The following is a 57671-nucleotide window of genomic DNA, read 5'->3' on the forward strand; positions in this document are numbered from 1 at the left end:
ATTATACCAACAATTTTCACAATTGTAGGGATGCAATATTTTAAACAAAATAATTATGAGCCAAAGTTTTTGATTATCATTGTTCTTGGCTATATTTTTTCTTTTGGATTAAATATAATTGTTGCAAGGAAAATTAGAAAAAATCCTGAAATTGTCTTAAATCATATTGGAATAACCTTTTCAAAAACAAGAACGATTTTCTGGAAAGAGATTTTACATTATAATTTGTTTAAAAAGAATTCCGTTCTAAGAATTTATGTTAAATGTGAAGACGAAGAATTTTTTGTTGAGTTTAAACATTTGCCTATCTCTAAGGTCAAACTGAAAGTTTTATTTAATTCATTCTACAAAAAATACAATGGAAAAATTAAGAAGAATTATAAAACCATAGTTCAAAATATTGATAAAATAGAGAACGTTAATTTTGATAATTATTTAAACAATACAATTTTGTAATGAAAAAATTCGCAATTCTACTTCTACTAATAATTTCCTTTTTCGGAAATGCACAAACTGTAACAGAACCAAAAAATAATCCGGAAAAATGGTCTCAGCCTTATGAACCATTTAGGATTGTTGGGAATTTGTATTATGTTGGAACTTATGATTTGGCATCTTATCTTATTGTTACAAACAAAGGAAATATCCTTATCAATACAGGTTTAGCCGATTCTTATCCGCAAATCAAAGCAAATATTGAAAAGTTAGGATTCAAATATAAAGACATCAAAATCCTGACTTTGACTCAGGCACATTTTGATCATATGGGCGCAATGGCTGATATCAAAAAAGATACTGGGGCAAAACTTTATGTGGACAAAGCAGAATTAACAGAACTGAAATCTGGTGGAAAATCTGACTATGAATTAGGAAAATATGGAGTGACATTTAAACCATTAACACCGGATTTTCTCTTGAAAAACAATGACAAAATCAAATTAGGAAATACGACTTTGACTTTGCTTCATCATCCTGGTCACACCAAAGGTTCCTGCAGTTTTATTTTCGAAACCAAAGATAAAGACAGAACTTATAAAGTTTTGATTGCCAATATGCCGTCCATCATTATCGACCACAAATTTTCTGATGTTCGCACTTATCCTGATATGCAAAAAGATTATGCTTATACTTTGGATGCTATGAAAAAGTTGAATTTTGATGTTTGGGTCGCTTCTCACGCCAGTCAATTCGATTTACACGAGAAACGTAAACCAGGCGATGCTTACAATCCGAAATTGTTTATGGATAAGGAAAATTACTTCAAAGAACTGAAAGAGTTGGAGAATGATTATTTGGATAAATTGAAAGAGGAATCAAAATAAAATACTTTACTTAATACATTCTACTTTTTACAATTACACTATGCAAATCCACCACATCGCTATCATCTGTTCCAATTACGAAGTTTCCAAAAAATTTTATACAGAAGTTTTAGGTCTTAATATTATTCGTGAAGTTTATCGTGAAGAAAGACAGTCTTACAAACTGGATTTAGCAATCGGGAAACATTATGCGATTGAATTATTTTCTTTTCCCAATCCACCAAAACGTCCATCAAGACCAGAAAGTTGTGGACTTCGTCATATCGCTTTTTCGGTTGAAAATGTAGAAGAAAAAAGAAATGAATTAATATCAAAGGGCTTAGAATGCGAAGAAATAAGAATTGATGAATTCACTGATAAACGATTCTTTTTTACTTCTGATCCTGATGATTTGCCTTTGGAATTTTATGAGAATTAGACTTTGAGACAGATAGATTATAGACGTTGAAAAATCGATCATCGTTTATCGATTATCGTTTTATAATCAATGCGCGTAGCCTGTCAAGAAACTGACAGTCATAATCGCCAAAACAATAAGAGAAATTACAACATAGATGTAATCTTTCTCTTTCAAATAACCTATAAGTGCAAATATAATTCTAACTAATGGCGTCAAAATCAGAAGCAAAATTCCCAATTGTATAATCGCCATTCCTTCGCCTTTACAAAGCGAGTTCCAGAAAGCTCCCCAGACTTTTTCGGAGGAATCTCCCATTTCCAAAAGTCTGTATTTTCTTGGCATCACAAAGCCTTCTGAAAAGAGTTTAATAAACCCAATCAGAGAAGTCACAACGGAAAGGATGACACCTAATCTTAGTAGATTTCCAACGGAGCGATTTAGGTCAACATCTGTAAATGGTTTTGTTCTCATTAATGGAAATTTTTATTGACACCGTTGTACATCATATAAATTGAAAGAATCGTGATTACGATTGCAAAAAATACTTTCAGTTTCTTTGTCTTGGAAATCATCAAAGTTTTCGAACCTATGAAACTTCCAACCACCACACCTATCAAAACCGGCGCGGCAATAACAGGAATGATTTGACCTCTTTGAAAATAGATTAAAGCGCCTGCAACAGCCGTTACACCAATCATAAAATTACTGGTTGTTGTAGAAACTTTGAAAGGTAATTTCATCATATTATCCATTGCCAAAACCTTCAAAGCGCCAGAACCAATTCCTAAAAGTCCGGACATTGCGCCTGCAAAAACCATCATCAAAAATCCTGGAATCGTATTTCTTGAAGCATAATGTTTGATGCCGTCTTTATCAGGGAAAGTTCCATAAAGCTTAAGTTTATCGGCTAAACTTCCTTTGATTAATTCTTCCTGATGGTCAGGTTTTCCTTTAAGATTTAAGAGAACGGTAAGTATTAAGATACTCGCAAAAATAATTCCGATTGTATTCGGATTTAGAAATCCTGAAACCAAAGCTCCTGAAACTGCTCCTGTTGTGGTTGCAATCTCCAAGAACATTCCGATTCGCATATTGGTAAAACCTTCTTTTACAAAAGCCACTGCTGCGCCGGAAGAAGTCCCAATAACTGAGATAAGAGAAGCGCCAATTGCATAATGCATTGGAACACCGAAACCAAGCGTAAGAAGAGGAATAATGATGACACCGCCACCCAGACCTGTAAGAGAACCCATCAATCCGGCAGCAATTGCTCCAATAAAGAGAATTATGATTTCTGACATCCGACAAATATAAAACCTTTGGGAAGAATTTTTATCTTAAAAATGAATAAATTTCAATGTTTCTGATTCCTATAAGTTATACCGAATTCATAGGAAATGAGTGCGTTTAGCTTCGATTTTATATCATTTAAACAAAGCTACACCGGCAAAAAATATTTACTTTTGTAGAAAATATTGACAGATGAAAATTGGATTTTTGTTATTGGGTATTCTTCCTATTTTTGGGTTTTCTCAGACTTCGGAAGAGGATTTGGTTAAGTCAACGGTTAATCAATTATTTAATGGAATGAAAACTTCTGATTCTGTATTGATTAAAAAATCGTTTTCTAAAACTGCTGTTTTACAGACCATAACCAAGACTGGTGAAGTTAAAAATGAAAGTATTAATGATTTTGCATTAAGTATTTCTAAAGCTGAAAAACAAAGTCTGGATGAGAGAATCACATTTTCAAATATCTTGATTGACGGAAATCTGGCTTCGGTCTGGACGCCTTATGAGTTTTATTACAAAGGTCAGTTTTCGCATTGTGGTGTCAATTCTTTTCAATTGGTAAAATCGAATAACGAATGGAAAATCCAATACATCATCGATACCAGAAGAAAGGATAATTGTAGGAAATAAATATCAATAGAAATGGGCTTTAGCCCATTTTTTTAATTTAAAAACCAATTGACTTTAGTCAAAAAATAATTTGCGAAATTTGCATTTAAAATAAATCTAAAAAGAAAGTAAAAAAAATGAAAATCGGAATTTTAGGAGGTGGACAACTCGGGAGAATGTTCATTCAGGAAGCATTAAAATATGATGATGAATTCTATGTTTTAGATCCAAATCCGGAATGTTCTTGTGCCAATATTTCTCACTTTACAAAAGGAAATTTCAATGATTATGATACGGTTTTAGAATTTGGAAGAGACAAAGATGTTGTAACAATTGAAATTGAACACGTGAATGCAGACGCGCTTGAAGAACTGGAAAATCAAGGTGTGAGAGTAGTCCCGAATTCTAAAATTATCAAAATTATTCAGCAGAAGATTTTGCAGAAACAATTTTATGAGGAAAACAGAATTCCATCTCCAGAATTCGAAATTATGGATGGAAGTGAAGAAGAAATCAAAATCCAAATTCCGTTTGTTCAGAAATTGAATACAGGAGGTTACGACGGAAAAGGCGTTCAATTACTTCGTTCAAATGATGATTGGAGAAACCTTTGGACTCAAGAATCTGTTTTGGAAAATCTGGTTGATATCGACAAAGAATTATCCGTTATTGTTGCTAAAAACGAAAACGGAGAAACGAAAACTTTCCCAGTAACAGAAATGGTGGCTGACCCAAAACTGAATCTTCTCGATTTCAATATTTGTCCGGCTGATATTTCTGATGAAACTCAAAAACAGATTGATGTAATTGCGAATCAATTCATCCGAAGTGCAGATTCTGCAGGGCTTTTCGCCATCGAATTATTCCTCGATAAAAATGGAAAAGTTTGGGTGAATGAAACGGCTCCGAGACTTCATAATTCCGGACATCAATCTCAGGAAGGAAACTCCAATTCTCAGTTTGAGCAGTTTTACAGAGTTGTAACCAACTCACCTTTGGCGGATACAGAAGCATTCGGATTTTCAGGAATGCTGAATCTTGTTGGTGAAGAAAATTATTCTGGAAAAGTAAAATATGAAGGATTGGAAGAAGTTCTGAAACTTCCAAAAACCTACGTTCATCTTTATGGGAAAACCGAAACAAAACCCGGAAGAAAAATGGGACATATTAATGTGTTGGCAGATTCCAGAGAAGAATTAATGGCGAAATTGATTCGCATCAAATCTTTAGTAAGAGTTATAGCATAAACAAAAAACGGACAGAGATTTCTGACCGTTTTTTGTTTTAAATTACTTCGCTTTTGCTTTTTCCAAAGCATTATTGTAAGCGTCTTTTGCGTCGTCGGCTGCTTTTTTGGTAGCCTCTTTGGCGTCTTTTGCAGCAGTTTTCATATCTTGTTTTGCATCTTGTGCTGCCACCTTTGTTTTGTCAACAGCATTATCAACGCCTTCTTTCACATCTTTAGCTGCGTCGCCTACGGCAGTTTTAGTATCGTTCCAAACTGTGTTAGCATTTGCTAAAGCTTTTCTGGCAACACTTTCAGCTTGTTTGTCTCCCTTTTTTATAGCAGCATCCAAATCTGCTTGGGCTTTATCTACTGCAGCTTTTGCATCAACTTCAGTGAGCGTTTTTGTTTCGGTTGTTACCGTAGCAATCGTGTCATTGTTCTGGTCGGTTACAACGGTTTGTTCTTGTTTTTTGCATGATGTTGCGAATAATAATACAGCTGCGGAAGCTGTTACAAAAATTTTTTTCATAGTAAAATTTTTTATAATGTGTAATTGAATATAATAATTTTTATTGTTTCAAATATTTTTGAACCAACCTGAATTTCAGCATTTCAGGTTTGTAATTAATGATGAAAACGCCACCGATGATACAAGCTGTAGCAATAATGAATTTTGCTGAGATTGTTTCTCCCAGAATCAGCCAGCTGAGGAAAATACTGATGATTGTGTTAACATAAGACAGAATAGAAACCTGTGTTGGAAGCAACGTTCTCAGCAGATAATGATAAGAGAAAAAAGCTAATACAGACCCGAAAACAGCTAAATAAATAATTGCGGAAATACTTTTTACAGACCAAGTTGATGTATCAATTGTTTCTGAAAATGAAAAAGCAAAAATCAACTGGATAATTCCTGCCCAGGCAAATTGATAAAATAGATTTAGAAAGAGATTGTTATTCTCGACGTTTATCTTTTTGGTATAAATGGTTCCTAATCCCCAACACATCAATGCGATAATCAAAATCAGCAGTCCTAATCTGTAATCAGGATTCATCAGGTCATTAATGCCATCCCAAAAAATGAAAAGCACACCAAAAAATCCCATCAAAAGCCCAATCATAGTCCGATAAGTGAATTTTTCCATTCCAATAGCCATACTTGCAATGAAGATGAAAACTGGCGAAAGTGCACTGATCAATGAGGTTAAACTACTCGTTAGATTTTCCTCTGCAACTGTTGTCAATCCATTAGCGCCAATTAGCATTAATGATGAAAGAGTGATTTGAATTCTAAAATTTCTCCAGCCAATCCATTTCAGATTTTTGGTATAAATCAAAATTGGCAACAAAACAAGTGAGGCCAAAAACTGACGAAATCCCGCAACAAACCACGGTGGAACAGTTTCTACTCCTATTTTGATGCCGAGGAAAGTCGTTCCCCAAACGATAGCGACAATGCAAATTGCAATAACGGTTTTTGAACTCAAAACTTCTTTTTGAAAAAATTACTAATCCAAAGGTATTCCAAAAACTCTGATTTTGCCTATAAATTTTTATCTTTGAACATCTAATAAAAAATTGAATGGTCGGAATAATAATGGGCAGCCAAAGCGATTTGCCAATAATGCAACAAGCTGCAGATTTTCTAAAATCTCTGGAAATACCTTACGAGCTAACAATCGTTTCTGCACACAGAACTCCGGAGCGAATGTTTGATTATGCAAAGACAGCGAAAAACAGAGGTTTGAAAGTTATCATCGCCGGAGCTGGTGGTGCGGCGCATCTTCCCGGGATGGTTGCCAGTTGTACCACTTTGCCTGTAATTGGTGTTCCTATTTTGTCCAGTAATTCTATCGATGGTTGGGATTCTGTTTTATCGATTCTTCAGATGCCTTCCGGTATTCCTGTTGCAACGGTTGCTCTGAATGGCGCTGCCAATGCCGGAATTCTTGCCGCAAAAATAATTGGAACTGCCGACTCAGAAGTTTCTGAAAGATTACAAAAATATCAGGATTCATTGAAAGATAAAGTTCTAGGAACAGTTGAAGATATCAAGAAGCAACACCCGAATCAGTTTGATAAATAGAATTCTTTAGGCATCTTAATCTGTAGTTTATCCTGAGCTTGTGGAAGGGCTCCCCAACCTAACAAAGTGGTTCGGCGAAGTCAATCTTTTCACTGCATTTTGTTGCGTACAAAAGAATTTCTGTTCAAGCCGGTCTGCAGATTCAGCACAAAAACGAATTTTGACATTCCGTAGAATCTCAACTGTCTAATTTTCTGCGGAATGACAAATAACTATTTATCCAAAATTCCTCGAATCTTATTCGCATTTACAATTAATTCCTCCAAATAATCAAAATTCTCTTTCTCCAAAGCAGATTTGAATTTTCTAAGCTGCGAAATATGTTCGTTCAAAACATCTAAAACATTTTCTTTGTTTTGACGGAAAATCGGGACCCACATTTCCGGATGAGATTTTGCCAGACGAACAGTACTAGAAAAACCAGAACTTGCTAACTGGAAAATTGTGTCTTCTTCACGTTCTTTTTCTAAAACGGTATTGGCTAATGCATAAGATGTAATATGCGAAATGTGCGAAATATAAGCCGTGTGAATATCGTGTCCGTCAGCATTCATATAAATAGGATGCATTTCTAAAGTATTGATGACTTGTTCTACAATCTCTAAAGCGTTTTTGTCAGATTCTTCTTTATTACAAATTACGGCTGCTTTTCCTGTAAAACTGTCTTTGGTTGCAGCATTCGGTCCAGAATTCTCGGTTCCCCACATTGGATGAAAAGCCACAAATCGTTTTCTGTTTGGATGATTTTTGATAGAGTCTACAATTCCGGATTTTGTAGAACCAACATCCATCACGACTTGTTTTTCATTAATCAAATCCAAAACATCAGGTAATATTTTTTTAGCAGAGTCTACCGGAATTGAAATAATAATTAATTCAGAATTCTTGACTCCTGCTTCAAAATCAGCTTTTTCATCAATGATATTGAGTTCGAGAGCTTTGTTTAGATTTTCTTTATTTTGGTCAATTCCGTAAACAAATTCTGCAAAGTTTTTTTCTTTTAATTTCAATGCAATGGAACCTCCAATTAATCCGGTTCCAATTATTCCTATTTTCATCTGTAAATACTTATTTTTTTATTCTGTCAGATGGAACGCAAAGCGTTTCATTATAATATTTTTCTATTAATTTAAAACAAAAAACCCCGTCATTAGGACGAGGTTTTGATATTTTTACATACGAATCCTAATCCTGTTGCAGGGCTTGAATTGCGTAATAATATGTTCTATTTGTTGTTTTCACAAAACGAAGATAGAAATTTATTTTTGAATTTTCAAAAATAAGCTATTGCTTATTTTACCTTAGAACTTTGTTTTGGACTAATTTTTTTATCTTTACTTTGAGTTCCTCCAATGTTTGAGGAAAGCTTACTTGCTTTTCGCATCTTGATAAATTCGCTAATCTCCGCTTGTTCAACCTTGGTCAAAGGACGGCTTCTTACTATGAAATCTATACCTTTTGGTTCTCTGATAATTCCCATAATTTTAATCTTTAAAATATTTTTCAACTAATATTTTAGCTGAATCGGTTTCTATAAACATTTTTTGGTCTTTAAAATGATAAGCTCCTAAAGTCTGTTCATAATGTTTAATTAATTTAGTTTTAGCAATGAACGCTAAATATCCATCAAAACCTTTTTGAAAAGAAACTTTGCAAGCATAAGCCACAAGATTTCCAGCAACACCTTCATAAAGTTTATCTTCTCCAATATTGAAAGGAGCACTTTCTAATAAATTCATATAAACGTGGTCGTCCATTATGCTAATACTCAAAAGTCCCTGAATAATATTCGGATTATTCACGATAGTTAATTTATAAACTTCGCGAGAAATATCCTTGAATTCTTCTTTCCAATTAAAATTCCAACCACTCTTTTTGGTAATATTCTTTAAATCCTCTTTTGTCAATAAAGAAATTTCGGTTTGAAAACTATCTCCGGAAATCACATTTATAATTGAGTTTGTAAGTTTATCTATTACAAAATCAAGTTGTATTTTGGGAGCTAATTTCATTAATCTAATATACGAAAATATATTTAATTTATGGATTCGAAACAATTAAAGTGGATGGAATGTCTGATAACCAAAGACTTTTTGTATCAATCAGATTTTTCCAGCTTTTGCTGCTGATCAACATCAAATCCTGAGATTCTAGGAATTCTTTTTCGATTGTTTTTTCATTGTAAAGCGTAATGTGATTCGGCGCGATATGTTCGATATTTCTTATCAATTCACGGATTTCTGTATTCTTACGGATTTGTCCTGCTGCGTCCAAAATAATGACCTGAGAGTCGTTGTTATTGATTAATCGTTTAGCATATTCAACCAGATAAAAATCGCTCAAATCAAAAATTGGGATAAAGATTCTGTCTGCACTTTCAAAGTTTTTGTCAACCATTATCCCAACAGGAATATTGGTTTTATCGATAATACTTAATGTAAAATCGTCGAAAGGGGAGTTGTTGAAAATATATGATTTTCCAGTAACCGTATTGAGTAATTTACTTGGATTGATGATTTTGGTTGTGAAACCAAGCAGTTTTCCAAGCAAAGTACCTTCGTAAATGGATTTTCCTAACATTATCAAAAGCAAATCATAATTACCTTTGTTAGTAATATTAACTAAATCACTTTGTGTATCTGTGGAAGCTTTGAAAAGTGTCGTTACTTCCAGTTTTAAAGCTTGAGATGTATCAATCACATCTTCAAATAGTTCTTTTTCATAATCCTCGATGTCAAAAGCGTGCAATTCATCAAGAGGAGCAATGTTCATGGCAGTTACGCTTTTGTTGCCGTTCATTTTATGCGTGAAATTATCAGCTAATTTCAACAATGTACTTCCAGATTCCGGCGTTTCGAATGATAAAAGAACTTTATATTTTTCATCATTCTCATTGTAGTCTTCTTCCAGACTTGATTTTTTTCCTTTGAAGAAATAATTAATAATATCCAAACTCGGTCCGGTCATAAAGGTTGTGAAAAGCGCCATTATCACAAGCATCGCAAATAATTCAGGACCTAAAACACCTAAGTCATAACCGATATTAAGAACAATCAGTTCAGTCAAACCTCTTGTATTCATCAAAGCACCGATGGTGAGACTGTCTTTCCAATTTAATCTTAAAAATTTAGCAGTCAATGCGCTTCCTACAAATTTTCCGATAACGGCAGTTAAGATAATCAATCCACCGATTTTCCAGAGATGGGGGTCGTTCAATAATCCGATTTGTGTTCTAAGTCCTGTGAATACAAAGAATAATGGAAGTAACAAAACCAAAGCGACGTCTTCAACTTTCTCGATGAAAAGGTTTCTGAATTTCACATTTTCTGGCATTATCGCTCCAGCCATAAACGCTCCGAAAAGTGCATGGATCCCGATAACTTCTGTCAAATAAGATGAGATAATTAGTATCAAAAAGAAAACGGCTACCAATGCTTTGTTGATGAATCCTTTTCCTTTTTGTGATTCGGCGATTCTTGTAAGGAAAGGTTTAACCAATCTTATCATCAAGAAAACGTAGACAATTGCCATTATAATGACAAAAATAGAACCCGAAAAAGAGCCAGCTTTTACAACTGCAATTACCGCAGCCAAAATACACCAAGCGGTAATGTCATCGGCTGCTGCACAAGTGATTACAACTGTTCCTATTTTAGTTTTATGGAGATTCCGTTCCTGAACAATTCTTGCAAGAACTGGAAATGCTGTGATACTCATCGCAATCGCCATAAATAAGGCAAACGAACTGAATTGAATTCCGTCCGGCGCGAATTCTTTATAAATAAAATAAGCTAGTCCAACACCTAAAGCAAATGGAATGATAATACTTGCGTGGCTGATAACAACCGCATCGTGTGCTTTTTTTCTCAAAACGCTCAAATCCAGCTCCATCCCTACGATATACATAAAGAGAATCAATCCGATCTGACTTAGAAATTGTAAGTTAGGAAGCGATTCTTTTGGGAACATAAACGCTGAAAATTCAGGGAAATATAATCCTACAAGTGATGGTCCAAGAACAATACCAGCAATCATTTCGCCAATTACAGATGGTTGTTTCAGCTTAACACAAATCCATCCGAAAAACTTAGCAACAACAATTATGGTAACAATTTGTGCCAAAAGAAGTGCCAATGGATGATGTAGATTTTCTAAGAATGATGTAGCGAAAGTGTCCCACATCGTTCCACCAGTTGCCTTAGTCGGTGCAATACTTTCTCCAATTTCCAAAGTTTTTCCTTCTACAAAAAACCAATACATCAAACAAGAGAAAAACGCTATTGTAAGGACGTAAAAGATAATATTTCTATACTTTTTCATAATCAAATTCATTTCCACAAATCGGTAGCTTGCATTGTACTGATTTCAGGATGTAAATTTGAGAAGTTTTGCTGAATCAAAAGTTAATTCAATTCAAAAATGTAATGAAAGCGCTAAATTCTGCGCTGAAATTATCTAGACAATTTTTCAGAAATCTGATTTTTGAAAATATCGCTGACACTTAATTTTAAGGGAATTCCGTCTGATGAAACCACATCCAGAATGATTTCTGAAGAGGAAAAAACCTGAATATGCTGAATATTAACCATTTCCTTTTTATTGATTTGAACAAACGATTTTTCAGGTAATAATTCAGATAAGTTTTTGAAGCTCAGGTTTTTAAGAGTAATTTCAGAATTATTTTTCAGCATTAAATCTTTGTCGCGGCTATCTATATCAGAAGTTTTGATAAAAACTACATCATTGACAAAAATTCGGGTTTTTCCGAGATTGGTATTCCACTCAAAAAACTGATTTTTTTTCTGCTCGCCAAGCAATTTTTCTGCCTTTTCAAAAGCTTGCTGAAGACGTTCTTTTTTGATAGGTTTCCGGACATAATCTACCACGTCAAGGTCAAAAGCTTCTGCTGCATATTCTTTGTAAGCCGTTGTGAAAATGATTTTTTTGCCTTTGATTAATTCCGCAACTTGAAGTCCGTTTGTTCCAGGCATTTCGATGTCCAGAATACAAACATCACAATCGATATCATTGATTTCTTGCAAAAATATTTTCGGATTGTTGAAAGCTTTCACAACTTCTATACCTTCAATCTGGTCGCAGAGAAGTTTTAGGTAGCTGATTGCCAATAATTCATCGTCCAGAATAACGCATTTTATCATAAAATTCTGAAAGATTAATGGTTAAATGGGCAACGTAATTTCCGTTGGTGATACTTTTGTTCAGCTTGTAATGGTCTTTGTAAATCAGTTTCAATCTTTGGTCAAAAGATTTGCTTCCGAATCCGCTATTTTCCTTTTTTAATGGGGTTTTTTCAGAGATTTTGTTGGAGACTTTCATCTCAAATTTTCCGGCATCTAAAATTAAATTCACGGCAATAAAAGAATCCTCAGCCAAAAAATCGGTGTGTTTAAAAGCATTTTCAATCAAATCAACAGAAATCAATGGGGCAAAAACTTTCTCCAGATATATAGAATCTTCTTTATTAATTTTCGTTTTGATTCTAAAATCGAACAAAGGATTGATTTTGATTTTATTGATTTCGATAAGGTTCATTGCAAAATCCAACTCCTCTTTTGGACTCACGAATTTGTTGCTGCTTTCATAAAGAATATAATCCAGAATACTAGCCAATTTATCCAACGAAATATAAGTCTGATAAGCGTGTGACTGAACCGAATTGAGAATATTTTTGAAAAGATGCGGATTGAGTTTGGTCTCGATATGTTCTAAGCGTACATTGTCGAGTTTGCTTTCAATCGCTTTGTAATTGTCTTCTAAAATTTTATTTTTTGTTTTTGACGATTTGTATTTCCCATAAAGGAAGAAAGTTAAAACCAGCAAAAAAAAGATGACGAAAATCCCACCAAACAAGAAATAATCCGGAAGTAAGAGATTTTTGCCAGACATATTATTTCAGTTTTTTCAAGCCTGTAAACTCAGCGTTTTCCTTGCATTTAGAATAATTAATTTCGAATCTCGGATTGTTTTTCGGATAAACCAAAACGTATTTTGGACAAGGTTTCTCTTGCGCTTTGCTTCGGTCAAAATCAATTTTTCCACCAGCGATGATGCTGTCTTTCAAGAATTGTTCTGAGATTTTGTTTACTTCCATTTCCGTTTTGAAAGTTGGAGAATAGGTGAAATCTTTAGTCAACGTTTCAGCAATTACTCTGTCATTAGGGAAATAAGAGCAACTTGTACCTTTTTGATTGAGTATGAAAAATACGATTAACAAGCCTGGAACCAGACCGATAGCGTAGAATTTTAATTTTTTTAGCATTAATGAGATTTAGAAAATCAAAAGATTGATATCGTGATAAGGAAGGTCGAACTTGTTACAAATCAATTGTTTCGTATGTCTCCCTTTGTACATATAAAGAGATTGTTTGATTTCGTTTTTATGAATCAACATATTTTCGAAACCGCCTTCTTCGTCATAACCTAACAGATAACTTAGGAAGAAATTGCTCACAGCTTTCGTTGTCGTTCTCGGCATTCTTGAAGTCAAATTCGGTAAACCACAGTGGATAACGTCGTGTTTTACAATGAATGGTTTTTCTGTTGTTGTCAGCTCCGAAGTTTCAATCACTTTTCCATTATCGATTGTGATATCGATGATGACACTTCCTTTTTTCATTTTCATTACCATATCTTCGGTAACGATCGGGGGAAGATTCAATCTTGGTAAAGCACCGATAACAACATCAGCTCTTCTAAGTGATTTTGTTAATTCTTTCGGGTCGATGACAGATGTTGGAACGCGGCTATCAACCAAAGTATGAAGTCTTCGAAGCTTCGATAATGAATTATCAAAAACTTTGACACTCGCTCCAAGTCCAATCGCTGCTTTTGTAGCAAATTCACCCACAATTCCAGCGCCTAAAATCACAACTTCCGTAGGACGAACACCAGTGATTCCGCCAAGCATCAATCCATTGGACATTGCCAATAATTCTGAGGCGTAAAGGATGGAAACACTTCCTGCAATTTCACCAATTAATCTTACCAATGACAATTGTTTGTACTCATCCATTATGAATTCGAAAGCGATGGCATTGACTTTTTTGCAAGCTAATTTCAGGAAATAATCTTTGTCTCGAAGATTGATTTGTAAAGCCGAAATTAAATAAGTCATCGGTCTCAAGTAATCGATTTCCTCTTCGGTTGGTGGATTTATTTTCAAAACCAAGTCTTGAGAAAAAGCGACTTTGGGGTCATTTGTAATCTCTGCACCAGCTTCGGAGTATAAAATATCAGAAAAGTGAGAACCTTCTCCGGCGCCACTTTCTATGATGACTTTGTGTCCATTATTTACCAAAATCTGAACTGCATCCGGAATGATGCACGTTCTTTTTTCATTCAGACAAGTTTCTTTTGGAATCCCAATGCTGAAGGTTTTTCCTTTTTTTACAACTTCTAGTTTTTCCTCTTTAGGAATCAGTTCTTCTTCTGTAAAAGGCGTAAATATGGTTGATGTACTGCTCATATAAAACGAATCATTGTTCAAAATCTAAAGCAAAGATAAAACAAATTACTATTATGTTTAATTAAACTCGATTTCTCTTCCGGATTCTGTATTGGTGATGGTCATTTTGTGAAAATCGTAACCTTCAAGCTCGTCCATATAGATTTCCGGCCATTCTATAATTGACAAAAATCCATTGTCAAGATATTCCTCAATCCCGAAATCATAAGCTTCTTCCACAGATTTTAATCGGTACAAATCAAAATGAAAAACTTTTCCTTTTGGTGTATCGTATTCATTCACAATAGAGTAGGTTGGAGAAGAAATTTCGTCTGAGCTTCCCAATTCTTTAAGCAAAAACTGGGAAAAAGTGGTTTTTCCTGCGCCCAGATTGCCTTTGAGAAGAAGAATATTATGTTCAAGATTTGGAATGATTTGATTAACAATATCTTTCCATTCTTCAAGCTGATGAATTGTAAATTGCATCTTAAATTTTTTACAAAAATAAGGTTTCTGCAGATTTTATTTCAGAATAAAAATTAAAACTAATTATTACCTTTACATCGTGATTACGAAAGAGACGATTGATAAAATATTTTCTACCATCCGTGTAGAAGAGATTATTGGTGAATATGTTCAGTTGAAAAGGGCAGGCTCTAACTTCAAAGGTTTGAGTCCTTTTCATGAGGAAAAATCACCAAGTTTTGTGGTTTCTCCAAGTAAACAGATCTGGAAAGATTTCTCGACAGGAAAGGGAGGAACGGCTATTTCTTTCTTAATGGAAGTCGAGAATTTCACTTATCCCGAAGCACTTCGCCATGCGGCGAAAAAATATGGGATAGAGATAGAGGAAAATATCCGAGAATATTCTGAAGAGGAAAAACAATCACAAACCGAGCGTGATTTGCTTTACAAAATCCACGAGGTTGCGAATGATTTTTTCCAAGATCAGCTTTGGGAATCGGAGGAAGGCAAAATGATTGCTTATTCTTATTTCAAAGAAAGAGAACTTCGGGATGATATTATCAGGAAATTCCAATTGGGATATTCGCCTGAAAAGAAAAATGCGTTTACAGAGTTCGCTCTTGGAAAAGCTTATTCCAAAGATATTCTTGAAAAATCAGGGTTGTCCATATTTCCGGAAAATACACCCTCAGGAATTGATAGATTCCGTGATAGAGTAGTCTTTCCGATTCATAGCTTTTCGGGAAGAGTTTTGGGTTTTGGTGCGAGGATTCTCAAGAACAATGTCAAAACTGCGAAATACCTCAACTCTCCGGAAACCGAGATCTATCATAAGTCCAACGTTCTGTATGGCTTAAATCAAAGCAAACAATCTATTTCCAGAAAGAATCTCTGTCTTTTGGTAGAAGGTTATATGGATGTTGTGTCGCTTCATCAGTCTGGGATTGAAAATGTTGTGGCGAGTTCTGGAACATCTTTGACAACGGAACAAATCAAACTCATCAAAAGATTAACGGAAAATGTAACGATTCTTTTCGATGGCGATAAAGCAGGAATCAAAGCCAGTTTCCGAAGTATCGATATGTTACTTTCCGAAGGGATGAACATTCGTGTTCTTCTCTTTCCAGATGGCGATGACCCAGATTCTTTTGCGAGAAAACATCCGCAGGAATATGTAGAGAATTTCATTGAGAAAGAAGCCAAAGATTTCATCGATTTCAAAGCTGAGATTCTTTTGAAAGATGCAGGCAACGACCCCATCAGAAAAGCAGAATCAATCCGTGATATTGTAAAATCGGTTGCCTTTGTGCAGAATGCTCTGAAACGTGAGGTTTATTTGAAAGAAGTTTCGACTAAATTTGGATTGAGTGAGCAAAGTTTGTTTAATGAACTTCAGATTCAAACCAATGTCACACAACAGCAGGAATCAAAACCTAAGTTTGAAGAGAAAAAGGCTGCTCCAAAATTAGAAATTGTTCAGGAAAATACTTTTTCTGTCAACCCATTGTTGCTTCAGGAAGAAAAGTTGGTTGATTTGATGTTGAAATACGGCGATTTTGTCTTAGACAGAAAAGATGCTGATGGAAACGCTTACAAAATCACAGTCATAGAAGAAATTCTGAATCATTTGGAAGAAGATGAATGCGAGATTCAGCTGGATATTCATAAAACCATTATTTCTGAAATTAAAGAAGGAATTCTGCAAAACGAAATAAGATCGGGTAATTTTTTCTTCAATATGATGGATGAGGAAATCTCTGGTAAACTAGCGAATGCGCTGATAGAAAATTATCATACAAGTAATTGGAACAAGTTCAATATCTATTTTAGTTCAGAAGAGGAAGTTGTTCCGAAGCTTGTTTCAGATATTGTTTTAAGACATAAAAGAGAATATGTTGTTAAGTTAATCAATGACCTGAAGAATACAACAGATAATGAGCAAGATAACACGCATATTTATCAAAATATCATTCTCTTGACTCAACTCAAAAACAAATTAGACAGCGAATTATTTCGTATTTTGTGACAGAATGACTTACTTTAGCAAAGGAATAGAAATTGTAAACTCAATACAGATTTAAAAATAACCAAATATAATATGGACATTAAAAAAGAATTCAGAGATTTCTCGGTAAAACATATGGGAAATAACGGTCTTGTTACAGACCAATATATGGGAATGTTCAATCCGACCAATCTTACGCCTTACATTATGGAGGAAAGAAGAATGAACGTTGCACAGATGGACGTTTTTTCTAGATTGATGATGGACAGAATCATTTTCCTCGGAACAGGAATCGACGATCAGGTTGCGAATATCATTACAGCGCAGTTATTGTTCTTAGAGAGTTCAGACTCTGCAAAAGATATTCAGATCTACATCAACTCTCCAGGAGGAAGTGTTTACGCAGGATTGGGAATTTATGACACAATGCAAATCATCAAACCGGATGTAGCAACAATCTGTACCGGAATTGCGGCTTCTATGGGCGCGGTTCTTTTGGTAGCGGGCGAAAAAGGAAAACGTTCTGCTTTGAAGCATTCTCGAGTGATGATTCACCAGCCTTCTGGTGGTGCACAAGGTGTAGCATCTGATATGGAAATCAACCTAAGAGAGATGTTGAAGTTGAAAAAAGAATTGTACGACATTATTTCAAACCACTCTGGCCAAACTTACGAGTGGGTAGAAAAAGCATCTGACAGAGATTACTGGATGACCTCTACCGAAGCCAAAGAATTCGGAATGGTAGACGAAGTTCTTGAAAGAAAAAAATAAAACAACAAGACCTGATTCATTTGAGTCAGGTTTTTTTTATGTATTCTATCTGATGCTCTCTAACTCATCAACTCAGATTATCATTTGGGCGCCTTTATCCGCCCTCCGTTCCCGCTTTGTCACTCTGAGGCTCTCGAAGAGTCCACTCAGGTCGGGGCGCGCTTCGCAAAGTTGAAACATTGTTCTTCGATTAGAGATTTGTAATGAAACTACGACAAATTAAATTAGACAGATTACATTTTACTTTTTACATCGTACATTTTACAAAAAATAATTTTGCAGAAAATCTCAATTTCACTACTTTTGACACGTTAAATAATAAAAAATGAAAAAATCTGTAATATTGTTGGCTTCTGCTATCTTAGTTGTGTCTTGTGATCTTCCTGCTGGTGGGAACAAAGGACGTTTGAAAAAAACGGATGAAGTAGTAAGATATGACGATCCTAATGCACCTCACGGAACTTACCATCCAACTGCAGATTCTACAAAAGCTGTTTCTCACGTTGTAGCAGATTCTGCAAAGACAGTGACATCAGAAGTTAAACCAGCTGCAACAGCCGAAGCTCCTGCTGAGCACCACTAAGAATTTTATAAAAATATTATAATAAAAAATGTCTTGCGTTTGCAGGACATTTTTTATTTTTACGAACCTCAATAGAAAAATGAGAGTAATAATAAACTTTGTTTTTCTTTGTTGAGTAGTTTTACGTCTTTGCGAACCTTAAAATATCCTCAATAATTTATATAAAAACTTTGCGGACTTTGCGTTCAAAAAAAATAATTTTAAAATCATAGACTAATCATTTATCATTAACAAAATGAGTACAACACAAGCATACATCCAAGAAAATAAACAACGTTTTCTTGATGAATTATTTGATATCCTTAGAATTGCTTCCATCAGTGCAGATCCGGCTTACAAATCAGAAGTTCTGAAATGTGCAGATGAGGTAGCAAAACATCTGAAAGTTGCTGGAGCAGACAACGTAGAAATCCTTGAAACCAAAGGTTATCCAATCGTTTTCGGAGAGAAAATCATTGATGCTAATTTACCAACCGTTTTGGTTTACGGACATTATGACGTTCAGCCGGCTGATCCTTTGGAATTATGGACAAGCGACCCTTTCGAACCGGTTGTTAAAACAACGGAACTTCATCCGGAAGGTGCGATTTTCGCAAGAGGTTCCGCAGATGACAAAGGGCAATTCTTTATGCATGTCAAAGCTTTCGAAGCAATGATGAAAACAGATTCTTTGCCTTGTAATGTCAAATTTTTGATTGAAGGTGAAGAAGAAGTGGGTTCTGCAAGTTTGGCAGATTTCCTTGAAGAAAATAAAGAAAAACTGAGTTGTGATGTGATCTTGATTTCTGATACACATATTTATTCTAATGAGCAGCCAACAGTTACGACAGGTTTGCGTGGATTGAGTTATGTTGAGGTTGAAGTAGAAGGCCCGAATCGTGATTTACATTCAGGACTTTACGGTGGTGCGGTTCCGAATCCAATCAATGTCTTATCAAAAATGATTGGCGATTTGATTGATGACAAAGGTCACATTACAATCGACGGTTTTTATGACAATGTTCTAGTTGTTTCCGACGAAGACAGAAAGGAAATGAACAAACTGAAAGACAATCCAGAAGCTTATAAGAAATCAATCAACCTTAATGATATTCAGGGAGAAGAAGGTTATACAACTTTGGAAAGAGCTTCTATCAGACCAACTTTGGACGTGAACGGAATCTGGGGAGGCTACACTGGTGAAGGTGCGAAAACGGTAATTGCTTCCAAAGCTTTTGCTAAAATCTCGATGAGATTGGTTCCCAATCAAACACCGGAAGAAATCACTGAAAAATTCACAAAGTATTTTGAGAAAATCGCTCCTAAAAGCGTGAAAGTAAAAGTAACGCCACATCACGGCGGAATGCCTTATGTTTTGGAAAGCAACACTAAAGAATTTTTGGCTGCTAAAAAAGCAATGGAAAAAGCATTTGGTAAAGAAGTTTTGCCTTACAGAAGTGGAGGAAGTATTCCTATTACGTCTTTGTTCGAGAAAGTTCTTGGGGCTAAATCTGTTTTAATGGGATTCGGTTTGGATTCAGATGCGATTCATTCACCAAATGAACATTACGGATTGTATAACTATTATAAAGGTATTGAAAGTATTCCTTATTTCTTTGAGTTTTATGCAAAAGGATAAAAATGTAAAGACAGTTTAGGCTGTCTTTTTTTATATTAAAATCTAATGAATTTCACAGATTAAGCAAAATTTCCGTAATAAAATCTGCAAAATTAGCTTAATCTGCGAGCAAAATTTAATAAAATAAAATCAAAAAAAATTATGTCAAAAGTTATTTATATCACAGGTGGAACCAAAGGAATAGGTTTCGGAATTGCAGAAGTTTTATTGAAGAATGGTCACAAAGTGGCTATTAGTGGAAGAAAACAGGAAGATGTGGACAAAGCAGTTTCTGAGCTTAAAGTAATTTCTGAAAGTGTTTTAGGAGTGAGTTCTGATGTTAGGAAATTTCAGGATGAAGAATCAGCAGTTCAAAAGATTGTTCAGAATTTCGGAAGCCTAGATGTTGTGATTGCCAATGCAGGTCTAGGAATTTTCAAACCAGTCGATGAATTGACGATAGAAGATTGGAATGCAATGCAGGAAACTAATTTGACAGGTTGTTTCTATACATTGAAAGCTTCGGTTGAAGAACTGAAAAAATCTCAAGGTTACTACATTACGATTGCAAGTCTTGCCGGAACTAATTTCTTTGAAAATGGAGCAGGTTATAACGCTTCGAAGTTTGGCGTTGTTGGTTTTACACAGGCTGCAATGATTGACCTTAGAAAATATAATATCAAAGTTTCAACCATAATGCCTGGTTCTGTTGCCACTTATTTTAACGGAAATGTTCCATCGGAAAAAGACGAATGGAAAATTCAGCCGGAAGATATGGGAAATCTTGTCCTCGATATGCTGAATATGAACCCGCGTGTTTTGCCAAGCAAAATTGAGTTCCGAGCAAGTCAGGTAAAGAAATAAAAATTATTGATTTTTTGAAAATTCGATAATTTGACCCAGATATTTGTTAAGTCAAAATTCTGCAAAATTGGCTAGAAATGGATGAAATTATTTATAAAGAATCTAAATACCCTTTTATTAAAGCGGTTTCCGATGTTATTTAATAAATAACAATAAATTATGCATGCATAGTATTTTTTATATATATTAGCCACAGTTAGTAACGTCAAATGTTATCGTTAAGATCGATTCTTATTGATAATTAATTAAAAATATATTTAACAGATGAAATCGCCACAATTCGGAAAATTAAATTATTTCAAAGTGAGTGCGATTGCATATGACCATTAAAAACAATAAATACTTACATATGAAAATATTAGTTTGTATCAGTAGTGTTCCAGATACTACAAGTAAAATTAATTTTACAGCAGATAAATCTGCTTTTGACAAAAACGGAATTCAGTGGGTGATTAATCCATTAGATGAGTTTGCTTTAACAAAAGCTATAAAATTACAAGAATCTCAAGGAGCGACTGTAACAGTTGTGAATGTTGGAGATGCAGGAACAGAAGCAGTGATCAGAAAAGCTTTGGCAATCGGAGCGAACGACGCTGTGAGAGTTAACACAGAGGCGAAAGACAGTTTCTCTGTAGCAAAAGAAATTGCGAGAATTGCTCAAGATGGTAGTTACGATTTGGTTCTGGCAGGAAAAGAATCGATTGATTATAATGGTGGCGCTGTTCCGGGAATGGTTGCTCAGCTGTTGAATTATGCTTTTGTTAATGCAGCGGTTGGATTGGATGTTAATGGTTCAGAAGCAACTGCGGTTAGAGAAATCGAAGGTGGTAAAGAAACGATTTCGGTTAAGTTACCAGCTGTTGTTGCAGGACAAAAAGGTTTGGTAGACGAAAAAGATTTGATTATCCCGAATATGAGAGGAATTATGTCTGCAAGAACAAAACCTCTTAATGTTGTAGAACCTTCCAATTCTGAAGTGAAAGTGGAAGCTGTTTCTTTTGATAGTGTTGCTCCAAGAGCAGCTGTGAAGTTGGTTTCTGCAGATAACCTAGACGAGTTGGTAAGATTACTTCACGAAGAAGCGAAAGTAATCTAAAGTTGGAAGTCGGAAGTTAGATGTCCGATGAGAATTCAATTTTAACAAAAATATTATTTAATTAATCAAATCCACGATTTCAGAGTCAAGTTTGAAAACTTCTGACTTCCGACATCTGACATCTGACAAAAATTAAAAAATTATGGCAGTATTCGTATACGCAGAAAATATAAACGGAATTTATAAAAAAGCAGCATTTGAAGCCGTTTCTTACGCAAAAGCTATTGCAGGAAAAACTGGAGATTCAGTAACTGCAATTTCTATCAATCCAACAGATTCTTCAGATTTGCTTTACAAATATGGAGCAGATAAAGTAGTGAATGTAAAAGACGCAGGTCTTAAAAATTTCAGCGCTAAGGCTTATGCAGAAGCAATTAACCAAATTGCTGACGGAAATATTATCGTTTTCCCTCACACAACAGATGCATCTTCTGTAGCGCCAATGTTGGCAATTCAGAAAAATTATTCATTGATTACGAATGTGATTGATCTTCCAGAAAGCACTTCGCCTTTCCAAGTTAAGAGAAAAGCTTTCTCTGGAAAAGGTTTTATGCACGCAAAAGCTGATGCAGCTGGTGTGATTGTAACCGTTTCTCAAAATGCTTTCGGAGTTAAGGAAAATGCAGCTTCAGGTTCAGAAGAAGTGAAAGAACTAAGCATTGCCAACGAAGATACAAAAGTGATCAATCACGAGCAGTCTTCAGGAAAACTTGACCTTAAAGAAGCGGAAATCGTAGTTTCTGCAGGTAGAGGTTTGAAAGGTCCCGAAAATTGGGGAATGATAGAAGATTTGGCAAATGTTCTCGGAGCGGCTACAGCTTGTTCAAAACCAGTTTCTGATATCGGTTGGAGACCTCACACAGAGCACGTTGGACAAACTGGAAAAGCAATTTCTCCCAATCTTTACATTGCAGTTGGTATTTCCGGCGCCATTCAGCATTTGGCGGGCGTTAACAGTTCGAAAACGATTGTGGTTATCAATAATGATGCGGAAGCACCTTTCTTCAAATCTGCGGATTATGGAGTCGTGGGCGATGCCTTCCAGATCATTCCTGCATTAACAGAGAAAATCAAAGCATTGAAAGCTTAATCCAAATTTCATAAAAATATAAACCTGAGTCAGTGATTCAGGTTTTTTTGTTTTAATAAGTATCATTATTTGGGCAGCTTAATCCGTCTTCCGCTCCCAATCTTTTCACTCCACTTCGTTGCGTAAAAAGGATTTCCGCTCAAGCCGGGCTGCTGCAATTCAACGCTTTAAGGATTCGGAAAGTGAAATACTGAATTATTTAATGATTTTATAACCTAAACAATGGAAAAATCGACAAATCCTAAATGAAAATTAACAAAAAATTTTATATTTGCTAAATGGATTATAAAAAATTAATCATTAGAGGGATCTCATACAGCCAGACTCAATCGGGAGCTTATGCGCTGTTGTTGGAACATGAAGAAACATCGGTCAAATTGCCTGTTGTTATCGGGAATTTTGAAGCACAATCCATTTCTTTGGGATTAGAAAAAGACATCAATCCGCCTCGTCCTTTGACGCACGATCTTTTCGCTCAGTTCGTGAAAAATACAGGTTTTAAACTAGAGTCTGTCATTATTTACCAAATCAAAGACGGCGTTTTCTTCTCCAATATAAATTTCAAAAATCCGTTAACAGAAGAAGAGCTGATTTTGGATGCAAGAACTTCTGATGCTGTTGCAATGGCTGTTCGTTTCGATGCACCTATTTATACGACTTCAGATGTTCTGAACGAAGCTGGAATTTTATTAGAACTCGAAGAAACTCAAAAAGTAGGAGTAGAAGAAGAGGAAGAGATTTCAACAGATTTCAATGATCTATCAGGTGTTTCTTTGGAAGAATTAAACCAATTGCTGAATGATGCCGTAAAAGAAGAGGATTATGATACAGCACTCAGATTGCAGGAAGAAATCAAACGCAGAAATAAAAAAATAGAATAAATATATATTATCATTTAAGATATGAATTTAAAATTACGACTGACAATACTTAGCTTTCTTCAGTTTTTTGTTTGGGGAGCTTGGCTAATTACAATGGCTAACTTCTGGTTCGGAACAAAACATTGGGACGGCGCTCAGTTTGGAGCAGTTTTCGGAACAATGGGTATTGCCTCGATTTTCATGCCAACGATTACAGGAATTATTGCTGACCGTTGGGTGAATGCAGAAAGGATTTATTCTGTTTTACAAATTTTATATGGCGCTGTTCTGTTTATTTTGCCCCACGCAGAAACGCCAAACTCTTTTTTCTCCATAATGTTGGTTGCTATGTGTTTCTACATGCCGACAATTGCTTTAACCAATTCGATCTCATATACGATTCTGAAAAACAGTCATTTGGATGTTGTTAAGGATTTTCCACCCATCAGAGTTTGGGGAACTGTGGGTTTCATCGTCGCCATGTGGATTACCAATTTGACAGGTAACAAAGCTACAGAAGGACAGTTTTATATCGCTGGTGTAGCTGCAGTTGCATTAGGGCTTTATGCTTTAACATTACCAAAATGTCCGCCTCAAAAATTAATTGATAAAAACGCACCGCTTTCTGAGCAATTAGGTTTGAATGCTTTCAAATTATTTGGGAATTTTAAAATGGCGTTGTTCTTTTTATTCTCAATGTTATTGGGAGCTGCGTTGCAATTGACTAATGCCTATGGCGATGTTTTCCTGAGTGAATTTGCTCATTTCCCAAAGTATGCCAACTCGATAGTTGTTGAAAAATCAACCATTATTATGTCAATTTCTCAGATTTCGGAAACCTTATTTATTTTGGCAATTCCGTTTTTCCTGAGAAGATATGGTATCAAAAAAGTAATGTTAATCAGTATGTTGGCTTGGGTTCTTAGATTTGGACTTTTTGCTTACGGAGATCCTGTGAACGGCCTTTGGATGATTATTTTATCTTGTGTGGTTTATGGGATGGCATTTGATTTCTTCAATATTTCTGGTTCTCTTTTTGTGGAAACTACGACAGACAAAAAAATCAGATCATCTGCTCAGGGTTTGTTTATGATGATGACCAATGGTTTTGGAGCTGTTTTGGGAAGTTACATTGCAGGTTGGGCTATTGATAAATTCTTCACAATTAAATTTACGACAGCTTCAGAGTTATCATCATACCTGGAAACGACACCAACAGATTCTACATTCATAGAAATTTTGAAAAATTCTTTTAATGCTGTAGTTAATCCGGATGGGACTTTATCTAATGTTGTACTGGTGAAGAACTGGCCGCATATCTGGCTTTATTTTGCAGGCTATGCTTTGATTATTGCTGTTTTATTTGGCGTATTTTTCAAGCATAAACATTCTGCGGAAGATGTTAAAAATATTACGCACTAATTTTTGGGCGAATATTTGATAATAAAATAATAAATAAAAGAAATGAAAAAATTAATCATAAGTACTCTAGCCGTTTCTACTTTAATTGTAGGACTAATTAGTATGAATAGTTGCAGCAAAGTTGAGGATATAATAGATGATATTACCATTCCGGTTCCGTTTACCATTCCGTTTGATGTAGAAACTACAATTCCTTTTGCTGTAACAACAGAACCAATCAAATATCCTTCAATTCCTCTTAATCTTGATTTAGATGCAAAAATCAGAGAGCAGTTTAACGGAGCGACCATAGATAATGTAAAATCTGCAAAATTGTCTAGTTTTGTAGTGAATTTTGTTTCTTCTTCTGATTCAGATTCGATTAAACTAGATAAGGTTCAAGATGCGAAAATCTACATCAAAACACCTACTCTTGCAGAAATTGAAATTGCAGCTGTTGTTAATAATGTAAGCCCGACGGCACTTAATTTTACACCGGCAGATAAAGAGTTGATGGAGTATTTGAAGTCCAAAGATGTTTCTATTGCGTTAGAATTAAAAGGTAAAGAGTTGGAACCGGCTGTAACTCAAATGAAAATAAGAATCAATTCAGGATTTAAAATTCAAGTAGGATTATAAAATAAAAGATGACTTAGCGGTCATCTTTTTTTGTGTAGTCTTCATAAGGATTCTCTTGTGAGAAGAGGATATTTAGAATCATTCCTATAATCACTATAATATTAATGATGACTTGGATAAGGTTAGGAATTGGAAGCCCAATAAAAGGATTGTAAAGCAGCGCAAGAACAACAAAGATTTTGACATCCAAAGAATCTTTTCTTTGAAACGCATCATAAGCTAACCAGCCAAAACCAACAAACAATCCATAACCGGAAAGTCTGTAAAACATATAAGGCATTTTTAAAAAACACAAGATAAGAACGGCTATCAAGATTAACTTTAAAAGCTGATTCATATTATCGATTTGTCGTAAAAATACTAATTAAATGTTTATAATTTAAATTTTTGAGATTATTTTTAATTAATTATTAATGTATGTTTTTATTGTAATTGAATAATTAATTTAGGTTAATAAATTATCTCTATTCGAAAATCAAATTGTTTTGAATCGCAAGAGATTTAAGTTCTGTTTCTTCCCATTCCTTTTGAGCGTCACTTTTTAATGTGATTCCACCGCCTACAAACAGAAAAGCATAATTTTTAAAGAAGCTGGCGCATCTAAGATTCACGAAGTAATAAATGTAATCTTCAGTTTCGACTTTAATGTAGCCTGCGTAAAATTCTCTGTTAAAATGCTCTATGCTTTTGATGCCTTGCGCACAAAGTTCTTTTGGAAATCCACAAACGGCTGGCGTTGGATGAAGTTCAGAAATAATTTTATCCAGACTTTCAGGACTTATTTCAGCAGAAAAATCAGTTTTCAAGTGTTTGATGTTTCCTGAAATCAAATCTTTTGTTGAGGAAACTCTAAGGTTAGATGAGAATTTTCTAAGAATGGACTGAATATATTCTGTAACGGCTTTTTGTTCTTCGATTTCTTTATCCGTCCAGTTCTCATCCAGTGGAAGCGTTCCCGCAACACTCATTGTCTCAAAAGAATTATTTCTCTTATCGAATTTCCCTAAAACCTCCGAAAATCCACCCATCCAGATTTCTCCATTTTTTTCAAACAAATAACAGAAAGCGGAAGGGTAGCTGTCGCAGAATTTTAGGAAACTTTTGGTTAAAGACAATTTTTTTTCAGAATCGATGTCAAGATACATCAAGAGTTTTCTTCTGGAAAGAACGAGTTTTTTAAGCTCATTTTTCTCAATAAAATCTTTAGCCTGAGATATTTTCAGAGCATAAGATTCCTGAGTTTCTTTTGCTATTTCTATAAGCTGGCTTTTACTTTTTGGCGAAATATTTTGATTTTCAATTTCTTCTATGGAAATTTCTTTGATGTTTCCTTTAAAGTCCAAAACCGTTTTGGTGTCGAAGCTGACAAATGAAACCAATTTTTCCTGAGAAGATTCCAAAGTATGGTAAATATCCGAATCGGGTAATCTGAAAATGAGCATTGCTTTCTAAAATGAAATTAGACTTTTCCGACAGGAACGATATTATTCGTCATGGTTGTGTGATTAATCAGGTTTCCTTTTTCATCACGGATTTCGATTTGAGAAACGTGCATTGTGTTACCTTTTCGGATAAAAGTCGCCGTTCCAGTCACTATACCTTCTCGTTTTGCTCTCAAATGATTACTGTTGATATTAGTTCCAACCGGTACAACTTTATCAGTATCAATATTAATCAACGAAAGACAAGAACCCAAAGTTTCTGCCAAAACACAGCTTGCGCCGCCGTGCAGAATCCCGTAAGGTTGATGAACTCTGGAATTAACTGGCATTGTCGCTGTTAAAAAATCATCGGAAACATCGGTGTAAACAATTTCCAAAGTTTCTCCCAATGTGTTTTTGCTAGCGTTATTGAGATAGTCTAGTATTTCTTTTTTTTTAGCTTCGTCCATTATTTTGATTTTAGATAAAATTTCGAGATGCGTCCATCGGTTAAGATATTGTTGACGACGGAGAAAACTGTTCAAACGGCCTTCAACAATAACCTAGTTTTATGAATTTTATTTTTTACAGTCTACTTTATTTCCTGTTAAGTCATAACATTCATAAGCAGAACCTTCTCGTTTTTTAGTTAATTCGAATATTTTTTTTGAGTTGTTATATCTTATATAATAATACGGTAAATTTATGCTATCAATTAAGATTTTACCATTCCTTTCTATAATGCTATAATCGCTTTCATTTCGAATGGTAAAATAGCTGTCATTGCCATCCGTCATTCTGTTGAAGCCTTTTTTGTTTTTAGCAATTAGCATATTTTCCTTATCATAAATATCATAAACTCCAGCCAAATGTACTCCAGGTTTGGTCTCAAAAGTTCTATTGATGTAAATTAGATTTCCAAGTTTTCCATATTGTTGCACTCTGTCGTTTTCTGTATAGATTGTTTCTCCTGTTGATGGGTTAGAAATTTCGTAGAATTTATCATATTTTATGTATTCGAAATTGCCAACTTTCCCCAATTCTTTGTAAAACTTTGGATACAAATATTTTTTTCCTGAAACATCATACGTGTTTTGTTTGTAATCATTATCTGTAACAGAGATATTTCCGTTTTCCAAAATTCTAACATTCGAAACTTTATCCTCATAAACAGATTCTCCTTTTCGGTTTACAACCTGTTTATTATTATCCTTCAGCACCACAAAAAAATCTTTCGCAATTTCCTTATCGCCAATTTCCATAATACTTCCTTCAGCTTCAAAAAGTATTTTTTTTGATGTTGGGTCCACAGCAACAAATTTTTTGTCTGTAGTCCTAGTCATCGTCAATAATTTTGAAGTTGGCAAAGCGCGATTGAATTTTAAATTTTCAAAATCCACAAATTTTTTATCCAAAAGATGATAGATTCTGGTTGTTTCATTTTCTGTTTTTATAGAAGCATAAGGAGGAAAAAGCAGTTCTATATCCAGCGCATCTTTAGGCAAAAGCATCGTGCCTTTTTCGTCTATAATATTTTTATTGGCTGTTGTAGAATTAAATAATACCACAAAAGATTTTTCTTTAAAATTCGTGTGGTTTTTTTCCATATTTATGAGGAAACGATACTGTGATGGAATTTGATTTATTGTCCCATCTTTTGAAACTATTCTCACATTTGAACAGTGGAAAACTTCTGGTTTTTCTATACACTTGTCAGAAATTATTTTCGATCCATCTTTAAAAACATTGATGAAATTAACATCTTCTGCAAATTCCTCTTCTTTTCCGTCTGGCGAGATTAGGATGCTTTTTTTATTTTTTCTGTTGGTCAAATAGTCATATTGAAAATTTGTATTGTTTTCATCCATCGGAATTTGATCACTAATTGCTACATCATAATTTCTTGACTTTAAATCTGCCAACAATTTTTCGTCGATAGGTTTTGTAGGATTATTTTTTAAGAATTTTACTGGTAAAAAGCCATCCTCTTTTGTAGTTGTTTGTGAAGTTAAGACATTTTTTTTTGTTGATGTAGTTTTGGTTGTACTTTTTTTATTTTGAGCAAAACCAAATGTAAAGCTAAGTACAAGTACTGCCATTAATCTTTTTTTCATTCTATTTGTGTGTTTTGTTAATTTACTAATATATCTGTGGATTCCAGTTTTCTGGTTTTTTAGGCGTGATATCATATTTGATATAGAAATCCTGAATCTCCTGCATGATTTCCTCGTAAGTATGAGTTTCTAATTTTTCATAAGGAATTTTATAACCCAGATTAATCGTTTTTCTTTTGTAATCGCCACCGGCTAAAACAATTGGGACTTTAGCAGCCAGAGCCATATTGTAAAATCCTTTTCGCCATTTTGGAACCCAGCTTCTTGTTCCTTCTGGGGTAATTACCAAACTAAAATCATCTTTTTTGAACTCATTGGCAACGAAATTCACCAAGTCATTTTTCTGAGAACGGTCAATCCCAATTCCGCCAATTGCTTTCACAATCCCGCCGTACCAAGCTTTCGTATGCGCATCTTTGATGATGATTTTCAGCTTCTTGCCAAGAGACCAATAGGCAAGGTTCCCAAGAAGATATTCGCTGTTATCTGTGTGTGGCGCTACAACAAGAATACATCGGTCAAGGTTATTGACATCGCCTTGTAAAACAACTTTCCAACCAACTATTTTCAGAATGATTTTTGCGAGGATTTTTTTCATAGACAAAAAAATAAAGTATAACCCATGGAGGTTATACTTTACAAATTTACAAAATATGTTTATTCTTAAGAAATATCTAGGTATTCTTTACGTCTCAAAACAGGTTGCTGATGAAATCTACGATTTTGATTGCGATTTCTAGTACTAATTGAATCATTTTTGGTTATTTTTGTGATTAGAAGTTTATTTCTTGAACAAATTTAGTAATAATTTTGTTTCTTCTTTAATTAAAGAGTTAAAATTTTATTAAATTGTTAATTGATTACAGGATAAGTTACTGCAGTAGTCAAATCTAAGGGATTGTAGTTTTTTAAAATATGATGCTGCATCACTTTTGCCATTTCTTTGAACTGATCTTTGCTTGTGATTTTTTTTCCTCCAACCTGAAAAGTTCCTGGTGGCACATCATCAAATTTTTCTCTCAGTTCTTTCATCGGGTCATTATAAAACTGAAGCATCATTTTGTGCATATCACTTATTTTCAGATTCAGAGGTTTTTTACCTGCAAATGCTTCCATAAAGTCTGAGGTGTCAAAAGTTTTTTCAATTTTTTGGCTTTTTATTAGTTTGAAGATGAAATTGTCCTTACTGTCATTGATTTCGAAAATCAAACCTGGTAATCCTCGGAATTTGTAAGGTCCTTCTGATATGTTGACATCTTTGCAAAACCAAGCGATCCATTGTCTTCCACCAAAATTTGTGGTTGCTTTTTGGAGCGTATATTGTCCGGAAGGTTTGGTTTCGTTTTCTAATTTCCAATCCATTTTATCTGTCGTTGTGTAAGAAAAATAATCCATCATCATCTCGTAATTAGTATTCTGATAAGAATTTTTATTTCTTTTGATTACAGGCGCTCCGGTCCAGTTGTAATTTCTGCCACCTTTCTTATTGATAGAATCATTCAAAACGCTTTCATAATCATAGAATTTTACATCCGTTGGATTGATGTCCAAAGCCATATTTACATTTCTGTAATTTGTACTGGTAGAGTCTGGCTTGAATTTATATTCGTAAATAAAACGATGCGTTTGCGCTTTTGATAGAGTGGTGAAGAATATCAAAAGTAAAATAATATAAGTCTTCATATTAATATAGATTTTATTTAACATAACTTTTGTAATTCTCCACGATAAGTTTTGCAACTAGTTCTGGATTTTGATAATGTATGCCGTGAGAATATTTTGGTAGGAGAATGATTTTGCTGTTATCATTATCTTTTATAAGATCAGAAAAATGCTCTATTCTTAGATTATCATATTCTTTCCACCAGGCTTTAAAATTGATTCCTAGATTTAAATTTCTGTTCATCTCTTCATCCGGAGTTTCAATATATTTGTTATACGAAATGATAACTGTTGTGGCAATCTTTTTGTCTAGTGCTGGCAGATCTGTATATTCAATAAAAAATCCCTTAGAATTGGAGTTTAATGCTCTTGCCGCATCGTTTCTTGTTCCCTGACTAACATTTTTATTTTGTGACAGTGATTTTATTATAATAGTAGAAATTTCTTGATATCCGGTTTTGCTTTCAGATTTTATCTTTGCCCTTTCATCTTCCTCTTTTGTTAACATAAAATCTGTCGGGTCTGATAAAACAAGTCCGGAGACCTCGTTTGGGAATTTAGCTGCAAATAGCCTGATGTAAGGTCCCCCAATAGAATGTCCAACAAGTAGGTATGGAGGTTTTATGTTGAGTGATTGTAACATACTATGCAGTCTTTCTACAACCTGAGAATCTGAGAGGATATTAGAATCAGCTTCAGAATTTCCAAGTCCATTTCTTTCATATTCTATTCCTCCAATGTTAGCTGGTAGATAAGGGAGGATAGGATCGAAGGTACCACCTCCTAATCCAGCTTCGAACACCAAAATAGGTTCTCCATCTTTTCTGTTTTCAAGATTAAAAGTTTTGTAAGTCATTTTTTTACCTTCAACAGATACAAGCTTACTACCGCTATGTTGAGCCGAAGTTGGTAAATAACCAATTATCAAAAGTAAAATAGTATAGATTTTCATATTAATTTTTGTGATCTGGCTTTAGGGAACTAGGAGAAAAGCGGAAGCCCTAAGACTTCTGACCCGCTTTTCAACTAATCCACTCTCAATTTTTAATTAGTTTTAATATGGATTTCTTTTTTACCATCTTTGATATTGATGTTCATATCTTTGATGCTTTTCTTCACCTGGTCATCCAATTTCATTCTTTCCAAAACTACATCTGCAGAATCTTTGGAGTAATTCTTACCATTAATTTTTACAGAGTCGCTATCTTCAGAATTATATTCGATAGTTGTTCCGTTGATTTTGATTTTATTTTCTTCAACAGTGATTCCTTGGTGATTGTTATTCTCTATATTGTTATCATCATTGTCATCATCGTCGCCACGAGTACTTACTTCATATTCTTTTTCGTTAATAACTTTCATTTTAGATGGGATTACCAACTCATAATCTAATCTGTAATCTCTGAATCTGTATTCATAAGGATATTCGAAATAATTTGGAAGAAGAATTCTATTACCTCTGATCTCCACAGGAACTTTCATCTTAAGAGGCTGGTTGTAGCCATCTGCTTCTTTCTTAATGATGATGTAAGGCGTTTTGATATCTTCTCTTCTTGTAATTTCTACACTTGGCCAATCTCTTTTATAAATTGTTGCTTTATCAGAATAGATTTTACCAAAGTATGCTTTGAAGTTTTCAGGAATTGCCACTTTCTTGCTGTCAAGATAAATCGTGTCGTTTGGAACAGAGATAGAGATATTTTCATAATCTTCATTTTGTCCACTATATCTGAAGTTGAAACTAGATGCGCTTGCAGCCAAAACTCCGATTAAAATAATCCAGATAATTCCTAATGTTCCAAGTACCGGTCCAACATAGTTAAATTTTGACTTTGGTGAGAATAATTTGATTGATAATAATAAGAATGCTACTCCAAAGATGATTGTTGGCAAAGCTGCAATAGCAAGCAACAGGTAACCAAGGTTGTTTTCCTCCAGATAGAATCCAAGATTATTGTCCATCCCGAATTTGTCAGAACCGTAAGCAAACATCATTGCAAACAATCCGATGAAACATCCAGCTGCCATCAATGCTAGCAAAATAGCAAGACAATATTTCAGAACTTTCAAGAAAGAATCTCCTGCAGAACCGATTTTTGGGCGATTCTCATTATAGATTTCTCCTGCTCTTGTAGTTGTCTCATTGGCAAACTGCACTATTTTGCTGGATTCTTCCTTTAAGTTATCGAAGTTTAAAGGTTTTCCTTTCATCTTCAAAAAGTCAGAAGCTGATTCTGCTTTTGGTAAAACAGCCCAAAGGATGAAGTACAAAATCACTACTAAGAAAGATGATCCCGGAGCGACCCAAAGGAACAAAAATGCACCAACCCAAATCAACCTCATCCAAGTGATGTCCATTCCAAAATAAGCTGCTAAACCTGCGCAAACTCCGGCAACTTTCTGTCTTTCCGGGTCACGGAACAATTGTTTTTGAGAATTGCTGCTGTAACTGCTGTAGCTTGTAGAAGACTTTGATTTATTTTGTTTTCCTTCAGAGAAATAAGCTTCTTCCTGCTCATCAATTTGTTCCGGCGTTCCGATTTGAGCAATTACTTTTTCTACGTCAGAATCGTTGATAACTTCTCTTTTGGCAAGTACTTCTTTGAAAATCTCGACCATTCGGATTTCAATATCGTGCATTACTTCGTCTGCTTCTGCTGCGTCTAGAGAATTTCTCAAGGCATTCAGATAATCGCTAAGCTTGATATAAGCGTGTTCGTCTATCATAAAAGAGAATCCTGCGAGTGCTATAGATAATGTCTTGTTCATAATATTAGTTTTGAGAGTGAGAGTTTGATGTGATTTGGTTTACCGAGTCTGTCAGTTCCTGCCAGGTGGTTTGTAATTCTGCTAGGAAGAGACTTCCTTTTTCAGTGATCTGATAATACTTTCTTGGCGGTCCGCTGGTAGATTCTTCCCATCTGTAAGCTAAAAATTCGCCGTTTTTCAATCTTGTGAGTAGAGGGTAAAGAGTTCCTTCCACCACATCCAGTTTTCCTTTTTTGAGAGATTCTATCAGGTCAGAAACATACATTTCACGTTGCTGAATCAGGCTCAAAATACAGAATTCCAGAATCCCTTTGCGCATTTGCGCTTTTGTGTTTTCCGTATTCATATTAATTGTTTGGTTTTAATCGGTTAATGTAAAGTCTGATGTCGTTAGTTTTTAATGAACTTCGAATCTGCTTCTCTAACTTTACATTGCAAAGATATGTAAATAGAATGGTATTATGCAATACAAAGTAGTAAATATTTTTAAATATTTGATTTAAGTGATTGATTTTCAGTGTTAAAATTTTAACGATGAAATTTGATGTTTATAGATGATTCTTATGTTAAATTATAAAATGAGCTTTTAAACAAAGTTAATTCGGACGTTTAAACAAAATTGATGAAGATTATGTGGTCTAATTTTGCTTTAATAAAATATTTAAACAATGAACAATTATCAAGGAGCATTACAAAAGCCGATTAATTCTGGCTTTAATGCAAAATCAACAACGGAAGAAGTCATCAAAGGAATTAATCTCGAAGGAAAAATAGCTATCGTTACAGGAGGTAATTCCGGAATTGGTTTAGAAACAGTGAAAACAATGGCAATAGCCGGAGCAACCGTAATTGTTCCTGCAAGAGATATCGAAAAAGCGAAAAAAAATCTTGCTGGAATTCCTAATATTGAATTGGAAGAATTAGACTTAGCAAATCCTGATTCGATTGATAGATTTGCTGAAAAATTCTTAAAATCGGGAAGACCGCTTCATTTATTGATTAATAATGCAGGAATAATGTGGGTTCCACTCCGCAGAGACCATCGTGGTTTTGAATCCCAATTGGCTGTTAATTACCTGGCTCATTTTCAGCTGACGGCAAGATTGTGGCCGGCTTTGAAACAAGCAAACGGTGCAAGAGTAGTGAATGTCTCTTCAGGCGGACATCAATTCTCTGATTTCAATTTTGAAGACCCGAATTTTCTCCATCGTGACTACGAAACGCTGCTTGGTTATGGACAATCTAAAACTGCAGTCAATCTATTTTCAATGGAATTGGATAATCGGGCAAAAGAATACAATGTGAGAAGTTATGCATTATGTCCGGGCGCAGTCGGCGGAACAGAATTAGGGAGAGAAGCACCTTTGGATTTATTTCAAAAGTTAGGTTATGTGGATTCAGAAGGAAATTTGTTGCCGGAAGTTAAAGCTTCTCTTAAAACCATTCCTCAAGGCGCAGCAACAACCGTTTGGTGTGCGACAAGTCCTTCGCTTAATGATTTGGGAGGAGTTTATTGTGAAAATGTTGATGTTGCGGAGTTGAGTTCCGATGTGAAAATTATCGGTGGAATCAAAACATATTCTTTGGATGAAACCAATGCCAAAAGATTATGGAAATTGAGCGAAGAAATGACGGGAATTCCATTTGACATCAATTGATATTCGTAACTTTGTGTTAGAAGCATTATGGATTATCAAGTTAATTATATCAACCCTGAAATCAAACTTTCCAGTTACGAAGGGAAGTTGTTCAAAACCGAAGCAGCATTTGAAGACCATTTGTTGGTTTGGCTGATTTCCGGTGAAACGAAGATTATTCAGGCAGATGAGAGTTTTTTATTTGGAGCCGGAAGCACTTTTTTGATTCCGAGAAATCAATTGGCAGCCATCATTAATTATCCGAAAGACGGATTGCCTCACAAAGCTGTGGCGATGCATCTGTCATCAAAAAGACTCCGTGAATTCTACAGTAACAATCAATCAAAATCAAAAAGTCCAACAGATAAAATCATCAGTTTCGAGAAACATCCGCTGTTGGAAAGCTGCCTAGCTTCACTGATTCCGTATTTTGAGATGCAGAATAATTTCCCTGAAAATATTGCTTCTCTTAAAATTAATGAAGCAATCAATATTCTCAGAACCATTGATGATAATATAGATTCTGTGCTTAATAATTTTGATGAACCCGGAAAAATTGATTTGGTAACTTTTATGGAAAAGAATTTTATGTTCAATATGCCATTGGAGAAATTCGGATATTTGACCGGTCGCAGTTTAACGACTTTCAAAAGGGATTTCTATAAAGCTTTCAACTCCACACCGCAAAGATGGCTGACGAAAAAACGGTTGGAATTAGCCCATTATGAAATTGCTGAAAAGCACAAAAAACCTGTTGATGTCTATTTCGAAACCGGATTTGAAAATCTGTCCCATTTTTCTTTTGCTTTCAAAAAACAGTTTGGATATGCACCAAAAAATTTGGTTAAATCGTTATCGATTCTATGAAAAATCTAAATTAATCTAAAAATAATTGAATAAAAATTGGCAGGAGAGAAATGTTTTCATACTTTCGTTAAAGATTTTACAAGACAATGAATTTCATAATCACAACAACAACGATTTCTACAACAACTACAATTAGTAGTTGCAGAAAGGTGTGTTTGTGATATTGAGAAAAATAATAATTAACAAAAGCCTTTCTGATTACAGAAAGGCTTTTTTGTTTTTAAAATATAACTAATGAAAATTTTAAAATTTGGCGGAACTTCAGTCGGAAGTGTGGAGGCTTTACAAAATGTGAAGCTAATTGTAGAAAAAGAATTTAATAAAAAGGAACCTTTAATAGTAGTTTGTTCTGCATTATCAGGAATCACCAATGCACTTTTATCAGCATCAGAAGAAGCTTTGAAGCAAAATGATTTCTCAGAAATTCTGAAATCTGCTGAAGAAAAGCACTATCAGATTATCTCGGAATTATTACCAAGAACGGCTCAGAATCCATTATTGATGATGGTGAAAGTGAGTTTTAATGAGATTGAGGATGTTTTATTCAGTGTTAAAAATCTTGGTGAATTATCAGACAGAATCAAAGATAGACTGCTTTCTTACGGAGAACAGATGTCAAGCAAGATTGTTTCTGCTTTTCTTCAATCTGAAAGTTTTCCAGCGATTTTCCAAGATTCCAGAGAATTAATTAAAACTGATTCTCATTTCGGAAATGCCAACGTCGATTCTAAAAATACAAATGAAAACCTCAAAAACTGGAAACCAGAAAATCAAATCTATGTGGTAACGGGTTTTATCGCAAAAGATAAGAATGATGACACAACAACTTTGGGCAGAGGAGGTTCGGATTACACTGCTGCAATTCTTGGTTCAGGTTTAAAAGCTGATGAAATCCAGATTTGGACAGATGTTGACGGTTTTTTAACTGCTGACCCAAGATTGGTAAAGAATGCTTTTTCTCAGTCAGAACTCAGTTATCAGGAAGCAATGGAAATGTCATATTTCGGGGCAAAAGTGATTTATCCGCCTACGATGATTCCGGCAATTGAAAGCCAAATCCCGATTTATATAAAAAATACGTTTAAGCCGCAAAGTCAAGGAACTTTGATTCATCAAAAATCTGAAGTTTCAAAAGGTCTTATCAAAGGCATTGTTTCTATCGAAAAAACTTGTCTCATCAATATTACCGGAAACGGAATGATTGGGATGAAAGGTTTTAGTGGAAGATTGTTCAATGTTTTGGCGCGCTATGACGTGAATGTTATTCTCATTACACAGGCAAGTTCTGAACATAGCATTTCGTTTGTTGTTTCTTTGGATGATGAGAAAAAAGCGGAAAAAGCCATCCGGGAAGAGTTTGAATTTGAATTGAATTCCAATAAAATCGACGAGCCACAGTTCGATAATGAACTCAGTATTATTTCTGTCGTTGGCGAGAATATGAAAAAAACGAGAGGAATCAGTGGTAAGTTTTTCAGTGCTTTGGGTAAGAACGGAATCAATATTATTGCGATTGCACAAGGATCTTCGGAGCTTAATATTTCTGCCGTGATTGAAAGAAATGAATTGTCTAAAGCTTTGAATGTTGTTCACGATTCGCTGTTGCTTTCTCCTGTAAAAACTTTCAATGTGATGTTTGCAGGAACAGGAAATATCGGCAAAGAATTGTTCCGACAATTGGCAAGAGAACAGAAAAATCTTGAAGAAAATCATCAGATTAAAATCAATGTTGTAGGAATTACCAACAGTCGTGAAATGAAAATTTTCGATAATCCCGAATCCGATTTTATTTTAAATAATACCTTTAATGGTAATTTACAAAAATCAGATTTAAAAGAATTTATAAATATTATTTCAAATAAAAATTTACCCAATTTGGTTTTTGTCGATAACACTTCCAGCGAAGATGTTGTTGCAGAATATCCGTTATTATTTAACAATAATATTTCTATTGTGACTTGCAATAAAAAAGGAAATTCTTCTTCTTACGAGCAATACAGTAAGTTCAAAAGGTTAGCGAAAAAGAATAACGTCAGTTTCTTTTATGAGACTAATGTTGGAGCTGGACTTCCAATCATCAAGACCCTAAATGACCTTTGGATTTCCGGTGACGAAATCCTGAAAATCGAAGCCATTTTGTCAGGAACAATTTCTTACATTTTCAATAATTATGTGGGTGATAAAACTTTTGCTGAGGTTGTAAGAACTGCGCAGGAGTTAGGTTATACAGAGCCCGACCCGAGAGACGATTTGAACGGAATGGATTTCTCCAGAAAAATGTTGATTTTGGGAAGAGAAATTGGTTTACCTCTGGAAATGTCCGATGTTAATATCAAAGATTTTCTTCCAGAAGCTTGTCTCAAAGCTGAATCAATTCCTGCTTTTTATGAAGAGCTGGAAAAACACGAACCTTACTTTTCATCATTCAAAAATGAAGCTGAAAGTTCTAGCAGAAAACTGAGATTAATCGGTGTCCTCGAAGATGGAAAAATCAATATCGAAGTTCAGATTGTAGATGCTAATCATCCATTTTTCGGATTGTCGGGCAGCGATAATATCATTTCATTCACGACTTCAAGGTATAGAAATACACCGCTGGTCGTGAAAGGTCCGGGCGCCGGTGCAGAAGTTACGGCTGCCGGAGTTTTTGCGGATTTGGTAAGAGTTACAGCGCAATAAAATTGCAGTTATAGCTCGCTGATTATGCAAATTTGGCAGATTTAAGAATTTAACATCTGCCAAATCATTTAAATCTGCGAGAGAAAAAAATTAATTATTCATTTTTAATTATTCATTAGAATGAGAGATTCTATAAAAGTTTTTGCTCCGGCTACAGTTGCTAATGTAGTTTGTGGCTACGATATTCTCGGTTTTGCAATAGAAGAACCAGGCGACGAAATTATCTTGAAAAAGAACGATTCTAATCAAATCATCATTACAAAAATCGAAGGTGATAATGGAAAACTTCCCAAAGACCCAAACAAAAATGTTGTTTCACACGTCATCCGATTGTTTCTTGAAAAAATTAATTCCAACCAGGGAATTGATATTGAACTCTATAAAAAAATGCCGCTCAACAGCGGAATGGGTTCCAGTGCAGCAAGTAGTGTTGCAGCATTGGTCGCTATCAATGAATTGATGGGGAAACCTTATTCAAAACAAGAACTGTTACCTCTCGCAATGGAAGGTGAAAGAATTGCCTGTGGTAATGCACATGCCGACAATGTTGCGCCGGCGCTTTTGGGTGGTTTGGTTTTGGTGAGAAGTTATGAACCGTTGGATGCGCTCAAACTGCCTTATCCAAAAGATTTGTCAGTAGTTTCCGTTCATCCCCACGTAGATGTTCCAACTGGCGAGGCGAGAAAAATCATCAAGGAAAGAATCAGTTTGAAATCCGCCGTTCAGCAATGGGGAAATGTCGCCGGATTGGTTGCCGGATTTTGTACTGGCGATTTGGATTTGGTTAGTCGAAGTATGGAAGATGTTATTATAGAGCCGGTTCGCGCGATGCTGATTCCGTATTTTTATGAGATGAAACAGCTGGCTTTGGACAACGGTGCAATTGGTTTTGGGATTTCCGGTTCAGGCCCGTCGGTTTTTGCATTGTGTGAAAAGAAAGAAACGGCAGAAGAAATTTCATTCAAAATAAAAGAATTACTCAATCAAAAAAACATAGAAAGCGAAGCATTCGTAACGAAAATTAATGGCGAAGGAGCGAGAGTTATTTCCGAGTAAGATGTTAAATGTTAGAAGTCAGAAGTACTTCCAATAGGTAACATATATAATCTCATCTATTATCCGCTTTCTTACTTTTCACATCTCACTTTTAACTACTAAAAAAATGAAATACATATCAACAAGACAACAAGAACAAACCAATATAAAAACAGCTATTCTAAAAGGTTTAGCAGATGACGGCGGACTTTTTATGCCGGAATATATTCCACAATTGGATTCTGAGTTTTTTGAAAATCTACCAAACCTAAGTTTGCAAGAAATCGGATTTCGAGTAGCAAAAGAATTTCTTGGCGAATCCATTTCGGATAATAATCTCAAAGAAATCATCGATGAGGTTCTGAACTTCGAAATTCCTGCGGTTAAAATCTCAGACAATATTTATTCACTGGAATTATTTCACGGTCCGACGATGGCTTTCAAAGATGTCGGAGCGAGATTTATGGCAAGAATGATGTCTTATTTCTCGGAAGGAAAACCGATGAAAGTCATTGCTGCAACCTCTGGAGACACGGGAAGTGCGGTTGCGTCGGGCTTTTTTGGTGTTCCGGGAATCGAAGTTTATATTCTGTATCCGAAAGGAAAAGTGAGTCCGTTACAGGAAAAACAATTGACAACTTGGGGCGGAAATATCAAAGCTTTGGAAATCGATGGCACTTTTGACGATTGCCAGGCTTTGGCCAAACAAATTTTGTCCGATGAAGAATTGAATCTAAAATTCACTTTAACATCTGCGAATAGTATTAATATCGCAAGATTGATTCCTCAATCTTTTTATTATTTCTGGGCTTTTGCTCAATTGCAAAAATTTGGAAAACCGATTGTTTTCTCAGTTCCGAGTGGGAATTTTGGGAACTTGACAGCGGGACTTTTTGCCAAGAAAATGGGATTGCCTGTTTATCAATTCATCGCTTCAACTAATGAAAATGATGTCGTTCCGAAGTTCTTGGAAACCGGAAATTACCAAGCAAAACCTTCGAAACAAACAATAAGCAATGCGATGGATGTGGGAAATCCGAGTAATTTTGAGAGGATGAAAAGCTTATTCAATAATGATGTTTCAGAATTCAAAAGATACATTGAATCTTATTCTTTTTCTGATGAAGAAACGAAATTGGCGATGAGAAAAGTCAAAGATGAATTTGATTATACGCTCGATCCACACGGTGCGGTGGCTTATCTTGGAATCGAAAAATATTCTGAAAAATCGAACGAAGATTTTGTTGGTGTTTTATTGGAAACTGCTCATCCTGCAAAGTTTGTAGAAGTGGTGGAAGATGTTCTGAAAGAAAAAGTTATCATTCCTGAAAAGCTGGAAGCATTTAACAAAAAAGATAAGCAGTCAGTAGAATTTTCTGCAGATTTTGAATCGGTGAAAAACTATTTGATAGAGGAGAAGTAATCACTAAAGCTAAATAATAAATACATTTAGTTTGTCATTCCGTAGGAAACCTAACGAAGTGGTTCGACGAAGTCAATCTCAACAGTCTAGATTCCTACGGAATGACAAAATTGTGTTATTAAAGTCTATAGTTATTAGATTGAATTTATTTTAATAAAATATTTTAAGAATCAGTTATCTATCCGAAAAATAATCCTATCTTTGCACCCGAATTACATAATAATCATTAAACAATATTGGAATGTATTTAACAACAGAAAAAAAAGCAGAAATTTTCGCAAAGCACGGTAAATCTGCACAAGACACAGGAACTGCTGAAGGACAGGTTGCTCTATTCACTTTTAGAATCAACCACTTGACTCAGCACTTGAAAGCTAACCACAAAGATTTCAACACAGAAAGATCTCTTGTAAAGTTAGTAGGTAAAAGAAAAGCTCTTTTAGATTATTTGAAGAAAAAAGATATCAACAGATATAGAGCAATTATCGCTGAATTAGGAATCAGAAAATAATTCCAAGCTCAAGCAAAAAATTAAAGCAACTCAATTTGAGTTGCTTTTTTATTTTAAAATTTTGTAAATCATACCTTTGTTATTTTCATCAAAATCAAATTCTTTTTCAAACTTCAGTCCAATTTTTTCAAGAACTTTGATAGAAGCTATATTTTCTGTCATTGCTCTTCCAACTATTGTCTTTAATTTTAAAGTTTCAAATGCATAACCGATACAAGCTTTTGCACTTTCTGTTGCGAAACCTTTGTTCCAACATTCTTCGAAAAACCTAAATCCAATATCGGTTTCATCCAGATTTCCATCATATTTTAAACCACACCAGCCAAGGAATTCATTACTTGATTTCTCAATCACAGCCCATCTTCCAAAACCATTGAGTTTATAATCTTGATAGTTTATAAGAAACTCTTGGGCTTCATTAATATTTTTGAAAGCAGAATTTCCTGTGTATTTTATCACATTTGGATTTAGGTTTAGCTTGTAGAAATTTTCTGCATCATCAGTATTTAATTCTCGTAAAATAAGTCTTTCGGTTTGTAGAATTTCTTTCATTTGTTTTTTTTTGATTTAATGTTCAAATCTAATGAAAAAAGCAACTCGATTTGAGTTGCTTTTTTATGTTTTTATCAAATGTTTTTAGGCTTAAGCAACCTCAGACTTCCGAGAATTCTTAACAAAAAAATAAACTCCAATCAAACTCAACAAAATAAACAATCCAAAACTTATCATCGAGAATAGTTTCCCTTTTTCGATAACAGCCGGCTCAAATTTCATTTCGATTTTATGCTTACCGGCAGGAACATAAAGCGCTCTCAAAAGATAATTCGCTTTGATATAATCTACCTTGTTTCCATCCAAATAAACATTCCAGCCGTGCGGATAATAAATTTCTGAAAACACAGCTAACTGAGAAGTTTTAGAAGATGATTCAAATGACAATTCGTTTGGCTGATAAGTTTTTAAATCCAGATAAGCAGTTGAATCTTTAACCATATTTTTTCCGTTGAAATAAGCTTTGTCATCTTTCGAAATCACAGCAATAGTCTTGGTGTCAACATTTCCTGTCTCGTTAAGTTCTTCGTTTGGGTTGTTCACGAATTTGATATCAGAAACAAACCAAGCATTTCCGTTGGCTTCTGGGTTAGGTGTAATTTCTGGTTTTTGCTGGTCACCCACTAAGAAATATTTGGTATTCAGCATGTTCAGGATTCTAACTGTTTTCACCTGGTCGGTTGTTGAGAAATATTTGTTGATGAGGTCATCGTATCGTCTCAATTTCACGGCGTGATAACCACCAATTGAAGATTTAAAATAAGACGTATTAGTCTCACTGAAAGTTGATAGAATATTATTGAAAATTCTGTAATGGTCTTTATCTTTTTCAGCGATTGTTTGTAATGCTTTATTAACCTCAGTTTGTTGCAAAAGACTTTGAACAAACGAATCGTTGCCGGCTTTGCTCATCAGATATTCCGAATTTTCGGTCTGGAATGGCGAATCAGCAAATGTTTTGTCAACGAAGTTATCATCGTTCAAATAGCGTCTGTTAACGGTCCAAAGGTCAAATAAACTAACAAATCCGATAATTAATAAGACAATGTTGACTTTCAATTTTTTCTTTAATCCTAAAAACAAAGCGCCCGTTGTAATCAAAACATAAACAATTGCTTTGATAGCATCAGCCTGAAACATTGATGCTCTTTCACCAACCAAATAATCTAATAGAAATGGCGGAAGATAAGTTTTCTCATTAGCTGTATAAAAACCTAAAATTCCCTTTCCGAAAAGTGTCAGAATCAATGTGATTCCTAGAACTGTTCCCGAAACGTAAAGCAAGATTTTCTTTTTGTATTCTTCTGTCAGATCTTCGTCTGTAAATAATTTGTACAATCCGAGAATCGCAATCAGCGGGAATAAAAACTCGACAACGACTAAGATAGAAGACGGTGCACGGAATTTATTATACATCGGAATATAATCGATAAAGAAGTCCGTAAGAACTGAGAAATTGCTTCCCCAAGCTAATAAAATTGTCAAAATCGATGCGCTTAAAATCCAATATCTGTACTTTTTTCCGGCAAAGAAAAACCCTAAAATCGCCAGGAAACAAACAACCGCACCTTGATAAGCTGGTCCAGATGTGCTCGGTTGGTCGCCCCAATAAGTCAGGCTTCCAAAACCTTTCATCATCATTTCGTATTCCTGTTGAGATTTGATATTTTCCTGAGCTAATTCCTGCACTTTTTCCATCATTTTGTCAGAACCTGGTTCCTGACTTCCTCCGCCCATTAATCTCGGAATGAATAAGTTAAGAGTTTCTAGTTTTCCGTAGCTCCACATTGTGATGCTTTCTTTGTCCATTCCGGATTTTCCTGCTGTATGAGAACCTGTATTTAGGATTTGTTTTCCACGAACGGTTTCTTTTACATATTCGGCATTGGCCATAATTCTTTGGGAGTTCATTCCAACACCAATGATCACTGCTAATCCGACCAATCCGGACGAAATCAGGAAATGTTTCCATTCAATTTTTCCTTTGATGGCTCTTATCAATTCGGACAGGAATAAGAATCCTAATCCAAGGAACAAATAATAAGTCATTTGCGGGTGATTCGCGCAAATCTGCAAACCGGCAAAAAGCGCTGTAACAATGAATCCGAGAATGTATTTTTTTCTAAAGTAAACGAGTATAATTCCGGCTAAAAGTGGAGCGAAATAAGCAATCGTATGAACTTTTCCATTGTGGCCGGCCGCAATAATAATATAAAAATAAGTGGATAGGCCGAAGAATGTTGCGCCTAGTAAAGCATATCTCCAATTTCTAACAGCGACCATTCCCAAAAAGAAAAACCCGGCAAATAGTAAGAATAAATAATTCGCAGGTTTTGGAAGGAACAAAAATAAATCATCAATTTTTTTGATGACATCACCACGGAATTGTGCTCCAGTTTGATAAGTCGGCATTCCACCAAACATTGCATCGCTCCAATAGGTTTCTTTATCATTATTCGCACGGTATTGCAAAAGTTCTTCTGCGCCACCTTTGTAAAATACGATGTCGTGCTGCATCAATCGCTTTCCTGAAATCACAGGATTGGCGTAAACTACCGCCAGCAAAATAAACAGGACAAGACTTGCAAGAACGAATATTAGATTTTTGTTGTTTTTGAACATACAATGATTGCTTTAAATTTTCGAAATCCAAATTTAATATTAAAAAACCTTTCGGACTCAAAAATCTGAAAGGTTTTGTGTTTATTTTAATTAAGATTTAAACTAAGTTTTTTTCTCCTCCTTTATTTCCTCATAATCCACCGTTTCCGCATCCCATTTTACCTTTTGGTTAGGCATTTTTTTAGAGTTGCTTTGTTGTTGGTTTTGCTGTTGATTTTTAGGATTCAATGCGGGGAAATTTTTATAAAACGCATTAAAAAACAATCTTTTCAAAATATTCCAAACGAAGAATATAATGATAACTGCTAGTATGAATTCAAAAATGTGTTTCAACATTTTAATAATTATTTTAAATTAATTAGCTTCTTTATAAGAAGGATTAATGATGATAGACGTTGTAGAGTTTTTCGTCATACTTTGCGTCTGTTTTCCGTCTGACAACGTTTCTTTCTGGTTGGTTTTTACAGAAAGATTCTGGTTCAGAAGCCAGCCTGTATTTTCATCGATGATGATTTTTCCACTTTCAGAACCGCCCATACTCATCGTGTGCGTCATTCCGTCTTTGGATTGCTTATCAGATTTGGACGGAATCACACCTGTTACGCTGATTTCTGCTTTTCCATCTTCAACTTTTACCAAAGTGAAAGTTAAAGTTTGCTTCAGTTTTCCGCTTGGGTCGATATCTTCGGATGTTGACCACTTTTCTCCAATTTTAGCACCTTTTGAAGGTATCAATTTAAGGTTTTTACCTAATTGCTCCTTCATCATTTCCTCATTGAAACCAACTTTGAAGTTCTCAATAATGGCGTCTTGTTGCTTTTTGTCTTTGATAGTTCCTGCGATGGCTTTTCTCAAATTATTATGAATAGCTTCAAAGCCAGTTACGGATTTGATGTTTCCAAAAGCATCCATTTTTACATTCAGTTTGTTGCCTGCTAAACCTTTGCTGATCATATATTCCATTTTCAAACCTTCCTCTTTTGGAGCTGCTTGTTTGGTGTCAATAACCATTGTTTTTCCGTTGGCTGAACTCGACATTCTTTTCCCAACCATATTAAGAGTCAGGTCATAGATGTTGTCTTTGAAATCATTCACTGTAATGGACATTTCGTCTGTAGATTCGCTTGTTCCGGATACTGTTTTTCCATCAGGCGAAGTAAGTTGCTGAATTTCTCTCTGGTAAGAAACTAAAGGATAAGTAGTCCCTTTTTCCAAAATGAATTTCTGTTTGTAAATCCCACTGCTATCAGCAATTGCTTTTGGTTTCGCAGCTTCTTCGGGAGAAACTTCTACGGTTACAGTTTCGGTTTTTCCTGTTTTTGGGTCAACTCTTGTAACGGTTTTGGTTTCTTTTTTACAAGCTACTAATGTTATAGCGATTAGCGCAAGCGCTGTTATTTTTTTCATAATTGATGTTTGATAAAAGATTTTTTTGAACACTGAATTGCAGCAACCCGACTTGAGCGGAAATCCTTTTTGTTTTTTTGTAAAAAAAACAAAAAGATTGGGAGCGGAAGGCGGATAAGTTGCCCAAATAAATCTTTTAGTTATTAATAATTTTCTGTCTTACGGCTTCATAAAGAATCGCGCCACAGGCTACAGAGACGTTCAGAGACTGGGTTTTACCTTCTATCGGAAGTTTTATTTTCTCGTCCGAATGATGAAGTACTTCTTTCGAAATCCCAGTTTCTTCATTTCCCATCACAATTGCACACGGTTCTGTGAAGTCTGCATCGTATATCAATTTCTGCGCCTTTTCTGTTGCAGAAAACACTTTGATGCCACTTTGCTGTAAAAAATCCACCGAATGAGCGAGGTTTTTTTCTTTACAAATCTTGATGTTATAAATGGCTCCAGCTGAAGTTTTAATCGCATCTGAGTTAATTGGCGCGCCACCTTTTTCTGGAATCAGAATTGCATCGATTCCAACACATTCTGCAGTTCTACAAATGGCTCCAAAGTTTCTGACATCGGTCAATCTGTCAAGAATCAGGATGAAAGGTGTTTTTCCTTCTTCGAAAAGCTGAGGTAAAACATCCTCGATTTTATAAAAAGGAACGTCAGAAATGAAAGCAACCACACCTTGATGGTTTTTTCTTGTAAAACGGTTGAGTTTTTCTACAGGAACGTAGTTTGGACGCAGGTTGTGTTTAGCAAGAAGTTGTTTCAGTTCTATATAGATTTCGCCTTGCAAAGCATTTTGGACAAAGATTTTATCCACTGTTTTTCCAGCTTCCAAAGCTTCCATTACAGGTCTGAGTCCGAAGATGAAATCATCTTTTTTCTGTTCGTTCATTTATAAAAATTTGTTTTGCAAAAGTAAGGTTTTTGGGATTAGTTTTATCTTAAGAAAATTGTAAACTTCAGATTTAAACCACAAAAGTCACAAAAGTTTAATGAATTACTTGTGTGACTTTTGATTTTGTAGAATGTTTGATTTATGTTTTGATGATTTAATCCAGAACAAAAACCAGAAACTCATCATTCTCAGTTTTGAATTTCAAATCACCGGTTTTCCTCAAATCTTCAAAAAGAGGTGTGGGAAAAGTATCATCAAACTGTTTGGTTTTGTAGAATTTTCCTTTTAATGTCAATGGGATTTTCTTAATCAGTTTATCCGTAGTAACTGGAATTTTAAATTTCCTTTTTTCTGGGTCTTTGGAATCAACATAAAAACAATGTTCAAACAAATCTGCTTTGTCTACATGTTTTTGATAATCAGAAACTTTGACAAAGTTAGGAAGAGAAGTGTCTTCCCAAGTAAGATATAGAACTTCGATTTCCTGAGTTTTACTGATTGATTGATAATATTTGAATCGCTCATTTTCGGATTTTGAAAAAGATAAAATCATTAGAATTAAAATCGGAAAAAAATATCGCAGATTCATTGAAATCATTTATCAATTATCATTCATCATTTATAAACTCAGTCCTTCCCCAATCAAAGCTCGTTTCTGCGCCAAAATATAACCATAGTGGATACTTTCGTGCATATTATTAAAAATAATGGCATCCTCAATATTTTTCAAATCAATTCCGAAACTTGTGGAATAAGGCGTATAATCGGGAAAAAAATCATTGTCAAAATCCTTCATCAAAATTTTTGAAGTTTCAATTAAAAGATAGGCCAAATCCTCCATTTCAGAAGATTTTACATCCACGTTAGCAAAAGTTCCCTTTTTGTAAGTTTCCACCCAATATTTGTCGATTCGGAATTGGTTTCCGCTCAGATAATAACAAAGTAATTGCTGTTGAGCAACACAATGAGCAATGTTCCAGTAAATATTATTGTTGAATCCGTCGGGAATAGTAAGTAAATCTTTTTCGGACGTATTTTGTAAAATGTCTAATAAGTTTTTTCTGACCTGTCTATGATTGGCAAAATGATAATTCATTTTTAATTCTTGTTATTAATTGATAAATGTAAGAAAAATGTGTGTAACACTATTTTATTAACGTGTTTTTATGGATTTTTTATATCAATCTGTGTTTTAACAAATATTTAACGCAAGATTAGCAATTATTGTGTTTGCTGTTGCGGGTTTTTATATGAAATTTACCAATTATATTTTTAAGATTTACTATGTCAGAATTGAATCAAGCAGAAGATATCAGACAACTTACCGAAAAAGTAAAAGAACAGAATTACTTTTTTTCTATTTTAAAACAAGAAATCAACCGCGCTATTATTGGTCAGGAATATATGATTGACCGTCTTTTGATAGGACTTTTGGGCAATGGTCACGTTCTTTTGGAAGGTGTTCCCGGATTGGCTAAAACTTTAGCAATCAAAACTTTGTCCGAGGCTGTTGATGGTGAGTTCTCCAGGATTCAGTTTACACCGGATTTGTTGCCTGCAGATGTTGTAGGAACGATGATTTACAATGTCAAAGACAACGATTTTTCTATAAAAAAAGGACCTGTTTTTGCTAATTTCGTTTTAGCGGATGAGATTAACCGTGCACCTGCCAAAGTTCAGTCTGCTTTGCTTGAGGTTATGCAGGAAAAGCAAGTAACCATCGGTGATGAGACAATGCCTTTGCCAAAACCATTCTTAGTTTTAGCAACTCAAAATCCAATTGACCAAGAAGGAACTTATCTTTTGCCGGAAGCGCAAACCGACCGTTTTATGCTGAAGTGTAAAATAGATTATCCTGAGTTTGAAGACGAGAGAAAAGTGATGCGAATGATTTCGACTCAAGATATTCCGCAAATCAGAAAAGTAGTGGATCTGAATCAAATTGTTGAAGCCAAGAAACTCATCAATCAAATTTATCTGGACGAGAAAATCGAAAAATATATTCTGGATATGGTTTTCGCAACCCGTTTTCCAGAAAAATACGGATTGTCCGAAATCAAAAATTATATCAGTTTTGGAGCGTCGCCAAGAGCAAGTATCAACTTGGCAATTGCGTCCAGAGCTTATGCTTTCATCAAAGGAAGAGCGTTTGTGATTCCTGAAGATGTGAAAGAAATTGCAAAAGATGTTTTGAGACACAGAATCGGATTGAGCTTTGAAGCTGAAGCTGAGGAAGTTTCTCAAGATGATATAGTCAATAAAATTTTAGGAAAAATACAAGCTCCTTAGAATATGACTTGGGAGAATATCAAACAAAATGTATATTATTCCGATGGTTCACTTCGAGATATTTATGTTTTGGATTCAACCAAAGCTGATTGGGAAAAATGGATAAATTATATTAATGAAAATTATGAAGTTAAATTTATCTATTATAATAAGGCAGGAAAAGAAATTAGTAATAACAAAATAGATTTTCAGAAAGTTGTCGAATATTGGGAAAATACTCTTGATTCTGTTTTAAATGCTGAATTTTTGATTAACAAAGTAGTTTTCAAATGTTATTTTTTCTCAGATACAGAAATTGAAAATGATATTTGGCCAAACGATGTTAGTGATTTAGAACAACATAATTCTATTGTTGAATATATGATGACCATTTCAAAACTGTTAGGCAAAGAAATATTTATGACTCCTGAAAATTATAATGAATCATCAGAATATAAACTCGTTGTAGTAAATAATGAAGATGTTTTAATTAATTAAATCTGGTTAATCTGTTGATAGTGGTCACTCGTCGAATTCTTTTATAGATGAGATGTCTGAAAACTATCAACCGATGACCGCCAAAAAAATATTTGTTCAAAGTTTAAAGTTTAGAATTCAAAGTTTATGTCAACGGTTAAAAGGTTTGAAGATTTAGAAATTTGGCAATTATCCAGACAACTTTGCAAAGAGATTTATCAAATTATAGAAGAAACAAATCTTAAAAATAATTATAGACTTTGTAATCAAATTGATGGTTCTTCGGGTTCAATAATGGATAATATTGCTGAAGGTTTTGAAAGAAATGGTAATAAAGAGTTTATTCAATTTCTTTCAATTTCAAAAGCTTCTTGCGGAGAAACCAGGTCACAATTGTACAGAGTTTTTGATAGAAATTTTATTTCAAAAGACAAATTCGAAATATTGATTGAACAAACTGAAATTTTAAGCAAAAGAATTGGCGCTTTTATTAATTATCTAAGCAGTAGTGAAATGAAGGGCTCAAAGTATAAATAAATTTAAACGTAGAATTAAAAAACCTTAAACATAAAACTCAAAACTTTGAATATACAGGACATTGTCAAAAAAGTAAAGCAGATAGAAATCCGGACTCGAAAGAAAACGGAAGCATCACTTATGGGGCTATATCACAGCGCTTTCAAAGGTCAGGGGATGACTTTTTCGGAAGTTCGCCAATATCAATTCGGAGACGATACAAGACGAATCGATTGGAACAAAACAGCACGTTTTCGCGAACCATTCGTAAAAGTAATGGAGGAGGAACGGGAGCTGACAATGATGTTGGTTGTCGATATTTCCGCATCGATGGACTATGGAACCAAAACCCAGCTGAAAAGAGAATATGTTGCCGAAGTTTGCGCCTCTTTAGGATTTTCGGCTGCTGGAAATAACGATAAAGTTGGATTAATTTTATACGCTGACAAAGTTCTGAAAGTAGTTCCGCCTCAGAAAGGCAGAAAACACGTTTTGTCGATTATCAGCAATATTTTGTCTGCAGATTATGTTCCTTCAAAATCTAATTTGGATGTTGCTTTCAATTATATGATGAGCGTTTTCAAAAGAAAATCTCTGGTTTTCCTTTTCTCTGATTTCGAGGATGAGTTTGACCAAAAAATTCTGAATGTCACTGCAAGAAAGCATCAGGTTTTGGGACTTAGGGTTTTTGATGAAAAAGATATGGAGATTCCTGATATTGGTTATGCGCTTTTCCGTGATGCTGAAACAGGAAAACAAATCTGGGCTAATACGTCCAGCGCAAGATGGCGTTACGATTTTGCAGAACAACAAAAACAAAAAATGCGACAAGTGAAAGATGAATTCGAGAATTCTTCGGCTCATTTTTTAGATATTAAAACTTCTGATGATTATAGCAAATCTTTGTATCAATATTTTAGAAAGTAATTAAACAATTAAGACCTTCAACCGATAATTATATAAATGCCTTACAGAATTTTCAAATTATTTTTCTCACTTTTCATTATCATTTCTTCTTTTGGATTTGGTCAGACTTTAACTTCCAGTCTTGATAAAACTACTTTGGCCTTGGGCGAAGTAGCGGTTTTTAAAATTCAGATTTTGGATTTGGATGGAAAGAATGTTCAGATTGCGGCACGAAATGAGTTATTGCCCTTTCATTTCGAAATGGTGAATGACAGTATTGCTGTTCAGAAAGATATTTATCTGCGTTCGGTAAAATTCGCGGTTTTCCAGGAAGGAAAATTTACAATTCCAGAAATCGAAATCAAAGTTGGTGATGAAATTCTAAAAACCATTCCATACGAAGTTGAAGTCATTAATACAGCCAAAAAAGGCGACCAGATTAATGACATTATGAAGAACAAAGAAGTGGAACTAAATGTCCAGGATTACTGGGAAATGTATAAATTCTATGTTCTTTTAGCTCTCCTCATTGTTGCAATCATTATTTTAATCATCGGTATCGTAAAATGGGGAAGAAAACGCAAAGATAGTCCGGCGGTTACAACCAATCAGACTTTGAAAGATTTGGAGAAACTGAGAAAGAAAAACTATATCGAAAACGAAAACTTCCGTGCTTTCTATGTGGAGTTAATTGAGATTACCAGAGGATTTATCACTAAACAATATCAGATTCCTGCAGATGTTTTGCTGACAGATGATTTGGTGGATTATATGAAAAATACCAATGCAATTTCACAGGAAAATGAAAAAATCGTAGAAGATATTTTCTTACGAAGTGATTTGGTTAAGTTTGCGAAAACCATTCCTACAAAAGAGATAATGTCAAAAGACTTCACAGAAATCAGAGATTTTGTAAAACGTTCTACCAAAGATGTAGAGGCTGAAAATCTGCGAAATAATTCTGTCACAGAAATCTCAGATGAAGACCAATCCAAATTACGAAAGCTCAAATAAATCATTTATCAACCATCATTTATAATCAATCCGTGAATTTCGAGTTTTACAGTCCGTGGTTTTTACTGCTTTTTATTTTGTTCATTCCTTTGTTGATATTGGATTCTGGCAAGAAAAAGAGTAGAGGAATTGCTGTGCCTTCTGTGAGTAATATGCGACCAAGCGGAAATATTTCGTTGGTGATGAAGTTTCTGAAAGTCTCAAAATATTTCATTCTTACAGCGTTAATTATTGCTTTGGCAAGACCAAGAACTTACACAGTTTCGCAAGATAGAGATGAAACTAAAGGAATTGATATTATGCTTTCTGTGGATGTTTCACTCAGTATGTTGTCCAAAGATTTGGATCCGGACAGACTCGAAGCTTTGAAGAAAATCGCCATAGATTTTGTTAAGAAGAGAGAAAATGACAGGATTGGTTTGGTGGCTTATTCGGGAGAAGCTTATACTAAAGTTCCTTTAACAACCGACCATCAAGTAGTGATTGATGAATTGAATCAATTAAATCCTTTGGAATTACAACCGGGAACTGCAATCGGAGAAGGACTTTCTGTAGCTGTGAATCACCTTAAAAAGAGCAAGGCCAAGAGTAAAATCATCATTTTGATGACCGATGGTGTGAATACCGTTATCAATGCAATGCCTCCACAAATTGCTGCAGAATTGGCGAAAAATAATAGCATTAAAGTTTATACTGTAGGAATCGGGAGTAATGGATATGCAGCGATGCCAACGGCGACCAATATTTTTGGTGAATTGGTTTTCACAGAAACCAAAACTCAGATTGATGAAAATACGTTGATGGATATTGCTCAGCTGACTGGCGGAAAATATTTCCGTGCGACTTCTAACAGCAGTTTGCAAACGGTTTATGACGAAATCAACCAATTAGAAAAATCCGAAGTCAAAACTTCCAAATTATATAATTATGAAGAATATTTCAGGATATTTCTTTGGGTAGCTTTAGGATTCTTGTTGTTGGATGCATTGTTGAGATGGGTAATTTTTAAAATTTTGAATTAAGCAGATGAATTGGTATTTAGGAAATTACTGGTATCTTTTTTTACTTCTTTTGTTGCCTGTCATTGGTTACTTTATCATCCATTATATACGTTGGAAAAACCGAAAGCGTGACCTTTTTGCAGAAGGTAGATTTCAGGATGTTTTGTTTGAAAAAACCTCTTGGTTTGCCAAATTATTTCCGTTGTTGTACTTGCTTGGTTTTTTATTTCTGATATTTTCTATTATCGACCTTTTGGCAGGAAAAGAAGAAATTAGCGTGAAACAAAATGTAAGCAGTACGATTTTCGTTCTGGATGTTTCCAATTCTATGAATGCTCAAGACGTTCAGCCAAGCCGATTAGAAGAAGCTAAGAATATTATCATCAATTCACTTCAAAAACTCACTAACGATAGAGTAGGAATTATTGTTTTTGCAGGAGATTCTTATTCTGTGATGCCTTTGTCCAGCGATTATTCGGCGGCGGAAAATTATCTTTTGGGAATTGAAACGAGCGTTGTTCAAAACCAAGGAACGGATTTCCTAAAACCAATTCAAATCGCAGCTCAGAAATTTAAAAATATTACAAAAGGTTCCCGAAATATCGTATTAATCAGTGATGGCGAAGATAATGAAGGTCACGAAGACGAAGCTATTAATCTGGCGAAAAAAGAAGGAATAAAAGTGACGACGATTGGTGTCGGAACAGAAGAAGGTGCGCCAATTCCGGAGTATTATTTCGGGCAATTGATGGGCTACAAATCAGATATTTATGGCGAAACTGTAGTGTCAAAACTACAAACCAAAGCGCTTCATAATATTGCCTCTTCAACTGGTGGTAATTACCTGGACGGAAATAATCTGGATCATACGATAACTAATCTGTTAAGCGAACTTCACAAGTCCACCAATTCCACTTCTACCACAATTAGTTCGCAGTCTGCGGTTCATTATTACCAATATTTCTTGGCGGTTTCTGTATTCTTTTTCTTTTTGATTTTCCTGTTTAATCCGAAGAGAGATTTTAACCTCTAAACATATTTTAAACACAAAGAACACAAGGTTTTTGCACAAGGAACACTAAGTTTTGTTCAATTTTTGTGCTCTTTGTGGAATACTTTTGTGACTTTGTGGTTAAAAAATTAAATCACATACTTCTTCAAACCTTCCATAATCCCTTGCCAAAGCATATTGAAAAAGCTTCTTTCCGGATCACGTTTCTTCTCGATATTCACGTGTTCAGGTTCGCCGGTCGATTCGTTTCTTACAAACCAATTGGCAACAGTGGTTAGGATTTTTCGTTCTTTTCCGTTCTTTTTGTTGAGGAAATTCACGTACATATCTTTGTATTTGAAATAGAATTTTCCTGCAATTCCTGCATTAGAACCATAATAATCAAACTTCACATAGTCTATTTTTCCGTCCAAAGTCACGTTCAAATAAGGTCGTACGAAAAGATTTACGTTATCAGCGGATAACTTCTGAATATTCCCAACAATCGTGAATTTATCATCCAAATCTTTCACATCAAATTTCCAAGTCACAGTTGTTGGCGCAGTTCCATAAAATTTAAAATCAGAGTCAACCGTAATTAAAGTTGGCAAACCTTTGATTTTCGTATTATTCACATTTTTGATGGTTGCATTGAAGTCGTCAAAAGTCAATTTTCCCGGTTTATTCGCATTTTCAGCGTCTTCTTCATAAGTCAAATCCGAATTCCGAATCTGAATTTTATTCACAAAAAGTGGAAATTTTATATCTCTCAATTTCTTGCTGAATAAGTATCTCACAGCATTATCATCTGGTGGCGCAAGATCGTGATAGATATTACAATCCAGATGAGTGATGATGATTTTGTCCAGATTGATAACCGTATTTTTCCCAATTCTAGAATCTCTGTCCGTAATCGCAATATGTTTTGTCCGGATGGTATAAAGGTCTTCTTCTTTAGCAATCACTTTGCTGAAAGCCTTTCTGGAATATTTTGGAAGGAATTCAAAATTCTGTAAATCGGTTTGTTTGCCATGATTTTTAAAAGAAGCCACTTTCAGACGGTAATGTTTGCCCGCATCCAGATTGATGTTTTTTGCTGTAATCAGTCGGCTTTTGATTTCGAAAGGGATATCTTGTTTGAGGATGTTTTTATCTGATTTTATTTGATTCAAATTCACATTCACATCAAATTTTGCCACAGACAATTTTTCTTTCCCGTCAGAATATTGTCGGAATTGTCCATTAATGATATTGAATTTACCAATCAAAGCTTGAAAATCCGGTGTTGTTTCTGCTTTCTTTTTTTTGATTGATTTATTTTTCGAAGAATAGATTTTAATTTTCGGATTTACAACATCTATTCCTGTAAAGTTGAGAATCAGCTTTTGACCGATATATTTGGATTGATTTTTTGTGATTAAAATTTTATCAGTTTTGATGTCAAGAATATCTTTATAATTGCTTTTTCCAATAGGAATCAACTGAAATTTATCAATCGCAATATCTTGATTTTCCGATTTGATTTTTTCAATTTTTAAAGCTTGAAATTGGTCTGCTTTGAAATAAATATTTTCCGCTTCGATATTATGATTTGTGAATCTAAATGGAATTTTTTCCTTCACTGTTTTTTTATCAAAAACAATATCACTGAGTTTGAAATTGAAGTTGTCAATAGAAGCCGTTTTCTGCAAATTAGATTGTAAAACCAAAATTTTCCCTTGACTGAAATTGATATTCTTCAAGCCAATTTTCAAATCGATTTCTTTTTTGTTATTCGTTTTCACAGATTTCTTTCCGGTAGAAGTGACTTTCAAGTCAGGTTTCACAAAATCGATTTCATCAACAATCAAAGAATCTTGGTTGATGACAAAATTCTTAGCAGAAAGTTCCTCAGAAGCAAAATCGAAAATATTCTTGGCATTATAATTTTTAGCACCCTGAATTGGATTAAGATGGAATCCCAGAATCTCCAGCGTTTTATTTTTAGCAGAGATTTTTTCGGCATTGATTTGATAAAAATCGTTAGCTGTGATGATTACATTTTGCGCATCGATTTTGAATTCTTTGAAAGCAATCGGGATTTTAGAATCATCTTCACTTTGCTGGATATCTGTGAGTTTGATATTCACATTTTGTCCATTGAAAAGAGATTTTTTATAAGAATTAAGGATTTTTACATTGCCATTTGAAACAATAATATTTTCCAAAGCAATATCCAATCTTTTCTTCTTCTTATTTTTTTTATCCTTTTTCGGAGCGAAAACAATGACGATATTTGGGTCACCCAAAACCATATCTTGGGCTTTATAAGTTTTACCGAAAACCGCTTTCCAAACACTAAAATCCTCGATTTTCAATTCCTTCACAGTTCCATTGATTTGTGTAACCGTAGAATCTTTAACGTTTTTATTATTGATGAAAATATTGTTAGCAGTCAAATCCCCTGAAAATAAACTCAGATTAAAATCGTCTAATTTTAAGTTGTAAGCTGTTTTGTCATTGATGAGGTCTGGTAATTTTCTTTTCAGATAAAAGTCCAGCGCAAAAGGGAAAATCAAGAGCAGCAAAAAAATAATGCTGCCTATAATTATCAATGTTTTTTTCAGTTTAGATGGTTTGGTAGTTTTTTCAATCATCCTTTTTTGGAATAAGAATTATATTCAATTATTCATAATCAATACTTATTCCAAAATTATAAACCATTATTGTTAAGATTATATCATCTCTTTCCGAAACTTGTAACCGTTTGCTGTATGTTCTGCAAAAATGTGATGTAAACCGTTACTGATGATAATTTGTTCAGCTCCAAGCAAACTGTTGTAACGTGCAATTTGTTCAAAGTGAACTTCTTTCAAAGCGATGTTTGGCGCTTTACATTCGATGAGGATTTTTGGTTTTGTTTTTTCTGTGATGAGCAGGTCGATTCTTTTTGTTGTTCCGTTCAGTTCCAGCTTTTGTTCAAGGATTAATGACGACAAATTTTTCTTCTTCACAAACCGAAAATAATGCAGCCAATGCTGTCTTACCCATTCTTCAGGAGTCAATGCAAGCCAGCTTTTCCGAACCAAATCATAGATAAAAAATGTATCTTTGTCTTGTTTGATTTGAAAATCGAACGTGTTATCAAAATTTA

The 57671-nt window shown here is 34.6% G+C and carries 60 protein-coding genes (2 of these 60 running past the window's edge); 29 read left to right on the plus strand and 31 right to left on the minus strand.

The annotated features are described in order from the left end of the window. The 3 genes in view from KI430_RS00640 to KI430_RS00650 are tightly spaced (at most 40 nt apart) and all read left to right on the plus strand, a layout consistent with a single transcriptional unit that may run on beyond the window. A protein-coding gene (locus KI430_RS00640; protein WP_248876374.1) for a hypothetical protein crosses the window boundary here: on the plus strand, window positions 1–456 show its 3' portion. It extends 123 nt beyond the left edge of the window; the window shows 456 of its 579 coding nt (coding positions 124–579); its start codon lies off the left edge, out of view; it ends in the stop codon at window positions 454–456. Further along, window positions 456–1322, plus strand: coding sequence for a subclass B3 metallo-beta-lactamase (gene bla, locus KI430_RS00645; protein WP_248876375.1), 867 nt, complete (start codon window positions 456–458; stop codon window positions 1320–1322). The genes KI430_RS00640 and bla overlap by 1 nt, the downstream gene beginning before the upstream one ends. 40 nt (window positions 1323–1362) lie before the next feature. Further along, the gene (locus tag KI430_RS00650; RefSeq protein ID WP_248876376.1) at window positions 1363–1740 is read left to right on the plus strand and encodes a VOC family protein; all 378 of its coding nucleotides are present in this window, start codon (window positions 1363–1365) and stop codon (window positions 1738–1740) included. Between the two features lie 66 nt (window positions 1741–1806). On the opposite strand, the gene KI430_RS00655 is transcribed toward KI430_RS00650, so the two are convergent. After that, window positions 1807–2193 carry a DUF1634 domain-containing protein gene (locus tag KI430_RS00655; protein WP_248876377.1) on the minus strand — a complete coding sequence of 129 codons (387 nt, stop codon included), beginning with the start codon at window positions 2191–2193 and terminating at the stop codon, window positions 1807–1809. Continuing rightward, window positions 2193–3023, minus strand: coding sequence for a sulfite exporter TauE/SafE family protein (locus tag KI430_RS00660; protein WP_248876378.1), 831 nt, complete (start codon window positions 3021–3023; stop codon window positions 2193–2195). Before KI430_RS00660 ends, KI430_RS00655 begins: the two co-directional genes overlap by 1 nt. Window positions 3024–3204: 181 nt before the next feature. Between KI430_RS00660 and KI430_RS00665 the strand changes: the two genes are divergently transcribed. Further along, window positions 3205–3645 carry a nuclear transport factor 2 family protein gene (locus tag KI430_RS00665; protein WP_248876379.1) on the plus strand — a complete coding sequence of 147 codons (441 nt, stop codon included), beginning with the start codon at window positions 3205–3207 and terminating at the stop codon, window positions 3643–3645. Window positions 3646–3761: 116 nt separating this feature from the next. Then, window positions 3762–4871 (plus strand): 5-(carboxyamino)imidazole ribonucleotide synthase, encoded by a 1110-nt coding sequence (locus KI430_RS00670; protein WP_248876380.1) that lies wholly within the window; start codon window positions 3762–3764, stop codon window positions 4869–4871. 42 nt (window positions 4872–4913) lie between these two features. On the opposite strand, the gene KI430_RS00675 is transcribed toward KI430_RS00670, so the two are convergent. Both KI430_RS00675 and KI430_RS00680 read right to left on the minus strand, forming a co-directional pair. Beyond that, on the minus strand, window positions 4914–5381 hold the full coding sequence (locus tag KI430_RS00675) for a hypothetical protein (RefSeq protein ID WP_248876381.1): 468 nt from the start codon (window positions 5379–5381) through the stop codon (window positions 4914–4916). A 40-nt stretch (window positions 5382–5421) separates the two neighbouring features. Beyond that, window positions 5422–6339, minus strand: a complete 918-nt coding sequence (locus KI430_RS00680; RefSeq protein ID WP_248876382.1) for a DMT family transporter — start codon at window positions 6337–6339, stop codon at window positions 5422–5424. A 95-nt stretch (window positions 6340–6434) separates the two neighbouring features. Between KI430_RS00680 and purE the strand changes: the two genes are divergently transcribed. Further along, entirely contained in the window at window positions 6435–6938 is a 504-nt protein-coding gene (purE, locus tag KI430_RS00685; RefSeq protein ID WP_248876383.1) for a 5-(carboxyamino)imidazole ribonucleotide mutase, read from the plus strand. Window positions 6939–7150: 212 nt separating this feature from the next. On the opposite strand, the gene KI430_RS00690 is transcribed toward purE, so the two are convergent. From KI430_RS00690 to tsaE, 9 genes are all read right to left on the minus strand, one after another. Then, window positions 7151–7996, minus strand: a complete 846-nt coding sequence (locus tag KI430_RS00690) for a prephenate dehydrogenase (protein ID WP_248876384.1) — start codon at window positions 7994–7996, stop codon at window positions 7151–7153. 233 nt (window positions 7997–8229) lie between these two features. Further along, window positions 8230–8418 (minus strand): hypothetical protein, encoded by a 189-nt coding sequence (locus KI430_RS00695; protein ID WP_248876385.1) that lies wholly within the window; start codon window positions 8416–8418, stop codon window positions 8230–8232. A gap of 4 nt (window positions 8419–8422) precedes the next feature. Next, on the minus strand, window positions 8423–8950 hold the full coding sequence (locus KI430_RS00700) for a hypothetical protein (protein ID WP_248876386.1): 528 nt from the start codon (window positions 8948–8950) through the stop codon (window positions 8423–8425). 28 nt (window positions 8951–8978) lie between these two features. Beyond that, a complete protein-coding gene (locus tag KI430_RS00705) occupies window positions 8979–11258 on the minus strand; it encodes a cation:proton antiporter (RefSeq protein WP_248876387.1) in 2280 nt (759 codons plus the stop codon). A 131-nt stretch (window positions 11259–11389) separates the two neighbouring features. Beyond that, on the minus strand, window positions 11390–12097 hold the full coding sequence (locus KI430_RS00710; RefSeq protein WP_248876388.1) for a LytR/AlgR family response regulator transcription factor: 708 nt from the start codon (window positions 12095–12097) through the stop codon (window positions 11390–11392). Continuing rightward, window positions 12069–12845, minus strand: coding sequence for a histidine kinase (locus tag KI430_RS00715; RefSeq protein WP_248876389.1), 777 nt, complete (start codon window positions 12843–12845; stop codon window positions 12069–12071). Before KI430_RS00715 ends, KI430_RS00710 begins: the two co-directional genes overlap by 29 nt. Window position 12846: 1 nt before the next feature. Next, window positions 12847–13218, minus strand: a complete 372-nt coding sequence (locus KI430_RS00720; protein ID WP_248876390.1) for a hypothetical protein — start codon at window positions 13216–13218, stop codon at window positions 12847–12849. 9 nt (window positions 13219–13227) lie between these two features. After that, window positions 13228–14424: an alanine dehydrogenase gene (locus KI430_RS00725; RefSeq protein WP_074235256.1), complete on the minus strand. Its 1197-nt coding sequence runs from the start codon at window positions 14422–14424 to the stop codon at window positions 13228–13230. 57 nt (window positions 14425–14481) lie between these two features. Further along, the gene (gene tsaE, locus KI430_RS00730; RefSeq protein WP_248876391.1) at window positions 14482–14889 is read right to left on the minus strand and encodes a tRNA (adenosine(37)-N6)-threonylcarbamoyltransferase complex ATPase subunit type 1 TsaE; all 408 of its coding nucleotides are present in this window, start codon (window positions 14887–14889) and stop codon (window positions 14482–14484) included. A 79-nt stretch (window positions 14890–14968) separates the two neighbouring features. Between tsaE and dnaG the strand changes: the two genes are divergently transcribed. From dnaG to KI430_RS00780, 10 genes are all read left to right on the plus strand, one after another. Beyond that, the gene (gene dnaG / locus KI430_RS00735; RefSeq protein WP_248876392.1) at window positions 14969–16894 is read left to right on the plus strand and encodes a DNA primase; all 1926 of its coding nucleotides are present in this window, start codon (window positions 14969–14971) and stop codon (window positions 16892–16894) included. A 72-nt stretch (window positions 16895–16966) separates the two neighbouring features. Further along, window positions 16967–17644 (plus strand): ATP-dependent Clp endopeptidase proteolytic subunit ClpP, encoded by a 678-nt coding sequence (gene clpP / locus KI430_RS00740; RefSeq protein ID WP_027382678.1) that lies wholly within the window; start codon window positions 16967–16969, stop codon window positions 17642–17644. Between the two features lie 325 nt (window positions 17645–17969). Next, window positions 17970–18227 carry a hypothetical protein gene (locus KI430_RS00745; RefSeq protein ID WP_074235252.1) on the plus strand — a complete coding sequence of 86 codons (258 nt, stop codon included), beginning with the start codon at window positions 17970–17972 and terminating at the stop codon, window positions 18225–18227. Between the two features lie 235 nt (window positions 18228–18462). Then, window positions 18463–19845, plus strand: a complete 1383-nt coding sequence (locus KI430_RS00750; RefSeq protein ID WP_248876393.1) for a dipeptidase — start codon at window positions 18463–18465, stop codon at window positions 19843–19845. 141 nt (window positions 19846–19986) lie between these two features. Continuing rightward, window positions 19987–20688, plus strand: a complete 702-nt coding sequence (locus KI430_RS00755; RefSeq protein WP_248876394.1) for an SDR family oxidoreductase — start codon at window positions 19987–19989, stop codon at window positions 20686–20688. A 349-nt stretch (window positions 20689–21037) separates the two neighbouring features. Continuing rightward, a complete protein-coding gene (locus tag KI430_RS00760) occupies window positions 21038–21784 on the plus strand; it encodes an electron transfer flavoprotein subunit beta/FixA family protein (protein ID WP_248876395.1) in 747 nt (248 codons plus the stop codon). Between the two features lie 142 nt (window positions 21785–21926). After that, a complete protein-coding gene (locus tag KI430_RS00765) occupies window positions 21927–22874 on the plus strand; it encodes an electron transfer flavoprotein subunit alpha/FixB family protein (RefSeq protein WP_248876396.1) in 948 nt (315 codons plus the stop codon). A gap of 278 nt (window positions 22875–23152) precedes the next feature. Then, entirely contained in the window at window positions 23153–23755 is a 603-nt protein-coding gene (locus KI430_RS00770; protein WP_248876397.1) for a bifunctional nuclease family protein, read from the plus strand. A gap of 21 nt (window positions 23756–23776) precedes the next feature. After that, the gene (locus KI430_RS00775) at window positions 23777–25156 is read left to right on the plus strand and encodes a nucleoside permease (RefSeq protein WP_248876398.1); all 1380 of its coding nucleotides are present in this window, start codon (window positions 23777–23779) and stop codon (window positions 25154–25156) included. Window positions 25157–25198: 42 nt separating this feature from the next. Beyond that, window positions 25199–25774 carry a hypothetical protein gene (locus KI430_RS00780; RefSeq protein ID WP_248876399.1) on the plus strand — a complete coding sequence of 192 codons (576 nt, stop codon included), beginning with the start codon at window positions 25199–25201 and terminating at the stop codon, window positions 25772–25774. Between the two features lie 13 nt (window positions 25775–25787). On the opposite strand, the gene KI430_RS00785 is transcribed toward KI430_RS00780, so the two are convergent. The 9 genes from KI430_RS00785 to KI430_RS00825 all read right to left on the minus strand — a co-directional run bounded on the left by KI430_RS00785 (window position 25788) and on the right by KI430_RS00825 (window position 34086). After that, window positions 25788–26054 (minus strand): DUF6804 family protein, encoded by a 267-nt coding sequence (locus tag KI430_RS00785; protein WP_248876400.1) that lies wholly within the window; start codon window positions 26052–26054, stop codon window positions 25788–25790. Between the two features lie 184 nt (window positions 26055–26238). After that, complete coding sequence (locus KI430_RS00790; RefSeq protein ID WP_248876401.1) at window positions 26239–27216, minus strand: chorismate-binding protein; 978 nt, start codon at window positions 27214–27216, stop codon at window positions 26239–26241. A gap of 17 nt (window positions 27217–27233) precedes the next feature. After that, the gene (locus KI430_RS00795) at window positions 27234–27665 is read right to left on the minus strand and encodes a PaaI family thioesterase (protein ID WP_248876402.1); all 432 of its coding nucleotides are present in this window, start codon (window positions 27663–27665) and stop codon (window positions 27234–27236) included. Window positions 27666–27773: 108 nt separating this feature from the next. Continuing rightward, complete coding sequence (locus tag KI430_RS00800; protein ID WP_248876403.1) at window positions 27774–29294, minus strand: hypothetical protein; 1521 nt, start codon at window positions 29292–29294, stop codon at window positions 27774–27776. A 40-nt stretch (window positions 29295–29334) separates the two neighbouring features. After that, window positions 29335–29907: a 1-acyl-sn-glycerol-3-phosphate acyltransferase gene (locus tag KI430_RS00805; RefSeq protein ID WP_248876404.1), complete on the minus strand. Its 573-nt coding sequence runs from the start codon at window positions 29905–29907 to the stop codon at window positions 29335–29337. A gap of 254 nt (window positions 29908–30161) precedes the next feature. Next, complete coding sequence (locus KI430_RS00810; RefSeq protein ID WP_248876405.1) at window positions 30162–30992, minus strand: GLPGLI family protein; 831 nt, start codon at window positions 30990–30992, stop codon at window positions 30162–30164. Window positions 30993–31005: 13 nt separating this feature from the next. Then, a complete protein-coding gene (locus KI430_RS00815; RefSeq protein WP_248876406.1) occupies window positions 31006–31923 on the minus strand; it encodes an alpha/beta fold hydrolase in 918 nt (305 codons plus the stop codon). Window positions 31924–32015: 92 nt separating this feature from the next. Next, complete coding sequence (locus KI430_RS00820) at window positions 32016–33740, minus strand: PspC domain-containing protein (RefSeq protein ID WP_248876407.1); 1725 nt, start codon at window positions 33738–33740, stop codon at window positions 32016–32018. A gap of 4 nt (window positions 33741–33744) precedes the next feature. After that, the gene (locus tag KI430_RS00825; protein ID WP_027382663.1) at window positions 33745–34086 is read right to left on the minus strand and encodes a PadR family transcriptional regulator; all 342 of its coding nucleotides are present in this window, start codon (window positions 34084–34086) and stop codon (window positions 33745–33747) included. A gap of 322 nt (window positions 34087–34408) precedes the next feature. Here KI430_RS00825 and KI430_RS00830 point away from each other — a divergent pair, with 322 nt between their 5' ends. The 6 genes from KI430_RS00830 (at window position 34409) to rpsO (ending at window position 41892) form a co-directional block, all read left to right on the plus strand. Next, window positions 34409–35398: an SDR family NAD(P)-dependent oxidoreductase gene (locus tag KI430_RS00830; RefSeq protein ID WP_248876408.1), complete on the plus strand. Its 990-nt coding sequence runs from the start codon at window positions 34409–34411 to the stop codon at window positions 35396–35398. A 27-nt stretch (window positions 35399–35425) separates the two neighbouring features. Next, the gene (locus KI430_RS00835; protein ID WP_248876409.1) at window positions 35426–36244 is read left to right on the plus strand and encodes a helix-turn-helix domain-containing protein; all 819 of its coding nucleotides are present in this window, start codon (window positions 35426–35428) and stop codon (window positions 36242–36244) included. A gap of 234 nt (window positions 36245–36478) precedes the next feature. Beyond that, window positions 36479–38923: a bifunctional aspartate kinase/homoserine dehydrogenase I gene (thrA, locus tag KI430_RS00840; RefSeq protein ID WP_248876410.1), complete on the plus strand. Its 2445-nt coding sequence runs from the start codon at window positions 36479–36481 to the stop codon at window positions 38921–38923. Between the two features lie 120 nt (window positions 38924–39043). Continuing rightward, window positions 39044–39979, plus strand: a complete 936-nt coding sequence (locus KI430_RS00845; RefSeq protein WP_248876411.1) for a homoserine kinase — start codon at window positions 39044–39046, stop codon at window positions 39977–39979. A gap of 106 nt (window positions 39980–40085) precedes the next feature. Continuing rightward, a complete protein-coding gene (thrC, locus tag KI430_RS00850; RefSeq protein WP_248876412.1) occupies window positions 40086–41381 on the plus strand; it encodes a threonine synthase in 1296 nt (431 codons plus the stop codon). A gap of 241 nt (window positions 41382–41622) precedes the next feature. Further along, complete coding sequence (rpsO, locus tag KI430_RS00855; protein WP_072999133.1) at window positions 41623–41892, plus strand: 30S ribosomal protein S15; 270 nt, start codon at window positions 41623–41625, stop codon at window positions 41890–41892. Between the two features lie 48 nt (window positions 41893–41940). Here rpsO and KI430_RS00860 read toward each other — a convergent pair whose 3' ends face one another. The 7 genes from KI430_RS00860 to KI430_RS00890 form a co-directional block, all read right to left on the minus strand. Continuing rightward, the gene (locus KI430_RS00860) at window positions 41941–42444 is read right to left on the minus strand and encodes a GNAT family N-acetyltransferase (RefSeq protein WP_248876413.1); all 504 of its coding nucleotides are present in this window, start codon (window positions 42442–42444) and stop codon (window positions 41941–41943) included. Between the two features lie 90 nt (window positions 42445–42534). Then, on the minus strand, window positions 42535–45066 hold the full coding sequence (locus KI430_RS00865; RefSeq protein ID WP_248876414.1) for a YfhO family protein: 2532 nt from the start codon (window positions 45064–45066) through the stop codon (window positions 42535–42537). A gap of 102 nt (window positions 45067–45168) precedes the next feature. Next, a complete protein-coding gene (locus KI430_RS00870) occupies window positions 45169–45402 on the minus strand; it encodes a hypothetical protein (RefSeq protein ID WP_074235232.1) in 234 nt (77 codons plus the stop codon). A gap of 18 nt (window positions 45403–45420) precedes the next feature. Next, window positions 45421–46473, minus strand: coding sequence for a DUF6263 family protein (locus KI430_RS00875; protein WP_248876415.1), 1053 nt, complete (start codon window positions 46471–46473; stop codon window positions 45421–45423). A 136-nt stretch (window positions 46474–46609) separates the two neighbouring features. Further along, window positions 46610–47362: a 23S rRNA (guanosine(2251)-2'-O)-methyltransferase RlmB gene (gene rlmB / locus KI430_RS00880; RefSeq protein ID WP_074235231.1), complete on the minus strand. Its 753-nt coding sequence runs from the start codon at window positions 47360–47362 to the stop codon at window positions 46610–46612. A gap of 157 nt (window positions 47363–47519) precedes the next feature. Then, entirely contained in the window at window positions 47520–47918 is a 399-nt protein-coding gene (locus KI430_RS00885) for a hypothetical protein (RefSeq protein ID WP_248876416.1), read from the minus strand. Between the two features lie 66 nt (window positions 47919–47984). Beyond that, window positions 47985–48461 carry a DinB family protein gene (locus KI430_RS00890; protein WP_248876417.1) on the minus strand — a complete coding sequence of 159 codons (477 nt, stop codon included), beginning with the start codon at window positions 48459–48461 and terminating at the stop codon, window positions 47985–47987. Window positions 48462–48649: 188 nt separating this feature from the next. On the opposite strand from KI430_RS00890, the gene KI430_RS00895 reads away from it, so the two are divergent. The 7 genes from KI430_RS00895 to KI430_RS00925 all read left to right on the plus strand — a co-directional run bounded on the left by KI430_RS00895 (window position 48650) and on the right by KI430_RS00925 (window position 54580). Then, window positions 48650–49654, plus strand: coding sequence for an AAA family ATPase (locus KI430_RS00895; RefSeq protein ID WP_248876418.1), 1005 nt, complete (start codon window positions 48650–48652; stop codon window positions 49652–49654). 3 nt (window positions 49655–49657) lie between these two features. Continuing rightward, window positions 49658–50131 (plus strand): hypothetical protein, encoded by a 474-nt coding sequence (locus KI430_RS00900; protein ID WP_248876419.1) that lies wholly within the window; start codon window positions 49658–49660, stop codon window positions 50129–50131. A 126-nt stretch (window positions 50132–50257) separates the two neighbouring features. Then, the gene (locus KI430_RS00905) at window positions 50258–50647 is read left to right on the plus strand and encodes a four helix bundle protein (protein ID WP_248876420.1); all 390 of its coding nucleotides are present in this window, start codon (window positions 50258–50260) and stop codon (window positions 50645–50647) included. A 45-nt stretch (window positions 50648–50692) separates the two neighbouring features. Continuing rightward, window positions 50693–51553, plus strand: coding sequence for a DUF58 domain-containing protein (locus KI430_RS00910; protein WP_248876421.1), 861 nt, complete (start codon window positions 50693–50695; stop codon window positions 51551–51553). A gap of 36 nt (window positions 51554–51589) precedes the next feature. After that, window positions 51590–52546 (plus strand): BatD family protein, encoded by a 957-nt coding sequence (locus KI430_RS00915; RefSeq protein ID WP_248876422.1) that lies wholly within the window; start codon window positions 51590–51592, stop codon window positions 52544–52546. Window positions 52547–52578: 32 nt separating this feature from the next. Beyond that, the gene (locus KI430_RS00920) at window positions 52579–53568 is read left to right on the plus strand and encodes a VWA domain-containing protein (protein WP_248876423.1); all 990 of its coding nucleotides are present in this window, start codon (window positions 52579–52581) and stop codon (window positions 53566–53568) included. 4 nt (window positions 53569–53572) lie between these two features. After that, window positions 53573–54580: a VWA domain-containing protein gene (locus KI430_RS00925; protein WP_248876424.1), complete on the plus strand. Its 1008-nt coding sequence runs from the start codon at window positions 53573–53575 to the stop codon at window positions 54578–54580. Between the two features lie 107 nt (window positions 54581–54687). Here KI430_RS00925 and KI430_RS00930 read toward each other — a convergent pair whose 3' ends face one another. Together KI430_RS00930 and KI430_RS00935 are read right to left on the minus strand one after the other, a co-directional pair. After that, window positions 54688–57174, minus strand: coding sequence for a hypothetical protein (locus KI430_RS00930; protein WP_248876425.1), 2487 nt, complete (start codon window positions 57172–57174; stop codon window positions 54688–54690). A gap of 78 nt (window positions 57175–57252) precedes the next feature. Beyond that, window positions 57253–57671: the 3' portion of a type I restriction enzyme HsdR N-terminal domain-containing protein gene (locus KI430_RS00935; RefSeq protein ID WP_248876426.1), read on the minus strand. Its footprint extends 16 nt past the window's final position; the window shows 419 of its 435 coding nt (coding positions 17–435); its start codon lies off the right edge, out of view; the stop codon is at window positions 57253–57255.

This window comes from Epilithonimonas zeae (assembly GCF_023278365.1).
GTDB classification, from domain to species: domain Bacteria; phylum Bacteroidota; class Bacteroidia; order Flavobacteriales; family Weeksellaceae; genus Epilithonimonas; species Epilithonimonas zeae_A.

Bases quoted from the DNA above. Each gene is read 5' to 3' on its own strand.
- clpP (WP_027382678.1), top strand. From the start codon at position 16,967: ATGGACATTAAAAAAGAATTCAGAGATTTCTCGGTAAAACATATGGGA.
- KI430_RS00695 (WP_248876385.1), bottom strand. From the start codon at position 8,418: ATGGGAATTATCAGAGAACCAAAAGGTATAGATTTCATAGTAAGAAGC.
- KI430_RS00820 (WP_248876407.1), bottom strand. From the start codon at position 33,740: ATGAACAAGACATTATCTATAGCACTCGCAGGATTCTCTTTTATGATA.
- KI430_RS00755 (WP_248876394.1), top strand. From the start codon at position 19,987: ATGTCAAAAGTTATTTATATCACAGGTGGAACCAAAGGAATAGGTTTC.
- KI430_RS00650 (WP_248876376.1), top strand. From the start codon at position 1,363: ATGCAAATCCACCACATCGCTATCATCTGTTCCAATTACGAAGTTTCC.
- KI430_RS00775 (WP_248876398.1), top strand. From the start codon at position 23,777: ATGAATTTAAAATTACGACTGACAATACTTAGCTTTCTTCAGTTTTTT.
- KI430_RS00780 (WP_248876399.1), top strand. From the start codon at position 25,199: ATGAAAAAATTAATCATAAGTACTCTAGCCGTTTCTACTTTAATTGTA.
- bla (WP_248876375.1), top strand. From the start codon at position 456: ATGAAAAAATTCGCAATTCTACTTCTACTAATAATTTCCTTTTTCGGA.
- thrC (WP_248876412.1), top strand. From the start codon at position 40,086: ATGAAATACATATCAACAAGACAACAAGAACAAACCAATATAAAAACA.
- KI430_RS00890 (WP_248876417.1), bottom strand. From the start codon at position 48,461: ATGAATTATCATTTTGCCAATCATAGACAGGTCAGAAAAAACTTATTA.
- KI430_RS00745 (WP_074235252.1), top strand. From the start codon at position 17,970: ATGAAAAAATCTGTAATATTGTTGGCTTCTGCTATCTTAGTTGTGTCT.
- thrA (WP_248876410.1), top strand. From the start codon at position 36,479: ATGAAAATTTTAAAATTTGGCGGAACTTCAGTCGGAAGTGTGGAGGCT.
- purE (WP_248876383.1), top strand. From the start codon at position 6,435: ATGGTCGGAATAATAATGGGCAGCCAAAGCGATTTGCCAATAATGCAA.
- KI430_RS00690 (WP_248876384.1), bottom strand. From the start codon at position 7,996: ATGAAAATAGGAATAATTGGAACCGGATTAATTGGAGGTTCCATTGCA.
- KI430_RS00870 (WP_074235232.1), bottom strand. From the start codon at position 45,402: ATGTTGAAACACATTTTTGAATTCATACTAGCAGTTATCATTATATTC.
- KI430_RS00765 (WP_248876396.1), top strand. From the start codon at position 21,927: ATGGCAGTATTCGTATACGCAGAAAATATAAACGGAATTTATAAAAAA.
- KI430_RS00655 (WP_248876377.1), bottom strand. From the start codon at position 2,193: ATGAGAACAAAACCATTTACAGATGTTGACCTAAATCGCTCCGTTGGA.
- KI430_RS00925 (WP_248876424.1), top strand. From the start codon at position 53,573: ATGAATTGGTATTTAGGAAATTACTGGTATCTTTTTTTACTTCTTTTG.
- KI430_RS00905 (WP_248876420.1), top strand. From the start codon at position 50,258: ATGTCAACGGTTAAAAGGTTTGAAGATTTAGAAATTTGGCAATTATCC.
- KI430_RS00860 (WP_248876413.1), bottom strand. From the start codon at position 42,444: ATGAAAGAAATTCTACAAACCGAAAGACTTATTTTACGAGAATTAAAT.
- KI430_RS00865 (WP_248876414.1), bottom strand. From the start codon at position 45,066: ATGTTCAAAAACAACAAAAATCTAATATTCGTTCTTGCAAGTCTTGTC.
- KI430_RS00750 (WP_248876393.1), top strand. From the start codon at position 18,463: ATGAGTACAACACAAGCATACATCCAAGAAAATAAACAACGTTTTCTT.
- KI430_RS00670 (WP_248876380.1), top strand. From the start codon at position 3,762: ATGAAAATCGGAATTTTAGGAGGTGGACAACTCGGGAGAATGTTCATT.
- KI430_RS00895 (WP_248876418.1), top strand. From the start codon at position 48,650: ATGTCAGAATTGAATCAAGCAGAAGATATCAGACAACTTACCGAAAAA.
- KI430_RS00660 (WP_248876378.1), bottom strand. From the start codon at position 3,023: ATGTCAGAAATCATAATTCTCTTTATTGGAGCAATTGCTGCCGGATTG.
- KI430_RS00710 (WP_248876388.1), bottom strand. From the start codon at position 12,097: ATGATAAAATGCGTTATTCTGGACGATGAATTATTGGCAATCAGCTAC.
- rpsO (WP_072999133.1), top strand. From the start codon at position 41,623: ATGTATTTAACAACAGAAAAAAAAGCAGAAATTTTCGCAAAGCACGGT.
- rlmB (WP_074235231.1), bottom strand. From the start codon at position 47,362: ATGAACGAACAGAAAAAAGATGATTTCATCTTCGGACTCAGACCTGTA.
- KI430_RS00815 (WP_248876406.1), bottom strand. From the start codon at position 31,923: ATGAAAATCTATACTATTTTACTTTTGATAATTGGTTATTTACCAACT.
- KI430_RS00825 (WP_027382663.1), bottom strand. From the start codon at position 34,086: ATGAATACGGAAAACACAAAAGCGCAAATGCGCAAAGGGATTCTGGAA.
- KI430_RS00810 (WP_248876405.1), bottom strand. From the start codon at position 30,992: ATGAAGACTTATATTATTTTACTTTTGATATTCTTCACCACTCTATCA.
- KI430_RS00805 (WP_248876404.1), bottom strand. From the start codon at position 29,907: ATGAAAAAAATCCTCGCAAAAATCATTCTGAAAATAGTTGGTTGGAAA.
- KI430_RS00760 (WP_248876395.1), top strand. From the start codon at position 21,038: ATGAAAATATTAGTTTGTATCAGTAGTGTTCCAGATACTACAAGTAAA.
- KI430_RS00800 (WP_248876403.1), bottom strand. From the start codon at position 29,294: ATGGCAGTACTTGTACTTAGCTTTACATTTGGTTTTGCTCAAAATAAA.
- KI430_RS00725 (WP_074235256.1), bottom strand. From the start codon at position 14,424: ATGAGCAGTACATCAACCATATTTACGCCTTTTACAGAAGAAGAACTG.
- KI430_RS00715 (WP_248876389.1), bottom strand. From the start codon at position 12,845: ATGTCTGGCAAAAATCTCTTACTTCCGGATTATTTCTTGTTTGGTGGG.
- KI430_RS00835 (WP_248876409.1), top strand. From the start codon at position 35,426: ATGGATTATCAAGTTAATTATATCAACCCTGAAATCAAACTTTCCAGT.
- KI430_RS00705 (WP_248876387.1), bottom strand. From the start codon at position 11,258: ATGAAAAAGTATAGAAATATTATCTTTTACGTCCTTACAATAGCGTTT.
- KI430_RS00665 (WP_248876379.1), top strand. From the start codon at position 3,205: ATGAAAATTGGATTTTTGTTATTGGGTATTCTTCCTATTTTTGGGTTT.
- KI430_RS00900 (WP_248876419.1), top strand. From the start codon at position 49,658: ATGACTTGGGAGAATATCAAACAAAATGTATATTATTCCGATGGTTCA.
- KI430_RS00875 (WP_248876415.1), bottom strand. From the start codon at position 46,473: ATGAAAAAAATAACAGCGCTTGCGCTAATCGCTATAACATTAGTAGCT.
- KI430_RS00885 (WP_248876416.1), bottom strand. From the start codon at position 47,918: ATGATTTTATCTTTTTCAAAATCCGAAAATGAGCGATTCAAATATTAT.
- KI430_RS00915 (WP_248876422.1), top strand. From the start codon at position 51,590: ATGCCTTACAGAATTTTCAAATTATTTTTCTCACTTTTCATTATCATT.
- KI430_RS00795 (WP_248876402.1), bottom strand. From the start codon at position 27,665: ATGGACGAAGCTAAAAAAAAAGAAATACTAGACTATCTCAATAACGCT.
- KI430_RS00790 (WP_248876401.1), bottom strand. From the start codon at position 27,216: ATGCTCATTTTCAGATTACCCGATTCGGATATTTACCATACTTTGGAA.
- KI430_RS00700 (WP_248876386.1), bottom strand. From the start codon at position 8,950: ATGAAATTAGCTCCCAAAATACAACTTGATTTTGTAATAGATAAACTT.
- KI430_RS00845 (WP_248876411.1), top strand. From the start codon at position 39,044: ATGAGAGATTCTATAAAAGTTTTTGCTCCGGCTACAGTTGCTAATGTA.
- KI430_RS00675 (WP_248876381.1), bottom strand. From the start codon at position 5,381: ATGAAAAAAATTTTTGTAACAGCTTCCGCAGCTGTATTATTATTCGCA.
- tsaE (WP_248876391.1), bottom strand. From the start codon at position 14,889: ATGCAATTTACAATTCATCAGCTTGAAGAATGGAAAGATATTGTTAAT.
- KI430_RS00830 (WP_248876408.1), top strand. From the start codon at position 34,409: ATGAACAATTATCAAGGAGCATTACAAAAGCCGATTAATTCTGGCTTT.
- KI430_RS00785 (WP_248876400.1), bottom strand. From the start codon at position 26,054: ATGCCTTATATGTTTTACAGACTTTCCGGTTATGGATTGTTTGTTGGT.
- KI430_RS00720 (WP_248876390.1), bottom strand. From the start codon at position 13,218: ATGCTAAAAAAATTAAAATTCTACGCTATCGGTCTGGTTCCAGGCTTG.
- KI430_RS00930 (WP_248876425.1), bottom strand. From the start codon at position 57,174: ATGATTGAAAAAACTACCAAACCATCTAAACTGAAAAAAACATTGATA.
- KI430_RS00770 (WP_248876397.1), top strand. From the start codon at position 23,153: ATGGATTATAAAAAATTAATCATTAGAGGGATCTCATACAGCCAGACT.